Here is a 57,671-nt window from a genome sequence, read left to right as displayed (position 1 = left end):
CTTACGTCCAAGCAGTCGCTTGCCTTGTAGTACCGTATCAACGTCGATGCCCAGCTTGACGAAGCTCTTCCAATGGAAGAGAAGACTCGAGAAATAACTGAATAAGAATCGAAGAGACCGTCGAACCATGACTTTAAATGTTCTCCATCTAAGCGACATTCACTTTCACAACGACTCCAACCCGGTCTTTGCAAGAGCTGGGGATATCGCGTCAGCGGCATTTCCCCTTGCTCGAGCTGCCATGAATAATGTCATCATCATCTCTGGTGATATCGCATACAGCGGGAGCGCGAGCGAGTATGCCGTTGCCGAAAAATTCATCGGTGAACTGCGGTTGTTGCTCGAGCGAGAGACTGGTTCACCAGTGCACGTGCTGGTGTCGCCGGGGAACCACGACTGCGTACTCAAACCGGTATCACGGTTGCGTGAGCGAACCATTCAGACCATTATCGAAAATCCCGGCGACGCTCTGGACGAAGAGATGTTGAGTGTCTGTACAGGCGCGCAACGGGCTTTTTTCGAGTTCCGGGACCGGATAGGGACTCTTCAACCGGTGTTCGAGCATCCGCTATGGAATGAATACGAGGTTGTGGTTGGCTCGAGCGTTGTTCGTACGTCCATGCTTAACGTTGCATGGATGTCGCGGCTGCCAGAACAGCAGGGGGGCCTTGTCTTCCCGATTGACGCGTTCGAAGGCGTACTGAACGAGGCGGCTGACTTGCGGCTTGCAGTGATGCATCATCCTTTCAACTGGTATCAGCAGCGCGCCTATCAACATCTTCGCAGGACACTGCGTTCACGTTCATCCGTTGTACTCACCGGACATGAGCACATTCCTAACACAGGGGCGTACATTGACGACATGACGGGCGCGTCCTTATTCTTCGAGGCACCTGCACTGCAACCGCATGCTGGCGACGGGAAGCCGGGCTTCTATTGTCATTCCTTTGATTTCCAAGGAAAGACGGTCAAGTCGACGTTGTTTGGCCTCGATGGGACCGGTGCTCACGAGGATGGAGTGCCGTCGACGCATTCGTTTCAATTGCTGGTGGAGAAAGGTACCCGGTCGCTTGAACTGACCGACAGCTTTGTCGACAGCCTGCGCGATGCAGGCGCTAATTTGACACATGCCGACAAAGAGGACGTCACAATCGACGATATCTTTGTATATCCTGACCTTCACGAACAGGTCAACGACCCAACCGTACTCAGGCCAATCAGCTCAGAATCGCTCGTTGTAAAAATCGAAGAAGGCGAAAAGCTGCTGGTTACGGGCGAAGAGAAGTCTGGAAAAAGCGCTCTGTTGATGCAGTACTTTAAGGTCCTGCGTGCAGAAGGCTGCGTTCCGGTCTACTTCGACGCCGCGGGTGTATCATTCAAGACGAAAGCTGACGCCGAGAAACGAATCGGCCAGGCTATTGCATCGCAGTACATCCATCCTGATGCAGTTTTATGCTCGCCAAAAGAGAAGCTCGTTCTCCTCTTGGACAACGTCGACCGAATCAAAGCGAGCCAGTCGTTCCTCTCTCATCTTCTGGAATACGCGAACAATCAGTTCGCTGGCCTAGTTTGCACGTCAGACAAACAGTTTGAATATAGCGGGCTCCTTTCTAGAGAGGCCGCCGAGGCACTATCGAAACTGAAGAACTACGAGCTCCTTCGATTTGGCCAGAAGCTTCGTCATCGACTTATAAAGAAATGGTGCGCACTGTCAGATATTGCCACGAAGGCTGACCTTGACCAGCGAGTTTACGACTCCGAGTCGCTTATTAATTCAGTCATCGGGAAGAAACTTGTGCCCGAACTCCCCATTTATATTTTGATTTTGCTGCAAAGTTCCGAGCAGCACCGTCATGGGGATATCCAGAACGGGGGCTACGGTCACTACTATCAATACCTCGTCACCAAAAGTCTTGGCGAGGTCGGCGTCAAGCCACTGGAACTGAACGAGTACTACAACTATCTTGCGCAGTTGTCTTGGCAAATGCTCTCCTCAAAACAGAGAGAGCTCGACCATACAAGTCTTGTTGAATTCAATCGAGTATTTTCCGCGCGCTTCACCACCGTCGACCTGGACGGCCGCCTTGCATTGCTCCTGCGTGCGAGAGTTCTCTGCAAGCAGGGCGATTACTATGCATTCTCGTACCCGTACATCTTTTACTTCTTTGCCGGCAAGTATTTGTCGGCTAATCTTTCCAAACCGGATATCCGAGCTTGGGTAGAACAAGCGTGCGGAAAGCTGCACATCCGTGAGAATTCCGACACTATCCTTTTTCTGACTCACCACACCGGCGAGTCGTGGGTAATTGAACAAATTTCTGCCGTTCTAAACGGTTGTTTCTCCGATTTCAAGCCGATGGAGTTAAACGGAGATACGAACGCCATTGATGCTCTTGTTGACAGCGCGTCTCAGCTTGTTATTGAAATGGGAAGTGTTGAGGAAAACCAAGAAAGGTATCGTGAACTCGGCGACTCGGTGTCCCAGATGCAGAAGGACGAGCCAGACTTGGACCCGAAGGCCAGTGGCGAGCTTGCGTTCATGGCGCAGTGGAATCTGCTCATGAAGACGGCTGATATCCTTGGTCAGATTTTAAAGAACTATTACGGGTCTCTCGAAAAGGCAGAAAAATCGGTCTACCTGACGGAAGTGTTCAATGGTCCGCTGCGGGCTATCCGAGGAATTCTCGAAGATGTCGCTGGAGACGCCGACGGACTGATTACGCAGATGGAAAGCATCCTTGACGTCGGGGATAAGAAGCCGCCCCGGGATGAGTGGCGTCGCGAACTTAAAAAGGTCGCGTTCAATATCCTGGGCATGATGGGTTTTGCGACCATCGCGGCCACCGGAGGCTACGTGGCGTCAGAAAAGCTTCGAGAAGACATCCGCGCAGTCGCCGGCCAAAATCCTACAATCGCGTTTCAGTTGATTGAGATGGCGACGCGCCTGCTGCGGCCAGGTAATCCGCCGATTCAGGATGTAAAGAGACTTGCGGAAGAGCTGAAGGATAAGCCGTATGCCTTTGGGATACTTCAGTCATTGGGCTTTCAGCACATGTATTTGTATCACACATCAGAGGCCGACAGGCAGGCGCTATGTTCGCATCTAAAGCTAACGCTCTCAGCGACTAGAACCGTGCTGAACAAAAACAAGGACGTCCGATTGCTTCCGAAATGACTTTCAGAAAGTAGCCGACTTTAGGCGTATCTCGGGCGTGGCCGTGACAGTTGATGCCAGTAGCCGTGGCATCGGCGCAGACCTTGAGATGGCCAAGGACATGCATCCCACGGCCGTGACCCGGGGCCCGGTCGGCCGCGTATAACTTGGGCTTGTATTGGGAGGGACGCTGGGATACGAGTGCTCCCGGCGACGTCGTCCCCGACAGCGCAAAGGCGGCACAGGCCCACAAACTGTGGTTCGAACCCAAAATGCGCCGCCCGTCTCGGCGCATTGCGGGCCCATTCACGGTAAATCACGCCAATCGCGCGTGCCGACGCAAGGAAAACCGAGCTCTGGGTGCTCGCTTACGCGGTTGGTTGAGTAGTCACGGCTTCCGGCGCGGCAGCGACACTCGCCTTCGTAGCCGCCTTTTTGGCGCCAACCAATTTCTTCGCCGGTACCTTCTTCGCTACCACCGTCTTTGTCGCGGGGTTCTTCGCAACGGCTTTCCGCTTGCTCGCAGCGAGAGAATCTGCAACTCCGCTAACGCCATCAATCAAAAACTTCGTCCGGTCTTTGGCCCCAGCAAGCCACGCCGGCGCCGGCCCGCGACCGCTCCATGTCGCTCCGGATTTTGGGTCACGATAAAGCGCCGGCTGCGGGCCTTTCCTCTGGCCCGTGCCACCACTCGCACCGACCGACTTCGACGCCGTCTTCGTGCCGGCAGTCTTTGCCTTGGTCAAAACATCTGCGGCCACCGCGACAGCCGCTTCATCGCCGCTTGCAATCAAGAACTTTGCGCGGTCTTTGACGTTAGCAATCCAGGCCGGCGCGCGGCCATGCCCGGTCCACGTCGCACCACTCTTGGGGTCTCGATATTTCGCCACTGACTTCGCTGTTTTCGCTGCTGCCTTGGCACCAGCCTTCGGCCCACGCTTCTTGCTTCCAAGATGTGCGTCGATGTCCTTCGTCGTTAAGCCATGCTTTTCCATCAGGCCGCGAATAGTTTCGAGCACGGCTGACGATTGCTTTGCAACGATAGCCTCGGCTTGTGCTTGCAGCTTCTTGAGTCTTGCTTGGATTTGTTCGAGTGTTGCCACTGCGGTAGCTCCTTCTGTTGTCGATGTTCGCACTATGCCATGCGTCGATTCAAGGAGATAGTGCGGCTGCTCGATGTCCGAGTTGCCTTGCTTATTCAAGTAACTAGCCGTCATCAAAACTGTTTGGTCGCTCGGGCACCTAAAATGCGGGTAGGGGCTCATGCTTGAAAATTGCGGGAATTCCGATGCTTGCGCTGCCACAAAGCAAAAATACGAGGAGTCCCGTTGGTTTGGATAGCGTCTTGCTTTTCACTATGCTTTAGCTTTGCTGGAGCCTCCGACGGGAGTCGGGGTTGCAGACTTGCGGGGACGTTTCGGTTTCGATGCCCCCTCGGATTTGCCGGACTCTGCATCGCTTGAGTTCTCTGTCGGCCGGTCTCGCTTCCTACGCGCTGCGCTGTTCGCGGCCAACTTTGCGGCCTTTCGGGGTACATTCTGTTTCTGCACTGAAAGGTAATGTGCACGCCGCGAGCCGGATGTTGGTCGGCCTTCAGTACCCTTGGCCTGCCGCCCGCACAGTATCGTTGAACTGTCTGACGGCTGTGTCCGGTCGGCATCCCGGATGGTGACCGCAGCTGAACTCGGCTGTTATCGTGGTATCGCTCTCGTCCGGGCTGCGCCATTTCCTGACCTCGCCGTACATGCGTCCGTAGTCGGTCTCTGTGTATGTGACCATGCGCGTGTCCGTCACCATGCGAATTTTCATCCCGCTTTCACGCTCCAAGGTAGTTTCAGCGGACGCCCACATGGCAGCGCATTGTTTCGCGGTGTAGCAATGAAGCGGATGTGCGAACGATACTCTAGGTTCAGCCGGCGCTTGTTGTCCGGCACAACCTGTGAGCCACGTGCTAGTGAGAACCATGAGCATCCTTCCTGCGGCGAGTTGGTTCTTCTTCAGATTTGCGGTCATTTATTGGTTCCCCCGTTGAGCCCAGTGATTTTCGTTGAATATATTCATCTCACCAAGGCTGATGTGTACAGCATACGCCACAGCAGGACGGTTCGCAGTTACCGAATGACGACGCCTAGAATGAAATCATCTCGTAGAATCGTCCCAATCTTAAATTGCAATACAAGCAATGCGAGGCTGGAATGGAGCAGCGTGCCGAGGAGCTCTGTCGCGCAAAAACATGACTTCTACGGGCAACGACAATGCGATTCATACCAAATGGGCCGGACGTTCGCCGCGCAGATGCTGCGCGCGTCAGCTGTCGTCACAGCCACGCAAATGCGAGAGCACTTTCAGTTCAGCCATGGGCTGACATGCACACGTCTAAAGTCTTGGCGCCGACGTGCCGTCAAACAAAGACGAAGATTTCTAGTTTCGCTGAGCGTGAGCTGCGTATCTTCCTGTTACCAAATCAATGCACCGGGGGAAATGTTGACTGTAACTGGGCAAATGCTTCAATGGATTCCGAAATTCCTTGTCAGCGCGTACGCGGGATACACCCTCGTTATGCTTTTTTTCGCCAAGCATCGTCTTATCGAATGGCTGCACTCTGCGGTGTCGTCAGGCTGTGCCGTTCTATTGGCGCTTTGGCTTGCCGTCGGTCAATTCCACTTTCAGAACAATTCGAACGATAACGACAGCCGGACCAGATTCAAAGAGCTCGCTACACTCGAACTCGGACGAATGGAGGTTGAGCTTGCCGACCATGGACGCGTCGCCTACAACGGTCGTGACGGGCATCGATATGAGGCTCAGGCATTCACCCTGAATCCATCGCCTTTTGACCGCGCGGCCGAGTCGGGGCTGTTTGACGACAAAGCATCGTTCCAGTTGATGGACCTTGCTGACAGCATTCGAATGTGGAACTACAAGACGCAAATCGTAGTCGAGACGCTGAACTCGCCGATTAAAGACCCAGACTATGAGTCTAGGCTAGGGGTTCTCATCGACAATCAAGAACGGTCTCGCCCAAACTTGCTGAAGGGTATTCAGTTTGTGGCAAATACGCTAGGTGTTACCCCGACTCCGTCGACGCGAATGTCGGTCTACTGAGGCGTGGCTCGAACACACAAATTGACGACGCCAGGCTAGGCAAATGAATATTGACAAAAACGAGTTCTCCCGACGCTTCATGGACGGAAAGCAGGCCGTCATGGTTTACCTGACTCACGACCAATCGGCAGAAGCATTCAGGTTCAGTGAACATTCGGCGACACTTTCGACGGGTTTCTGGCCGACGCCTCGCAGCGAGTACGAACGGGTAATCGTCTACAAGCGTCCGGAGCACGGTCGCTCCGCGCTGGTCTGGATTGGCGACCGAGCCGGAATAATTCGAGATGAGGTTACTGGGCTATGGCACTATCGCGCCAAGAACGTTGAGTTGTTTGAGGCGAATGAAGATTTCAAGACGCTTTTCGGCCTGCACCCTCCGCAGCGCGTTCGCTATCTCCTAGACAGCCAAACTCCCTCCGGACCAGTCTCCTACTACCAGCGCGAGGGCGTGGTCGAGGATGACGATGTGCTGAAGATTCCATCATTCGCTGCCACAACCGCCACGCGTCTGCAAAAGGTACGTCTGTGCCAGCAGAAGTTTCGCGCGGCACTCTTTCTGCGCTGGGAAAGCGTGTGCGCAGTAACGGGGGTGGGAGAATCACTTCTACTGCGAGCGTCTCACATCAAGCCATTCTCCAAGTCCACCGACGCCGAGAGGGTCAGTGCTCACAATGGTCTGCTGCTAACTGCGGGCCTCGACGCGCTATTTGATAAGGGCTTTGTGTCTTTCGATGCGGATGGATGCATCCTCCAATCCAAACGGCTTGACACATACACGGCGGCGACGTTCGCCCTGAGTCCGAACATGCGGTTGGCAAATGAGCTAACAGATGAGGGAAACGTGTTTATGACATATCACCGGGACAACGTATTTTTAGAGTAGTAGACGATGTGGGCGCCCTTGTCATGTTGAAGCTCTCATCCGCTAGCACCTGGAATTTCTGACAATAGTGATACAGCCTCTCAAGGCGGCGCCTAGGACCGTTGCGTCTTCAAAGCCAACTAGATGATACTCGTGAACCATGCTTAGCATATTCTGGATTCAACTCGTTATAGTGAGCTCAGCAGTGTGGTCGTTCTTCAACGACAAAATGGGAAGGTCGCCCGGTCGAATGGCGCTGGTTGGATTCTTTTTGTGCGGAACTGGCATATGGTATGGACTCTCCATCGCCAACTTCGAAGCGTCACATTTGTTCAGTGCTGAGCAGGGAGGTCTGCAACTTGTCGGTCAGTTGGTTAACGTTGTTATCACGGCCGCAGGCGGAAACATCATTGCATCCGCGCTCGTATTGCGAGCCGAGCTTGCAAGTGCCCGAGCGCGTGCAAAAGCGCAGCGGAAGGTACAAGCGACACGGACCCGCATCTCAGAGTTGCAGAGAACACTTAAGTTTCTGGAACTTGATTCCGGTTTTCTGTCTCCGGAAAGCGTCGATGAACGACGAGTGTCGCTGATTCGCGTCGTCGAGGCGGAGCAAAAAGAATATTGGAAGGCAGACAAAGTTCTGCAAGACTTGGGTTGCGAAAGCGAGGGTGACCCGATGGCAAACCGGAAACGGAGTGTATCGGGACGCCGCTATTGACGAGGTTGGCGCCAGCACTGGCAACCGAGACCATAGAACAACAGCGGTTCAATTCGACCTAAAGTGCGCTTAGGGCTTCCTTGCGCTGCTTTTCGAGCAGGCCTCGCCAAACAATCACATTTACGTTGCCACTCTCGTCCTCAAGCGTTACGAAAATCACGCCTTTCGCCGTGCTGGGCCGCTGTCGCACCGTCACAATACCGCATCCGCGCGTGAGCCGCCCGTCGGGGTAGGTGCGTAAGGTCTCGGCAGGCACTAGCCGGGCCTTGTCTCTGCAGAACTTCACCAGAATCCTGTGTTCACAAATCGGCCCAACAACTGTTGCTGGCTATCCTCTAGGACAAACGGCTGCATATAGAAATCCAAGAGAGCTCTGTCTGAAAGCCATAACACACTTTCCTTATCCAGTTGATAAACGTCAGAAATAGTGTCCTGCCATTCTTCAATCCCAAACTTGGCACTGTCTTTTTCAGCTTCCATGCAGGTTTGAGCTATTTTTTCTAATATCAGAATGGGACTAGGCGTCTGCTTCCACAACGCGATATCTTCCTTTCCCCCGAAAACTCCTTTCAATTTGTCCGGCGCAATGTTCCGATTGCTGGCGCGATAAAGCCAGCGCACGTGTTCCGGCCACCGGACGCACAGCGCGGACCATCTCGCCAGCGCGACTGGAGCGGGAACCGGCAGTTTTCGCTTCTCTCGAGAAGAACGGAGAAAATAGTTGAAACGGAAGAGATTTATAAAGCGCTTGAGCTCGCGAGGATTGTTGTCAAGGAGCCGTGAGACTTCCAGAACCAGGCTTTTGAAAACGTCTGAGTCGGTCCCGCCTTCCCCCCGGTCGTCCGCCGTTCCGTAAATCAAGCTATCACCGGCGGTGTGCGGTTTGATGTCTTCTTTGACTCGAAGATTGGACCTAGGTACGTCGCTGTGACCTCCAAGCAAGCTCGACATCAATCTTTCGTAGTCCTCTTTGGCTAGCGGAGGTATCACGAAAGGTAATTGCACAAACTTGTCCATGAATCGCCATCCTACTGGCGTTCGCGCATCCCCTGGCAGGTTTGCCGTCAAGTCTTTGTGGGCGGCCTGAAGCGCCGCTGCGACCATCTCTGAGTCCATTCCGACGACGAAACTGCATCTCGGAAAGGAACCGGCCAAGAAAAGGTTGACTGCTTCGAGGACAGCCGCAACCTTCGAAGGCGAACATCGGTCGAGGTCATCGATAAAAATAACTAAGCTTTCTTTACCAGGCAGACTGTCAAAGACACGACGCAAATCTCGCTCGACTTGGTGAACAAAACCAAGCTCCTGTTCGTATTTTGGAACGTCCACAAGGTTTTTTACAACATCTCTTGCGGGTTCCGATTTGAAATCTAGCTTCGCAAATATCGCTTTAAAAATTGCAAACGTGCCACCCCCCGTTAAGGAGAATGTCCAACGGAATGCCGCCCCTCCTGTCGATAGTAAAAAGCCATGGTGATTTAGACCAAATATAGCGGCGCAAGTTAGAGCAGCAACAAGTAGCGCTCTAAGCGTTCCCGTTGCGCTTCGCAGCGTTAAATCTAGCAGGTGCTCATGAAGTCTCTGCCGTACTTGGTCAACACCAATTCTGCTAACGTTTAGCCGAAGCCAGAAGAGCTCTCGCTCTTTCGCAGACAATCGTTCAGGGACCTGTTGAAGGATAGCGTCGACAAGTCCAGCCCATACTTGGTTTGTGCTTTCATATTTCCATGCGTTAAACCAGACGGTCACCCGATACCTAGACGTCGCAAGTTTTTCGGAGCCGTTTGCTGCCGGAGGGATTTTTGGCAGAGGACCTTCATCACTAGCTCGGCGTCTTCCGCTGAGTTCATGTTCGACGTCACCGACCGAAAGCCAATCTGAAGCGGGGGCACGGAATTGTGCGAAAAATTCAGATAACTTAGACCACCAAGGGGCACCGGAACGAGACTCTTTGTTCTCGGACCGCCCTGATAGTGCTCCAGTGCCTGTTGTCTCAGTCGATTTGACAGCTTCCTTCAGCCGACGCTTATATGGGTCAAGCGCTTGCTCAATTAGCAACATAAGCGTGGTCTTTCCACCACCCCATGGAGCTTGAATACTAATGGTCAGAGGAGGTCGGGAATCCGAATGCGTCAGAAACCGGGCAATCGCAACAGCATAGTCTCTGAATCCCAGCTCGTCACTGACCGCCGGACTGTCCTCGGCGAGCCTAGCGGAAGTCCCCTCAACGGCTGTTTGTTCGCTCGAGCTGTGTTCTGAAGGAACACGGAATCCGTCAGAAACGGAGCCACTCAAAGGCGAACCACTTCCCACGACACCCGCTCCAGAGACGCGCGCGATGCCGGACGAACTCAGTCCGCCGACGACGGCGTCTATATTGGCGGCGTTTTCGAAGTCCGCACCAGTGTTTAAATCGGCTTTAGCGTAAGAGGAGGTTACGCTTTCAGCGGAAGTATCGTTCAACGGCCTGTATGACGCGGTTGTTGCCTTAAAAGAGTCTGTGGGAGCCTCCCTGCGAATCCTGCTGGCGTATCTGCAGAAACAGGTGGACCACAATGCGCCAGCCAGAAACGCAATGGCAAATGCGACGAGATATTCAAGCGGCGAGATGGGAAGCATCAACGGAACTCCTTGGATCGGGTACATCAGCGCAAGGAGTTGCGCTGATGAGGCAGTAGCCGTGGCTATTGCTCAAGGCGGTGACATAGGTCCGAAAAATTCTTGATGCTTGCTTTACCCGTTGGCGTATCACGACAAGAAGGTCCGGGCAGCTTTCTCCGTAGAGTCAGTCAGGTTTACTAAAGGATTCGCAGGCGCCGGATTCTTCCGATCTGCGGTGATCGACTCAAAATCAGCTCGCCGATGAACTCGGGAAGTAGTGCACGTGGAATGTTCGCGGGTACGTCCCCAACGAGCTGAGATGGGACCTGCACGATAAAGTCTTCAGGGGCGCTTACCAGGCTGTGCTCGTAGCTGACGCGATAGTCCATGAAACCTCGCTCCGGGAGATTCGATTACGGTGTAGCGGCGTCAACAGCTATATCCGGCGGGATCGGCGAAATCCGGTCACTGCTGATGAAGCGGTTAAGGCGCTCCTGCGCGGTGGCCAGCAGGTGTGCGGGAACAGAATCCAGTTGTCGGTCGTGCAATGTCAGGATCGTTTCGATGATTGCACAGTCGTTATCCGGTAGTGACCAGCCATCTTTAAGTTCTGCGCTCCTCACGCTCTGGGTGAGCACTCGCTCGGCATCGCGAAACGGTTCAAATGCTGAACGACCGTACTGCGCTTCGTGAAGAAAATAGGTCATGTAGACTGTCTTCAACAGGCAACTCATTACATCAGCATTCCCGTGACCACTGCGCATCTTCACCAGCGCAAGGTGACGTTCAAGGGAAGCCGCCCGGGCGTTAACAGCAGGAATCGGCAACAGCATTTCCCTGGTGAGTGGCTTTTTCCGCGAGTGGCGCTGTGTTTTTCGTGAATCAGGCGAACCGGCCATGAAGTGATTGATTTCTGATTGAGAGTCTGGCGCATGCGAAGCTTCAGCGAGGGCTGGCGATCGCCCGCACAGGTGCCCGACTCACCTTCCCTGGCGCGTCTGGCCGCCATTCTGCCACATTGTCCCCGCAGGACTGGGCGCAGGCAGCCTGCAAAAATCTGTTACTGATCTGAACCGGGCGCACGTCCGGCGCGTTGGCATGGGCACCGCGAGTTTGTGTCGATATGCGTTTTGGAGATTCGCGCGTTGCTCTAATAAGGATTCCGCATGAAACAACGCTCAATCCCCCACCGTATGTCGCAATTCAAGGCGAGATATGGCGTTTTGAGAACATGACTGTTTCATCGCATGTTTACAAAACAGGAAATTTTCAGAAACTTACTAAAGATTTCTTTTCATCTGCCGACATTCGTAATATGAAAGCGAGGCCTGATCCGACCGGATTCTGCTGGCTCGCATAAGACCAATGCTACGAGAGAGCCCGCGAGCGCGAAAGCCGCGGGGTTCGGTATGAAACGCCGGTACCAGCAACGGCGCGCAAGCCACGGGGGCCTGCGCGCTATTCACCTTTGCACCTGTCTGATTGCATTCTTGCCATGTGTTACGCACGCAGCAGGCATTGTTGCGGACGGAGGAACTGCGACTACAGTTGTGTCAGCTGCAAACGGTGGGCAAACCGTTAATATAGCGCCAGCCGTTTCAGGCGTTTCGCAGAATACCTACAGTTCTTTCAATGTTGGCGTCGCCGGCGCCACACTGAATAATGTCGGCATTAATGCCCGAACCATTGTCAACCAGGTAACCAGCTCTAATCCGAGTTTAATCGAAGGGCAAATCTCTGTAACGGGTTCACGGGCCAACGTCATACTCGCCAATCCAAATGGCATAACCGTGAACGGTGGGTCTTTCGTCAACACGGGTCACGTCGCCTTGACGACGGGACAGGTCAGTTTTGACGATCTGCAGATCGCTCCGGGCATTTTCCAGCGCAACGTCGTCCTGAATACGACCGGCGGCGCGATCGTCATTGGGCCGCAGGGGTTGTCCAGCGCGCTGGTAGACCTGGATCTGATCGCGAAGACCATCCAGATCAACGGTCCAGTGGCGAATACCTTCACTTCGGCGACGGCGATCACGCGTGCCGTCGCCGGCACCAGCGCCGTCACGCTGAACACAGGTCTGTCGCCCTCGGACAATGCCAACGACTGGCTAACCTTGCAAACAGGCCAACCGCTGGCCACCGCGAATTCCTTCGCACTCGACATCACCGCTGCGGGCAGCGTGACGAGCGGGCGGGTTGAAATCATCGTGACCGACAAGGGGCCGGGCGTACGCAGCGCCGGTCCGCTTGACGCATCGCTCGGCGATTTCACGTTGAGTTCCAACGGCAGCGTCCAGATATCGAACACCACGGTGACGGCCAACGGGAATATCAACTTTCAGGTGCAGGACGGCATCTCGCTCACCGATACCAGGGTCACCAGCGGAACAGCAACGCTTGATGCTTCCGGGGCCATCACGCTGACGGGCAGCAGCATACTCACCAACGGCGGCGCCACGCTGTCCGCAAACGGTATTACGCTGACCCCCGACAGCGCGCAGACCGGGTCCACGCTCGCCTCTGCAACCGCGGGCGTGGTGCTCGACAGCACGGCAGACATCACCAATCTCGGCTCGCTGATCCAGGGGCAGGCAGCGACCAGCGGCGATGCGCAATCGCTCGGCGCGGTCACGCTCGATGCAAGCGGCAACATCCTGAACCAGTCGTTGCCCGGCACCCCTCTGGGCATCCTGTTTGGCGTCAAGGGCGACGTTGTGGTGAGCGCCGGCGGCAACATCGTCAACCAGAATGCGCGAATCCTGTCGAACGAGAACGTGACGATCGCCGCCGGGGGGGACGTCGACAACATCATCGACCACACGAGCGGCGTCGACAACGGTGTTGCATCCAGCTATTCGAGCGATGGCTGGTCGTTTCTGTTTCTTGAGCACCACAGCAGCGGCATTTCGGTGAACTATGGCGAACTATCCGATCCCACTGCGCTGTCATATATCACGGCGGACGCCGGCAACGTGACTATCACCGGCAACAACATCAACAACGTTGGCGGCTCGATCCTCTCGAACGACGGCGCAATCAGCATCACCGCGCGTAACTCGCTGCTCGATCAGGGTGTGTTCACCGGTCAGGCGCAGTTTCACGAGTCCTGCTTCATCTTCTGTCATTCGTCGGCGTCAAGCGACGTGCAGCTATACGGCGGCGATATCGAGGCCGGTACGAGCATTTCCCTGAAGGCTGGCACGCAGATTCTCAACACGGGCGGCACCGTTCTGGCCGAGGGCGCACTGACACTGAACGCGCCACACGTCGTTGCGCAGGGCGTACTCGGCTACACAGCCATCGATGAGAACCACGATCTGAAGGCCTGGTTTGGCAGTGAATGGTCGGCTATCTATGCATCGGATATGGGCGGCCTGTTCGATGCTGGCTCAGGTCAGGTGCAGATTATCGGAGAAGGGGATATCGAAGGTGGTGCCTTTAGTGGACCTGGCGGAGTGAGCGCGACGGGTGGAATCGTGACGCGTAGCGCGCCGTATCGGGCGCCAGTGACCATTGGCACGCACAACAGTATCGGGCTCATCTCATGGTTCGGCCTGTGAGGCGCCGTCTGTCGCGCATGATGGCTTGCGGTGTCGGTGCGCTCGCTGGCCTCGCGACTACCCACGCGCGTGCCCAGTCGGCGCCGGGGTTGCCGCCGGCCCTCTCGGCACCGCGCCCACTCCAGGACCCGGGACAAAGACTGCTTCAGGATCAGCGTAACCAGCAACGCAGCGATGAAGTCCAGCAGACGCCTGCGCAGATTGCCGTGCCGCAGCAGTCCGCGATTCCCAACCTGCCGGCTGGCGCCGATGTCGAGTCGCTGCCCGACGTCGAACCCATGTTTCGCATCACAGACATTGAGTTCACCGGCGATAGCGTGTTGAGCAAGCGCCAGATGGACGCCATCAAGCAGCCGTTTCTCGGCAGGCAACTGGGCCGCAACCGTATCAACCTGCTGCTCAGGCGTGTCACGGAAGCATTTATTGCGCACGGCTATATCACCACGCGTGCCTATCTCGGGGCGCAGAACCTGTCGTCGGGCAAGCTCGAAATCAGGGTGGTGGCGGGGCACGTCGCTGCGCTTACACTGAACGGCAAGCCGTTGCGCCCGGGCGATCCAAAGGCAGGGCTGTTCGACACGCATGGTGGTGGGCTCGCGACGGACGCCGGTACAGCCTGGGCTTTTGGTGACAGCCGGGGCGATGTGCTGCGCCTGCCCGATCTGGAACAGGGCGTAGACCAGATCAACCGGTTGCGCCGCAATCAGGCGGAAATCCAGATCCTGCCCGGTGAGGCGCCCGGTGATTCGGTTGTGGCGATCACCAACCACTATGGCGACCGCTTCTACTACGATGCCGGCGTCGACAACTACGGCAGTCCGCAGACCGGCACCCTGCGCTATCGCGCTGGCGTGGAGGCCGACAACCTCATCGGTCTGCAGGAGTCGCTGTCGTTGAACTATGTCGGCAGCGAGAACAGCAACGCACTGGTGTTTTCCACTGCGGTTCCGATCGGGTATCAAACGGTCAGTTATACGACGTCGCTTTCGGAGTATCAGCAAGCCATTGGCGACACGGCCTTGCTGGATGGGCGCACCTTCAGCCAGATCCTCGGCTGGAACGACGTGCTCACGCGTTCGAACGCGGGACGCATGAGCCTCGACGTGACGTTGACGAAGATGAGCACCCAGCGCAGCGTCAACGGGATCGAACTGACGCCGCAGAACCTGACCGTGCTGCGTGCCGGTGTCAACGGCCTGCGCCGGTTCGTGGCCGGGGATCAGGCCGCAGCGGCGACCTGGGACGTCGGCGTCTCGGAAGGTTTGCCGTGGCTTGCCGCAAGCCACGATGCGCCGGATATCGACAGCACCAATGCGCATAGCCAGTTCACCATGCTCGATGCAACCGGGACACTGCAACGTGCGATCGGCCATATTGGCAGCACGGCCTGGCAATATTCTGGAACCTTGCGTGCCCAGTTCAGCCCGGTTTCCCTGTTCAACACGAACCAGATCTTCCTCGGTGGCATGGATACGGTCCGCGGCTTCAGGGAAGGCGGTGTCAGCGGCGACAGCGGTTTCTATCTGCGCAACGAAGCGGTCTGGCAGAACGTGCCCGCGTGGCATGACGCTCACCTCCAGCCGTACGTCTTCCTCGATGGCGGCAAGGCTCACCTCGTCGCGCAGGGCGGGTGGCCCACGCTCGTCGGCACGGGTGTCGGCGTGCGCGCGGCGTGGCGCTTCAGGACGCAGAACATCACAAGCGAGGTCCTCGTGGGCCACGCGCTCATTCAACCGGCAGCACTCGGAAGCCGGGCGACCGTGCTGCTCGCAACATTCAACTGGGCCGAATAACGGAGATGCCATGAAAACGGAATCCAACATGCAGACAATCGCGCCCGCCATCCGGCGCGCTGTACCGAATCGTATTTTTGCCGCAGGGGCGGTGGTGGTCGCCTTGTGTGCGGCATTTACGCCGCTCGCGCACGCGGACAATGCGCCGTCGAAGACGCCCGGCGGCAGCCTGGCGACCGCAGCGGCGGGATCGACACCGTTGCCCGCCGGCGTTGTTGCGCGTGTGAACAACATTTCGATCACGCAGGATCAGGTTGACCAGATCGTCCATACGACGAACGCGCCGGATACGCCGGCGTTACGAGCCAACATCAAGGAGCAGCTCATTGCGCGTGAGCTGTTCCGTCAGGCAGCCGAAAAAGACCACTACGCTACGAAACCCGAAGTTCAGGCTGCCATTGATCAGGCAAAGAATGCTGCGATCGTCCAGGCCTATCTGCGCGACCAGATCAAGCCCGCTCCCGTGACGGACGCCGATGTGAAAGCGCAATACGACAAGGTCATTGCGACTCTTGGCGACAGCGAATACAAGCCGAGCGTGATCGCGGTGAAAGATGCGGCGACGGCCCAGACGATTCTCGATCAGTTGAAAAAGGGTGTGGACTTCGCGCAACTCGCGAAGCAGTACAGCCAGGGGCCTGCTGCGGCGCAAGGTGGCGCGCAGAACTGGATCTCGTTCAAGACGCCGATCCAGGCAGGCAACACGCAGAACTGGCCGCAGCCGCTCGCCGAAGCGCTGGTGAAATTGCCACAGGGTGCGGTGTCGAGCGAACCGGTGCAGGTCGGCGACGCGTTCTGGATTCTGCGTGTCGATCAGAAGCGGCCAACGCAGATCCCGCCGTTCGACCAGACGAAGGACGTGTTGCGCAGGCAGCTCGAACAGGCTGCCATGCAAAAGGCGACTGCCCAGGTTGTCGTGGGTCTGATCCGCAACGCGCATATCCAGCAGTAGTTACGTTGCTACATGGGGCGAGCAGCGGGTCGGGGTGACCTTGCTGCGACCGTCGCGCCGGCTGACCTTCGGCGCGGTGGTGACGAACAAAAGAAAACGTAGAAGAAAACGAGAGCTTCATCATGAAAGCGTCCACGCGTACCGCCTTACGACAACTCGAACAAAGCCGCCTGGTGCGGGGCGACATGCCTGACCGGACCGCTCAGTCGTCACGACTGCGCTGGTTCGCCAGCATGCCGTCGCGCAGCTATTGCTGGTGGCAGCGTGCGGTGTCCGCGCTGGTCGCGGTGACGCTCTTCGCGGGACCGCTTTCGGTGACCTTCGAGCAGAGTCGCGATGCGGCTGACGTGCTCGCTGCGGGTAACCGGCGCCTCGACGACGAGGCGTGGCAGCGGATCATCGATCTGGCTGCGGTGCGCGTGCGCTTCGCCATGCAGGAAGCGCAGGCGACGCCGATGGTCGACCCCACCGCGCCGATCTCGTTTCAGCCCAAAATCACGCAATCCACCGGAGCCGGTGGCGGGGTTCCGGTTGTCAACATCACGGCACCGAACGCGGCCGGCATCTCGCTCAATCAATATCAGAGCTTTAACATTGACCCGGTTGGCCTGATCCTCAACAACAGTCTGATGTCGGGCACGTCGCTCACAGGCGGCAATGTGCAGGCCAACCCGAACCTGAGCGGCCGCACGGCGAGCGTGATCGTCAACCAGGTGACGTCGACCGGGACGGCCTACGCCAGCCTGCTGAATGGACCACTGGAAGTATTCGGCGCACCCGCGACCGTCATCATCGTCAATCCGAACGGGATTGCCACACAGGGCACCGGTTTTACCAATACGATCGGCGTCACGCTTTCCACGGGCACGCCGCAGTTTCTGACCGGGGTCGGCGGCACGCCCACCAGTTTTGACAGTGCGCAGGCGATTGGTTACAACGTCACGGGTGGACACATCCAGATCGAGGGTAATGCCGGAGTCAACGGACCTGGCTCGGGCATCGAAGGTACGGTCGGCACGATTGATCTGATTGCCGAAACTATTGGCGTCAATGCACCGCTGTATGCCGGGACGCGTATCAATGCGATAGCGGGCGACCAGTTTGTATCGCCGTCCGCCGTGGACGCGACGGGCACCACTTACACGACCGCGGCAAACGGATCGGCCAATACGGCTGCTGCAATTAACGCGGCGAATGGAAATGCCAACAACGGCCTCGCTATCGACGCCACCGCCTATGGGGCAATGACGGCTGGCCAGATCCAGGTGATCGGCACGGCCGCCGGCATGGGCGTGCGCACCGATGCGCAACTCGCGGCGAATGCGGGTGACCTGTCGTTATCGGTGAATGGCGACGTCACGATGGCGGGTAGCGCGGCGCAGCAGCAGGCGAGCGTGACATCGAGCGGCAATGTTTCGCTGACCGGCACGCACATCGGCGTCGGTGGCTACGCGATCAGTGCAAACGGCGACGTGACATCCACCGGTTCGATCCAGTCCGGCAACACGCTCTCGATCAATGCGGGGGGCAATATCAATGTTGCGAACACGCAATCGAACGGCGACACGACACTCGTCGCGGGTGCAAACGCTACCACGGGCGATACGCAGAGCGGGGGCGCACTGTCGGTGACGGCGCAGGGTAAGGACGGGACCGGCGACATCACCTTGAATGGCACGTCTGTCATCACGGGCGCCACGACCCTCGTGGCCGCGCAGGACACCAACATCAACGGCCAGACCAGCAGCGGGACGCTGCAGGCAACGGCCCAGCGCAACGTCAACGTCAACGCGGCGGTACAGACCTCCGGCGATCTGGCGCTGAGCGCGACGAACGGCAACCTCACGACCAGTGCCAACGTGAACAGCGCCGGGAATCTGGCGCTTAACTCGGGACAGACCACCACGATCGCCGGGCAGGCCACTGGGCAGAATGCGGTCACGCTTACGGCGGGGCAGGGCGCCTCGGTGACGGGCTCGCTCGCCAGCGGCATGACGTTGACCGCCAGCACGCCTGGTGCATTCAGCGTAACAGGTTCGTTGCTCGTGGGCACGAACGCGACCATCGGCAGCGGCAGCCTCGATGTTCCGGGGGTGCTGATCGTGCAGAACAACGGCACGGTCACCGCCCAGGGCGATATTACCGGTAGCGGTTCGATGGCGTTCGGACAGAATGGCACGTTGACGAGCGGTCAGGATGTCAACGTCACCGGCAAACTGCTCGCTAACGGCTTGCAGGTGAGCGCCGCCAACAGCGTCACGCTGAACGGCGTGCAGGCGGGTGGCGCGTTCACGGTCACCGCGAATGGCGCGTCGGGCAATGGCGACGTCACGTTCAACGGCAATGCGGCAGCCGTGGGCGTGACAACCGCGCAGGCCGCAGGCGATGTGGTGGTGAACGGGACGCTGGCGGGCGGTGCCCAGGTTGCATTGACTGGCCAGGGCAACGTGACGGTGGCGGCAGCCGGGACGGTACAGTCCGTGGGCAATGCCTTGCTCACGGCGAACACAGGCAGCGTGAATTCGACCGGCACGGTCAACAGCGCAGGTACGCTCGTCGCGCAGGCGGCGCAAAACGTCTCGCTGACAGGTGCGACGAGCGTAACCGGCGATACGACGCTCACAGCCGGCAGTGACGTAACGACCGGCGGCACGTTTGCCGGCCAGGGCAACGGAACGATCACGGCCGGGCAGGACGTGAACCTTGGTGGCACCAATGGTTTCACGAAGGATGTCACGGTCACGGCGGGGAATAACGTCAACGTGCCTGGGGCATTGCAGGGCAACAACGTCACGCTTAATGCCGGCAATTCCGCGACGTTAGGCAACGTGCAGGCGAATTCCGCACTGGCGGTCACGGCGAACGGTAGCGGCGGCACCAATGGCAACGGTGGCGCTATCACGGTGAATGGCTCCGTGACGTCGCAGACCGGTAGCACTCTGAATGCGGGCGGTTCAGTCAGCGTTGCGGCGACCGGCACGCTTGGCACCTCGGCGACGATGAGCGTCACCGCCGCAGGCAATACGACGAACGCCGGCACGATCGTGTCGAACGGCAACATGAACCTCGCGAATACCGCGGGGTCGCTGACCAGTAGCGGCACCATCGAGTCCGGTACGGATCTCAACATCAACGCTGCCCAGTCGATCGACCTGGGTAGCAACAGCACGACCGCCCTCGGTAATCTTACGCTGACTGCCGGGCAGAACATCACGATGAACGGCTCGATAGTGAGTCAGGGCAACGGCACGCTCAACGCCGGCGGCACCATCGGTGGCGTCGGTGCGCTCGCCTTCGGCAACGCCGCGACCCTGACCTCGGGCCGCGATACGGATCTGACCGGATCGTTGCGCGGCGCCACGATCCAGACGGGCGCAGGTGGCTCCGGCACGTTTGCCGACGTACAGGCCGGCTCCACGATCGCGCTGACCGCCAGCAACGATGTCAACCTGACGGGCACGCTGGCTGGTGGTTCTACCGTGGCGCTCACGGCGGGGCAAGACGTCAATGTCAGCGGTACGCTGCAGTCGTCCAGCGATACCAACCTGACGGCGTTGTACGGCAGCGTTGGCGTGACCGGTTCCGTGAACAGCAATGGCGCGCTGAACGTTCTGGCAGGTACGGACATCAATCTCGGCGGCACGACCACGGTAGCGCTGGATACGACGTTGCAGAGCGCGCGCGACGTAAACGTCACCGGTTCGCTGAGTGGTCAGGGTAACGGATTCGTCACGGCTGGCCGGAACATTGGCGGAGCCGGGTCGCTTGCGTTTGCTCAATCGGCCGTGTTGAATGCGGCTGGTGCGATTTCGCAAGGCGGCCTGATTCAAGGCCAGAACGTGCAGGTCTCGGCTGTCGGGAACGTGGCCGTCAATAACATCGAGTCGACGTCGACGCTCGCTCTGTCTGCCGGGACAGGTGGCAGCGGCAGTCTGACGGTCAACGGCGCGGCGGCCGCGGCTAGTGCGATCACGGCAACGGCAAACGGCGACGTGACCGTAGCGAGTGCCGGCAAGCTGGCGGCCGGTACCACGGTCGGCGTGACGGCACTGAACGACATCAACGTTGCGGGCGCGATCGAGTCGAATGGCGATGCTGTGCTGAATGCGCAGCAAGGCAGTCTGAATGCGACAGGAGGCATCAATAGCGGCGCTGAGCTGACCATTACGACCGGACTGGATCTGTCGCTCGGCGCCAGCACCAGCGCGGTGGGTGACGTGACGCTCAATGCCGGACGCAACGCAATCCTGAACGGTACGCTGGTGGGTCAGGGGAACGGCTACATTAGCGCCGGGCAAGACGTCACCGGACCGGGTACCCAGGCGTTCACCAATGCAGCAGTCCTTGGCGCCCAAGGGGATATCGCGCTGACCGGATCGCTGCAGGCCAATTCCGTGCAGGCGACCGGCGGCGACAACGCAGCGCTGAACAACGTTACGTCGTCCACGACGCTGACACTCACGGCGAACGGCAACGCGGGCAATGGCGATGCGGCCATCACTGGCACGGCGACGGCACCGGGCCTGGTCACGCTCAATGCGGCGCGCGATGTTCTGATCAGCGGGGCGTTGGGTGGCGGCACGACAGTGACGCTCGCCGCACAGCGCAACGCGACGGTGAGCGGCACGGTGCAGGCAGTCGGCGACCTGGACGTGACGGCGACCAATGGCAGCGCTGCACTCACGGGAACCGCGACGACGACCGGCGCGTTGAACGTGACGTCAGGGCTCGATACGCAGCTTGGCGGCCAGATCGCGGTGACGAACAGCCTGACGGTTCAAGCTGGCACTGACGTTGAATTGACTGGTACGGTCGCGGGTCAAGCCGCGGGCTCGCTGACAGCGGGACAGGACATCACGGGCGGCGGTTCTGCCGCGTTTGCGCAAGCCGCGACCTTGAGCGCAGCGAACAACGTTGCGCTGACCGGAGCGCTGCAAGGCTCGGGCATCTCGGTGACTGGCGGTAACAACGCTGGCCTTGGCAGTGCGCAGGCTACGACCGGCAATCTGGACGTGACCGCTAACGGCAACGCAGGCCAGGGCGACGTGACATTCGGCGGCGCGGTCACTGCAATCGGCACGACGACGCTGCAGGCGGCACGCGATGTCAGCGTCGCGGGAGCAATCAACAGCGGTGGCACGGCGAGTATTACCGCGGCACGCAATGCCGCGACTGCCGATGTGAACTCGGCGGGCGATCTGACGATCACCGCGACGAGCGGCAATCTCAGCGCCGGCAACGTGACGACGCAGGGCAATCTGAACGAAAGCGCGGGGCAGGCCCTGAGCGCCTCCGGGCAAACCGAAGCGGGAGGCAATGCGACGCTCGCGTCGGGCGGCGACATGACACTGACGGGTGGAATCGCCGCGCAGAACACGGGAACGCTAACCTCCGGCGGCACATTGACCGCTGGTTCGGTCGCCTTCGGTCAGCAGGCGACCATCAATGCAGACGGCAGCATTAACGTTAGCGGCAGTGTCGCGACCAATGGCAATCTTGCCGCGACGGCGACCGACAGCCTCTCGATGGGTTCGGTGCAGGCGGGGGTGCCCCTATGTGGTTCGTCAAGCGTTAGGGGCGGATTTCGGTTGATAGAAGGCGCCGTCGCGGAGCATCGCGAACAGCACGTCGCAGCGTCGTCTGGCAAGAGCAATGAGCGCCTGATTGTGGCGCTTGCCCTGCTGGACCTTGCGAGCGTAGTAGTCCCTTGAGACCGGGTCCCGCAACGCGGCAAAGGCAGAGAGGAAGAGCGCTCTCTTGAGCACCTTGTTGCCCCGCCTGGATGGATGTTCGCCCCGGATGGACGAACCCGAGCGTCGTGTGACCGGGGCGAGGCCGGCATAGGCGGCAAGATGGGCGGCTGAAGCAAAGGCTTTGTGAGCGACTTCAGTGAGGAGTCTGGCGGCGGTCCTGACGCCGACTCCCGGCATGCTGGTCAGGACCGGCCAAAGAGGGTGTGCGTGCACTAGGCGTTCAACTTCGCTGGCAACCTCGTCGCGTTGTTTGCGCAAAGACGCGAGTTGTTGGGCCAGACGCGGCATGACGATGGTTGCTGCCTGCGTACCGGGTACGATCACAGCCTGTTCGCTGAGCGCCTGAACGATTTCGGTAGCAAGGCTTTTGCCCATGCGAGGTGCAAGTTTGGTGAGGCGGTTGGCGAGTGTTTTCTCGCTGGTCGCGGCAAGCTCGGCGGGCGACGGGTACCGCTCAAGCAGATCGAGCACGGCCGGGTGGTCGAGGCGCGGCCCCAGAACCCGTTCCAGCGCGGGATGAATCTGGGTAAGCAGGCCGCGAATGCGGTTGCTGGTCTGCGTGATCTGTGCGGCGAGATCGTCGTCGAAGCCGCACAGCATGGTGAGTTCGGCGAGTGGTTCGTCAGCCAGTCGAAGTGACCGCAGCGTATGCGGCATTGAGCGAGCGGCTTCAGCAATGATGGCGGCATCGCGGGCATCGGTCTTGGCTTCACCAGCGTGCAGGTCAGCGATGCGGCGCATAGCCAGACCCGGTAGATATGCGACCAGAACACCTTCATCACGGGCGACTGCCACGGGCAACGCGCCGATGGTGGCGGGCTGATCGACGACGAACAGGAGTTGGCCGTGCGTCTTGAGTTCGGTGATGAGGGCGCGCAGCTTGGCCTCATCGTTGGGCAGCGCCTTGTTGTAAAGGCGCTTTCCGGTCCGATCGAGGGCGACGGCGTGATGATGGCCTTTGCCGACATCGACGCCGACGAATACATCGACAGAGCTATGTTGTTGGTTTTCTTGCATCGAAGGCTTTGCAGGTTGAACGGTTTGGCCTGCAACATCGGTGGCAAGTCTCGGCATCCACGTTACGGACGGCCTCAAGATATCCTGGCCGAGCCCCTATTAGCGATCACCAGCCACCCACCAGGCCCGGTGACAACACCCCCCGGATCATGACTGCGACTGGGGGCGGGAATCATGCCGGGCCTGGCTGGCCAAATCCTCCATTATCGAGGAGTGAAGATAGTAACGGGGCGGTTGGGCTGCAGGCGAAAGGACTGGATGGCACAGGCGATGTGAGCGTACAGGGTGCGCTGACGTCGGGTGCTGCGACAAGCCTGTTGGCAGCGCGTGACGCAACGGTGAGCGGGAGTGTCACCAGCGGCGATGCAGTGACGCTAACGGCAGGCCGGAACCTGACGTTGGGCAGCAGCCTGAACGCCAATTCCGACACAGCGTTGACCGCGACGACCGGGAACCTGGGCGTTGCCGGTGCGATTACGACCGTGGGCAATCTGACCGCGAGCGCGGGCGGCACGCTTGGATTGTTGGGCGGCGCACTGGTCAACGGCGACACAACATTGACGTCGACCGGAACGAGCACGCTCACCGGCGATTTCTACGGCCTCGGCTTGGCCACGATCAATGCAGGCGGATCGATTCTCGGTGGCGGCTCGCTGACGTTCGGCAAGGATATCGCCATCACTGCGGGGGCGGGGGTGACGCTCGGCGGCATCCAGGGTGCAGGTCAACTGACTGCAACCTCGGGTGGCGACATGTCGCTTGGAGCGACCACGGTCGTCGGCAATGTGACAGCGACCTCGACGGGCGGCAGCGTTGCGTTCAACGGTGCGTTGGAGTCGGGTGGCAACGTGCAGATCCAGGCGGCGAAGAATGCGACCGTTTCGGGTGGCATTTCGTCGATGGGGACCGTGAACGTCAAGGGGACCAACGGCAATGTGAATGTCGCCGGGGTGTCGTCCAACGGCGACACGACGATGAGCGCCGGGCAGACGCTGACGTTGTCCGGTACGAGCACGGTGGCGGGTGAGTTTGCGTTGTCGGGCGGTAACGTCACCTTGAGTGGGACGCAGGAAGGATCTAAAAATGTGACGGTGTCTGCGCAGGGGACGCTGGATGCGAGTCAGGCGTCGCTTGTGTCCTCGCAGAACATGCAGTTGACCGGGACAAATGTGACGGTGGGCACCGCCATCGTTGGCGGGAATCTGACTGCGCAGGCGTCGAACCAGTTGTCGCTGGTGGCGGGCAATGTCGATGTCGTCGGCGCCGCCTCGCTGATTTCGCAGAACGGACTGACGAATGCCAGTAACGTGCTCTCGGGGGGTGACTTGCTCGTGTCGGCACCGGCTCTGACGAATACAGCGACCGGGTCGCTGGCTTCGACCGCCACGACCACCATTGACGCAACGAACTTCAGCAACGCGGGGATCGTGAACGGCACCACCACGAATATCACCGTCGCGGGTGCGCTGACGAACGTCGGCGGCGCATTGATGGGTCTGAACGCGCTGAACATCAATACCGGTTCGCTGAACAATCAGAACGGCCTGATCTTTGCGGGTGATCCGAACGTCAACAATGGCCCGACGACCGGCAATCTGTCGCTGACGATCAATGGGGGTAACGGATCGCTCAATAACGCCGGCGGGCAACTGCTGGCGCAGGACAATCTTGGCCTCTCCGCAGTCAACATGGCGCTCGATCCTTCGCAGGGGACCATCAGCCAGGGTGGACAGTTATCCATTACGGCGGGTTCGATCAGTGTGGGCGGGACGTGGAATTACGGTGGAGCTGGCGTCACGCTCGACGGGCTCAACGGCATCACGAACTCCGGGACTATCACCGGCACGACACCGCTGACGATGTCGACGGGCGGCACCTTCACGAACTACGGACAGGTATCCGGCAGCGACGTGACGTTCAACGGGACGCTTTATAACGTCGCGAACGCGGTACTGGGCGCGAGTGACGCGCTTACGATCAACGGCAACGTGACCAATCGCGGGACCGTGCAGGCGGGCAATGCGTTGACGGTGACGGGCGGGACTTACGACAACCAGGGCGCGGCGACGCAATCGCAGGGCAATATTGCGTTCAACCTGAGTGGAACGTTGCTGAACACGGGCGGGTCGATCGTTGCCGGGAACAACATCAGTATCAACGCGGCGTCGGTGGTGAATGATCAGGCGGCGCCGAGCGGCGCGACGACTACGACGACCTCGATCGTCGACTCAGCTTTTCTGTGGACCATCAATATCGGGACCGAAACCAATACTGAGGAGGGAAGAGGGGGCGTCGGCGGTGACGGCGTCGCGATTGTCTCGACTTTTGATTTAACGTTGGGGGACCTTTTGGCGCCGACGGGTTTGGCAACGAACCAGAAGCCCACGGGTGGGAATTGCACAAACAGTGGTTTTTGTGCTTTTACGACGTCTCAACCGGTTGCCGGTTCGGGGAGCGTCACCTTTAACGAATACAGCGTACAGGTGGGAACGGACGACGATGGCGGTGCGGTGATGCAGGATCTCTGGTTTGTCGGTACTGCGCCCGATCCGCATGCTTTGGCTTCGCGTACTTTTACGCTACCGGAAGTCGAGCAGACGACAGTGAGTGAGACGCCGGGTACTTCGGGTGTCATCTCTGCTGGCGGATCGATTTCGCTGACAGCGGGCTCGCTCTCAAATCAGGGCGGCCAGATTGCTGCGCAAGGCAATGTGTCGCTGAATGTGCAGTCGTTGAGCAATGGATCAGTCGCCTCGAACATTACCAACCCAGCCACGCTGAGCGTGAACGAGGCAGAGCTCTCCGCTTTCCTTTCGCAACTGCAATCCATCGGGGTTGTCTCGGTTCAGGGTTCGTACGATGGAGGCCAATACGCCAACTACGTTCCATGGACAACGTTCAGCCTCAACGCAGGACTTGCGCAGACGCTTTCGGGCACGACAACGACCTCCATGCCCACCGGTATGGTGGCGGCCGGCACTAACCTCACGATAGATGGTGGAAATCTCGTTAACGCCGGCCTGCTCTATGCCGGCAACAACGTGGTCATTGGGGCGCAGTCGCTTCAGAACCAGGGCGGGAATTCACAAAACTTTTCGACGCAGGTTGGCTGCGCCTCCGGCGTACCTGATGCCGACTGCGGCACATACAACGGCCATACGGGTGGCGGCCCGACCACCACGACATTCAGCTATAGCCAGAGCGACGCGACCATCTACGCCGGCAACGACCTGGTCATTGCTGCAGGACAGATCAACAACACCTACGGCAACCTGCTGGCCGGACACGACATCGTGATTGGCGGTGTGGGTACGACAGCCACGTCGACGACGCCGGCCCAGAGTCTGAACAATACGTCGGGCAATATTGTCGCCGGCAACGACATCAACCTCAACGTCTCGGGCGCGATTACGAACAACCTGCCGCCGTCGGTGCCGGTTTACCAGAACTTTGGCAGCGTTCAGCAATATAGCGGCTGCATGACCGCCGGCGGCTACAAGGAAAGCTACTGCGGAGCGTACGTCGACCAGCAGTCCGGTAGTTCGTCAGTCATCAGTGCGGGTAATAACCTGCAGATCAACGCAGGTAGCCTTACCAATATCGGAAGCCTGATTTCGGCGGGCACAAGCGCGACGATCAATGTTGCGGGTCCGGTGGTGAACGAGGCGCAGACGCTTAATGCCTACTGGCATTCCGAGTGGGTGCAGGAAACGGGGGACTTCAGCTCCGACATCCGGCACAACACATGGGCCTGCGGTTCGGTTGCAGAATGTACGGCGCTCTATGGCACCGCCTATACGAGCGTCGGCGGCACGATCGACCCGCCTACACCGGTCGGCAACGTCGCGGCGACCATCGAAGCACCGAATCTGTCGATCAGCTCGGGCGGCGAGATCCAGAATGTGGGGAACGTGCTCGGCACGTCGGTGTCGCTGACCGGACAGCATCTCATCAATGGCATCACGACGGCCAACACCTATACGCCGCTGGTCAGTGCGCCGTCGCAGGTCATCTCGCTCAGTCCGCTGAACATGCCGGGGCTGAACATCTCGGTTCCGGGTTCGATCGGCACCGGACAGTTGCCGACGCCCGTGGCCGGGCAGGCGTCGTATCTGGAGCAGACACTGGATTCGCAGAACTCGCTGATCGGCCCGCAGCAGTTGCTCGATGCGTTGCCAGCGAGCCTGCAGCCGAGTTCAACGTTGTTCTACTACAACCCGCAAGAGCAGGCACTCGTGCTGCAGCAGGCGGCGTTGCAGCAAACGGGTGAGTCGAGCTTCGTGAATACGGTTCCTGCCGCGAGCGCGAACGGGATGTCGGCGACAAACCAGCAAACCGCGGCGTTGTACGGGAACGCGGTGGCCTATGCGGAGCAGAACAACATTCAGCTGGGTACGGCGCTGACCCAGACCCAGATCAATGCACTTACGGCTCCGATGCTCTGGTATGTCGAGCAGACGGTACCCGATCCGGATTGCCAGGCGGCCAACATGTCGCTCTGTCCGACCGTCACGGCACTGATGCCGCAGGTGTATCTGCCCGCGAATTCCACGGCGTTGTCGGCTGGTGGAAATATACAGGGGCAGAACGTCACGCTCGATTTCAATCAGGGTGGCGACGGCAGCATTCTGAACACGGGCAGCATCACCGCGTCCGGAACGCTCACGGTCAATACGGATACGCTCACCAATCAGGCGAATCAGGTTAACGTCGGCCAGATCTGGCAATACATCGATAACACCGGGTACGAGGACACCACCGGTACGGCAGTGCAGCCTGGCGGGTTCATGAGCGCGGCGAACATGAGCCTGAACGTGCAGACGCTCAATCAGATCGGTGGGGCGTTGCAGGAGATCAATAGCGACGGCACGGTGAGCGCGGCGGGTACACAACAGTTGCTCGCGCAGTTGCAGCAGCAACTTGGTGGCAATTTCACGCAGACAGCGGAAAGCAACTCACTCAATACGAGCTTCACGGCCGAGGGTGGGTTCGGGGCAATGCAAGTGTTTGCGCTGGTTGCGGCAGTTGTTGCGAGCATTGTGACCTTCGGGGCGGCCAGCGCGGCTATCGGGACTGTGGGCGGGGCCACAGAGGCTGCGTCCGATGCGGCAATTGGCGCTGCCGCAGAAGGTTCGGGAGCGATGGCAACCGCTGCGGCGGAAGCCGGCGGCACGTTGATGGCGGCCACAGCCGGTGCAAGCGCGGGTCTGGCGAATGTTGTGTTGTCCACGGCTATTGCGGGGATGGTGGGTAGCATGACGAGCCAGGTGATCGGCACAGGTTCGGTCAACTGGGAACAGGTGGGCGAGTCGGGGCTGGTTTCCGCGCTGACGGCTGGTTTGACCGACGGCATTACGTTCAATGGGACCAATGGCGTTGGCTTCACGACGGGCGCAACGACCGCAGCAGATCCTTCATTGGCTAGTTTCGCGGGTGTGCAGAATCTCGGCAGTAGCATAGTTCCTCAGGCTGGGCAGTCGATCGCATCCAATTTGCCGGGTGAAGCACTCGCACTTGGTGCTGACGCAACGATCCAAGCTGGGGTACAGAGTGCAATCGAAGGCGGCAGCTTCCTTAATGCCCTGAAAAACGATGCGGTCTCCGATGTCGCGGCGGTCGGCGCATATGCGATCGGCAATGCGCAGCCGGATCTCAACGAGGCGGAATACCTTGCTGCACACGCGGCATTGGGGTGTGCAGCAAGTGCAGCGGAAGGGACTGGATGTGCGGGTGGTGCCATTGGTGGGGCAGCGAGCGCGGCGTTCTCGTCTGATTTGATCCAGACGATGGACCCAAGCGGTGCGCCGTTAACAACAGGTCAGCAAGCAGCACTGGCCGGGTTTGCGACGTTACTCGGTGGTGGCCTCGCCGGTCTTGCAGGGCAGAATGTATCGGGCGGTGCGACGGCAGCACAGAACGAGGCGTTGAATAATGACGCTGGAAGTGCCTCGCATACCGCCTACGCTGCGCAGAATGGGGGACTGGGCAACGCAACGCTCGCCATCGCCTATTCGTTGATGCCGTGGTTGCCAGGTAATCCAGCAACGCAAGTTATTGGCTCGACTGCTTCTTCAACGTTGCAGGGACTGCTGTCGAAGATTCAGGCGAACTTCGGTGGCCAGACGCCACCGTCCGATCCAAGTAACCAGCTATCGGGTGGCAGCAACGGCAATCCCCCGAATACAGGTGCCTCCCCTGTCACGACGGCAGGTACGGAGATCTGTACGCCCGAGGGTTGCGTCATGACGCCGCCGACGGTGGCCCCGGGATCACCTGCCACACCGAGTAATGCGACTCTGTCGAGCGGAAATAGTGGAGGTGGCTCAGGTAGCGCCTCGACGGGTCAAGGGCCAGCCGCAAACACGGCGGCTGTGACATCGGAAGGTGCAGCGAACTCAGCAACCCTCCAGGGTTTGAAAGGGCAACTCCAGAATGAGAATTTGGCCAATATAGCGGCACTGGACCCAAGATTGGCCGCTGCGGTTAGCGGTAGCGGCACGACAAATCTCAACTTCTCTATCGGAACGGGAACAGTTGCTGAGGCGAATGCTTTGGGGCAGAGTTGGGTGGGCGAAGGCGCCACGCTCGTCTCGAATCAAGCTGCCTGCCCTGGTTGTTTGATTAGTGCAGACGGAACTATGATCTATAGACCACCGCAACCGAAATCTTCCCAATATGCAACAACGGGTATTCAAGCAAATTTTGTAAGGCAAACGCCGAGCGGAACGATAATTAGTAACGGTCACTTAAATGTAACGCCATGAAAGCAATTGTGAAATCAATGTGGGTGGATAGTCCGACTATAGAACTGGATAGCTATGTTCCAGACAACGCAGAGAATTTCAGCTTATGGATTGAAGTGAGGGTAGGTCCAGACGATTCGGTTGGCGTGGATGATTATCGCGTCCTAGTATGCACACCCGAATGGCTCCGTCAAAACGTATGGGAGCCACAGTGGGGGCGTCATATGCTGATTGTTCGAGGGTACGATCGAGCAGCCATCGAGACGTGTGTCCGTGACTACATTGCGGGATGTACGGGCGATGAATGGGGCGTCGTGGCGAAGAAAATCGCTCGCAATCTCTCTTGGGAATTCGAGGATTATCAGAATTAAGGTCACGTAGCTGTTGCCACAAACACGGCAGCCGGGGCGGACAGTGCGGCAAATGCTGTCAACGGTTTGAATCTCAACAAGTCGTTGGCAAGCGAGCAACAGCTTTCGCAACTAGAGTCTGGTAACGGCATCGACATCGCTGGTAACGGAACAAATGTCCCGTTGAATGATGTATCTCGTTTGGTGGCGGAATATGGCGGGCAGGCGAGTGATTGGAGTAAGGTGAGCATTTCGAGTTACACGGCATCCGATGGAACTCAGTTCGAAACTCACGCTTATCGAAACGCAGTGACTGGCCAGGTTGTGGAGCCGAAATCGATCCCACTGAAATGAGACCCAACGCATGATGAACGAAAGCGAAAGCTTGATGCGAAGCCAATTGGTGTCACTGGCGCAAGCAATGTTGAATGGAAAGCTACCGTTCCTTGAAGGGGCGGTACAGGTACTCGCTATCAAAAGCCGATTGAGTGGAGTCGCTGATCGAGATTCTGATTTCGATGCCTTTGTTGCCATCCAATCAGAGACAGATCACTTGCCTCTTGAAGCTCAGCGGCCGCTATGGTCTCCGACTGCTCTAGCCGAATTGGAGCCGGAGCTTCGGCGGGCAGAGGAATGGGCAAAATCGTTTGCGCCATCGGCATGTTGGAACCTGATTGCGCGATTCAACACCAGCGGGTAGCACGATGGGCATGCGTCGGGTTCATGGCCCACAGCGGTAAAGATGAGTAATGAACCGGACCCGGCCGAGCGCCGGGTTTGTGCTTTATGGCCTCCACGAGCATCGCGCCACCGTCGTGCGATTTGTGCGATTTGCGGTGGTTGTGTGCGGCACCGGTTGACTAAAAAAGTCTCTTCGAGACTTCGCGACGGAAGTCCTCGTTGCGGTGCATTTCCTTCGAAGTCTGCATTGCGCTCTGTATCCATTCGGTGGCTGTATCCAGCTTTGTGTCCTGCAGCGTGTCGGGTGACGATGGCGTGGAAATCCTCAAGGGGGTACCCTGAGGCGCGTCCGTCAGCGTCAGGTTATTCGACGCCCTTCGCGTCGCCGTCTTTGCAAACGAGGTAGGACCCATACGGTTGGCATCGCGTGATACCGTCAGATTCCATGCCCCAGCGCAAGCGCCCCGGTTGCCGTCAACAACATCACATTACGGTGCGCTCAGCACCATCAGATATGCAAACGCGCATGTCGAATCGTGCTCTGGCACGGGGCGCAATCTCCCGCCTCACCGGTCAAGCGTAACCGTCTGACCGCGACCGTTCTTGACAGCGTGGCGAGTCAGGCGACGTCGTGGTGGAGTTGATCGGCGACGACCCATGGCAACAGTTCGTCGACGCGATTGACAGGGTGCTCGGCGATGCGAGCGATGACGTGGCGCAGGTAGGCCTCGGGATCAAGGCCATTCAGTTTGGCGGTACCGACCAGGGTATAGATTGCGGCGCCACGTTCGCCGCCGCTGTCGGAACCGAAGTGCAGGAAGTTTTTTCGGCCGAGAGCGACGGCACGTAAAGCGCGTTCGGCTGCGTTGTTGTCGATTTCCACGGCACCGTCATCGACGTGCAGCGTGAGCGCTGCTCACTGATTCAGCGCGTAGTTGATGGCTTTGGCGGTATCGCCTTTCTGCGACACCGTACCCAATGTCGAGCGCAGCCAGATCTCGAAGGCGTCGAGTAGCGGACGCGCCTGCTCCTGCCTGACACGTCTTCGTTCGTCTGGTGGTTTGCCGCGAATCGCGGCCTCAATTGCGTACAGTTCGCCGATCCGGCGCAACGCCTCAGTGTTAACCTCGTTCCTCCGTGCGACGAACAGATCGTGGAATTTGCGACGTGCGTGCGCCATGCATGCAGCCTCACGCACATCACCACCTTCGTAGATCGCGTTGTACCCCGCGAACGCATCGGCCTGCAACGTTCCCCTGAAGTCCTTCAGATGGGCCTGTGGATATTCACCAGCTCTTGTGGGACTGTATGCGAACCAGACCGCTGGCGCGTCCTTAGAGCCAGCCGGCCGGTCATCCCGAACGTACGTCCAGAGCCGCGCGGTACGGGTCTTGCCATTGCCGGGTTCGAGCACAGGTACCGGCGTGTCATCCGCGTGAATCTTCGACGCGGCCATCACATACCGGCGAACGACCTCTACGAGTGGCTGGAGCAACGCACTGCACTGGCCGACCCAGTCCGCGAGTGTCGAACGGCTGAGTTCCACGCCGTCGCGCGCATAGATCACTGACTGTCGGTACAGGGGAAGGTGGTCACAGAATTTGGCGACCAGAACATGGGCGAGCAACCCGGGACCGGGCATGCCGCGATCGATTGGCCGATTGGGTGCAGCCGCCTGCACGATGCAGTCGCAACACGTACGGGCCTTCTTGGGTCGGCGGTGACGAATCACTCGCCAATGCCCCGGTACATAGTCGAGTTGCTCGGAAACGTCCTCGCCGAGGTCGCCAAGCGCGCCGCCGCATTGTGGACAGCACGCGTCCTCGGGCTGATGTACAACGTCTTCGCGCGGCAGATGTTCGGGAAGTGGCTTGCGTCCTGTCGGCTTGCCGGTTTCTGGGCGGGGCCTTGTCGGTGCGTCGACCGTCGCCGCGCCATCGTCGGCCTGCAGATCTTCGAGACGCAATTCCAGTTGCTCGATCTGGCGATCAATCTTCTCCGACTTGCGCCCGAACTGCATGCGCTGGAGCTTCGCGATCCACAGCTTCAGGTGATCGATCTCGAGCGCCCGGTCGGAGAGTGTCTTCTGGAGCATCGTTACAGTGTCGCGTAGATCCGTGAGCTCGCCTTCGTGCTCACGTAACGCCGCCTCACGCGCGAGCAGGAGAGCCTTCAAGGCCTCGATATCGTCTGGAAACGTAGCGTCGCTGGATGCCATGCAGGGAGTTTAGGTATCCCATCTCGTCAATGATCAGAAGCTTGTAGGGCTTCGTGATCCGCTTGATAGTTTCCTCTAGCTGGTTACGGCGCAACGCTGTCGTCAATTGCATCAGCAGATCGGTAGCGGTAATGAAGCGCGTGCGAAACCCGGCCTGCGTTGCACGATATCCAGGCGCGACAGCAAGATGGGTTTTACCAACGCCAGTCGAACCCACTACACACTGCCCATCATCGTTGCGATGATGTGATCATCCGCTATCCGTTCCACCCTCGCTGCGGTGAACGGATAACCGTCATCGGGATGAACAATTGCCGGGGCGAGTCGTATCTGACTATCAGGCAGCACGATGGCACTCTGACGCATCTTCCGCCGTGGATGGCGGGCGAGGATGCTGCCCGCATGTCTGTCGTCGTCAAGCCGGAATTGCCTCATGCAGTGCTGATCGAGCTTCTGCGCCTGGTCGACACGGCGTTATCGTGCTTTGCGGCGGTAACACCTGAGGGAGGCAAAGATGCGCAACCAGATGACGAGGCAGAAGGATCTGTTCGAGGAAACTGTGCCGGAGGCGTTAGTATCAGAGGAGATGCAAGCCGAACTGGTGACGCAACTGGCGCTGCTGATGTTCGCGTTGATCGACGTCATCGAAGCGGAGGCGCGTGATGAGCAAGATCGGCGCTGAACACCTTTCCCGTCGTGCATACGTGTACGTCCGTCAGTCAACGCTGGATCAGGTCCACCACAATCGCGAGAGCCAGTTGCGCCAATACGGGCTTGCCGATCGCGCACGCGGACTTGGCTGGCCAGATGCGACGGTTATCGATGACGACCTGGGTCGCTCAGGCTCTGGCAATCATCGTCCCGGATTCGAGCGCCTATTGGTGGCACTGTGCAGCGGCGAAGTGGGTGCCGTATTCTGCATCGAAGCGTCGCGTCTTGCGCGCAATGGTCGTGACTGGCACACGCTTCTGGAATTCTGCCGTCTTGTAGGATGCCTGCTGATTGACGAAGATGGAATTTACGATCCGAGACAGCCTAACGATCGCCTCCTGTTAGGCATGAAGGGCACGCTTTCCGAGATGGAGCTTTCGACGTTTCGCCAACGCTCACAGGCGGCTCTTGATCAGAAAGCCAAACGCGGTGAACTGTTCACGTCGGTGCCAATCGGTTATGTGCGTGCACAAGGAAATCGTATCGAGAAGGATCCTGATACCCGCGTCCGGGAAGCGCTCGATCTGGCGTTCCGGAAGTTTCGCGAGTTTGGTAGCGTCAGGCAGGTCCTCCTATGGATTCGACAGGAATGCATTGAGCTACCCGCGGTGAACTACGGCCTGGACGGTCGCCACATTGTATGGAAGCTTCCCGTCTATAACACCCTTCTGCACATCCTGACGAATCCGATTTATGGCGGCGCATACGCGTTTGGCAAGACCCGGACTATTGCTCGCATTGTGAACGGACGCAAGCGAGTGTTTGCGGGCACCCCCCTTCAGCGCGAGGAATGGCAGGCCTTGATCATCGAGCACCACGCGGGCTACATTAGCTGGGACGAGTACGAGGCGAACCGCAAATTGATTACCAATAACGCGAACATGAAGGGCAGCATGGTCCGCGGCGCTGTCAAGCGCGGGAGCTCGCTCCTGGCGGGACTGCTTCGTTGCGGTCACTGCGGGCGCAAGCTGCACGTTGCGTATTCTGGCACCAAAGGCACCGTCGCGCGGTACAACTGTCAGGGCAGCATGATCAATCATGGTGGCCCTCGCTGCATTTCGTTTGGTGCGGTTCGTGTTGATCAACGCGTTACTGAAGAAGTTTTGCGCCAACTTCAACCGTTAGGTATTCGTGCATCACTCGAGGCCATTGAGCGTGCACGAACAGAGCAGGACGAACGCGTGCGGCACAAGGAGCTGGCGCTTGAACAGGCGCGGTATGAAGCTGCGCGAGCACGTCGGCAATATGATGCGATTGATCCTGAGAACCGGCTGGTTGCGGCGGAACTTGAGCGACGGTGGAATGAAACGCTGAAGACGCAGGTGCAAATACAGACCGAGCTCGACCTCCTGCGCGAACAGTCATCGAGGGCGCTGAGTGCGGGCGCGCGTGATGAACTTCTGCGACTCGGTGAAGACCTGCCCCGGCTATGGCACCACCCGGCCAGTTCGGTCGAGATCAAGAAACGCATTCTTAGGACGGTCGTCAAGGAGATCGTTGCCACAAAGCAGGACGACACGATTCGTGCACTCGTGCATTGGCAAGGAGGCGATCACACCGAGATCGTGTTCGAGAAGAACCACACAGGTGAGCATCGCTGGGCCACCGATGTCGCAACGATAGACATCGTTCGCGCGTTGGCGAGAACGTTGGCAGATCAAGGCGTAGCGGCGGTCATCAATCGACTGGGCAAACGGACGGCGAAGGGCCACACCTGGACCGCTGCGCGAATCTGCACGCTGCGGAAGGACCATCGAATCCCTGCATATCGCGAAGGCGAACGGCAGGAGCGCCACGAACTGACGGTTACAGAAGTAGCCACCCTGCTGGGTATCAGTGCGCCAACCGTCATCCGCCTGATTCGAGTCGGGAGGTTGCCGGCGTCACAGGCTTGTCTGGGTGCGCCATGGATCATCCAGCAGGTGGACGTCGACAATTATCTGGCGCGACGGGCTGCGGACCGTCCGCAATCAGATAACTCAAATCAATTATCCATTGATCTTCAATGACATAGGGAGGTGAGCATTATGTCTCGTGCCCGCTGGGTCCGAGGAGCACGACATTCTCGGCACGCTCCACGAATGCAGCGTGACGTGATTTTCAGAATGACGCGAGGGCTGGTGCCGCTGACAAGCGAAACAGAAATAAGGCATCCTCTCCATTTTTTTTGAAGGGATGGAGATTTGCCTGCAGGCTTCGGCCTGCGGGCGCTTTTCAGCGAGATTTCAGCGCATAGTCGTGGAATCTCATGGGATCTTCGTAGAGTGTGCGATCGCACAACGGGCGGCCGCGATCGGCCATTCATGTGACGGCAGGCCGCTTCCATAAGTATCCCAAAACAGGGATCGCTACACTGACCGCCATCTAATCAGATGGCCTATCATTGCGTGGCTAGGTCGGGAACTGGAAAGTACAACATCTGCGAGCTCGCACCGAGCCAACGGACCGCACCACACTGTATCCAACGGCGGAAACGCAGTTAGGCAGGAGACAATTACGATGTCAGAGCCGCTGAGGATCATTCACGGTGCTTTCGGTCGTGTAGCCCTCTTGCTGCTTGACAGGACTATGGCCGTGCACGCGCACCGTGTCTGCCACGTCGTATTCAAGATTGGAGGCGTCGATATCCTGTTCGGCGTCCGCGAACTCGAGCATTACCTGTCCGATGACAATGTGCTGCTGGTCAACGCATGGGAACCACATTTTTACAACCATAACCGCGACGCCCCATCGACCGTTCTTCTAGCGCTGTATCTAGAACCACAATGGCTTCGAAAGGTAGACACGCGGTTTTCCTGTAGCGCGCATCCGAAATTTTTTTCTCAACCCATTCTAGCTTTGGGAAGCAAGCTGGCGGGATTGAGGGCGGACCTTCTCGATTTGCTCACGGGCCGAGAGTCGACAGGTTCGCGCGTGGTCGAGGATCTGATAGTCCGGACAATTATCGAACTGGCCTGCGTCGGCACTCGTTGGAAGGAGTTGCTCGAGTGCCAGCTAATGGGCAGTTTAGCTTATGACGCGAGAATCCGTCAGTCGCTCGATGAGATGAAGTCCCGCGGCGGAGTAGCGCTGGATTTCGACGAAATTGCCAGCTCGGTCGGCTTGTCTCGTCCGCACTTTTTCCATCTGTTTCGCAAACAGATTGGCATGACGCCTGCGACATTCGGCAGCATGTTGCGAATGGAAGCATCAATCGACAGTCTTGCCGCGACAGACACTGCCATCCATGACATAGCCCGCCACCTCGGATTCGACTCGCCGGGCAATTTCACGCGTTTTTTTCTGTGCCAGCAGGGCGTCACGCCAAGTCAGTACCGGCGAAAAGTGGAATTCACGACGCTCACTTGTAGTTAAACGGAGCCGTCGGAGCCGTCGTCCGTTATGCAACGGTACAACTAGCCGCGACCTCATCAGTTCGACGGGGTATCTCGCCGGCTATCGTGGAAGAAGAACTCAAGCCGATGTCCGGCGCGAGGTGGCCAGCAACTAAGATTGAGTATAGTAGTTGGAGTATAGGTACTCTACCGATCAGCCTGTAGTTATTGACTGAGTATGATTTACGCCGGGTATTGGAGGTGACCGCGATCGAATCCGCTGCGCTTGTAGTCCGCCAGCGTGGCACCTTCGCCGTCCGGCAAGCGGGCGTCTTCAAAGAACTTGTTGGTGCGCACCATATCTTTGGCCGCTTCGATATGGTCGCGCGTGAGATGCTCCGCGGACCACAGCGGACCGTGCGTAATACCCGAATGCAGAACCGCGAAATCGCTATAGCAAAGCATGCGCGTTTTCGGCGCCATCTTCTGATTGCTCAGAACCGGCCATTGCGCATTCGGCGTGAATTGGGTGCAGGAAGGCGCGGCGCTCGCGTGAGCGGCAACGGCTAACAACAGACAGGCAAACCACTTCTTCATGTGTCATTCAGTCGAGGGATGGGGGCGCGCAAGTATAGCGTTGCGAGCCCGTATCGCGCGACGTGAAAAACGCGGAGGAAAAGCACTGGAGGGATGAGCGGATTCGCACAAAAAAAATGGGCCGCTTTGCAGCGACCCTAATGCGTGGAGTTACAACTCTACGTGCGCAAACTTAAGGCGGCCTTAAATTCGCGCGCGAGAACTTCTTGATGCAGAGCGAACGCACGTGCCAAATTGCCGCGCATGAGTGGCCTCTCACGCGCGGCAATTTCGACCGGTAAGAAAATGAGCGCTGAAACCTAATTGCCGAACACGCTGTTTTCGGCGCGGACCGTTTGGCGGTCCACTGCCTGGAGACGCCAGAAGCCGCTGGTGGGCGCGCGCGTCGGCAGGGCTGTCCATGCCGCGGCGCCTTGCGCGGCGCTCACGCGCTGTTTGCGGTCCACGTGCAAGCCACGCAGCGTGCACAGCGGTGCGTCCGTACTCGGCGCACAAAGCATCGTCACGCCGTTGTCGTCGCGCAGTTCGCCCCACGGTGGCAGATCGATCCCTTGATGCGCCTCTCTCGACCACCGATGTTCGTCGGTATCGAGCCATAAGACAGCGTAGTCGTGGCTGACGGTGGGATCCGAACCGTTGATAAGGATGGTCAGTCGCATGGCAGTTCCGTACAAATTGCGAAGTGGTGCTTTATCAGTCTATGCCGCAGCGCGTGTTATGCAAGGCAAAAGCTATGACGATCGGGCACGAAGTCACAACCCTCAGGCCAGATCCAGGGACGCCGTCAAATCCCCCAACGGCGCGAGCCCATTGCTCGCGAATGCGCGATCGCGCGCCACCACGCCGTCGAGCGGCGCGAGGCCATGCACCCGGCTGATCAGTCGAAGAATCGAATTGGTGTCGTACACGGTGTGGTCGACATAACCTTTCTTCGCCAGCGGCGATATGACCAATGCAGGAATCCGCGAACCCGGACCCCAGCGGTCGCCCTTCGGCGGCGAGACCGGATCCCACCAGCCGCCGTTCTCGTCGACGGTCACGATCACGACCGTGTTCGCCCACTGCGGGCCGCGTTGAATATGTTCGATGACCGTCGCGATATGACGGTCGCCTGATTCGACGTTCGCGTAGCCCGCATGCATGTTCAGATCGCCTTGCGGCTTGTAGAACGTGACCGAAGGCAAACGTCCCGCATCGATATCCGCGATCAGACGGTTGGTCGACGCGTCGTTGCCGAGGCCGCCGTCGCGCAGATACCGGCGCCGCGCCGCCGTGCCTGGCGCGTAATTGGCGAAGTAGTTGAACGGCTGGTGGTGATACTGGAAGTCGGGCACCGCGCCGGTATCCTGATGCTCCAATGCGTACTGCCACGCGCCGCTGTACCACGCCCAATCGACACCTTTGTCCGTCAGCCGGTCGCCGATCGTCGCGTAATTCTGCGGCGGCAGCACGCGCGGATTCGACAGGTCCGCAAAGGCCGGATTGCCGCCTTCGGCCGGCCGCACGTTGCTCGGCTGATACGGCGGCGCCATCGTGTTGACGGCATAGCCGTCGGCGGTGAACGCGCCGTCGTTGACGAACTTCGGCGGACCGTCGAGTGCGGAGGCGGGCGAGTCTTCGGCCTGCTTGAGCCGCGTGCCGGCCGGATCGTCGCCTTCAACCACCGACACCATCTTCTTTGCCGGACTGTTCTGAATGTCGGGATAGAACGGCGCCCGCGCCGAGATCAGAAAGATATGATTCAGCCACGAGCCGCCAAAGGCCGCCATGAAAAAGTTGTCGCACAGCGTGTACTGCTGCGCAAGATTCCACAGACGCAGCGTGTCGGCGGAATTACGGTAATGGCCCATCACCAGGCCGCCGGAATCGCCCCACGCGGCGAACTGGTTGTTGCGGCCGGCGTTGATCTGCATCTGGTTCTGATAGAAGCGGTGCACGAGATCGCGCGTGATCACGCCGGTCGGCAGCGGCGCACCCTGCGCGTCGGCGATATGAAACGGGCCGTTGCGTAGATTGACGATGTCTTTCTGGCCGATCATGTAGCGCTTGCCGTCCACTTCCTGCGCTTGCGGCACGAGGCCGCCCCAAATGGCTGGCAAGCGCGGCAGCGGCGTCTTGCCGTCGCGGTCGAGTTGCAGATAGCGCTCGGCGCTCACGGCATCGAGCGGATGTTGAACGCCGGGGAAGTTGCCGTACAGGTTGGCGAAGCTGCGGTTCTCCGCATAGATCACCACGATGTGCCTGACCTGATCGCGCAGCGCGGCGTCGAGGCGCAGGTCGGCGGCGCTGCGCGGCGCGCCGTCGCTTGACAGGCTCTGGTCGGTTTTACAGCCGCTCAGCGCCAGGCCGAGACCGACCGCCGCCAGGCCGGTGAGAATCCGGCGGCGGTCGGGATCGTCGGGCGCGTCAGGGGTGTGGTCGGCGTTGGTGGCGTTGATGGCGTTCGGCGGCAGGTTGGAGTCGTGATCGGTCATCGCTAGGTTTCGACGTGGCTGTGACGGGCGCTCAAGCTCCGCACGGAGCCGCCTATGCGCGGCACCGGTGGCGAATTTGAAGCGGGCGGAAAATGCAGGCTAAGGCAGCCGGCGCTTTACGCGCCAACTGTGATGCGTTGCGTCGACGGCCAGCAGAAGCCAATGCCGGGTGTCGACGGGGTGACGCTTTTGCGTGGCATAGCGGTCCACCATCAATTCGAGTTCGTCGAGCGTTCGCCGATGGCAGGTGGCATTGGCGCCGGAACCGTCGGCGAATTCGACGACGGCCGCCGCCGCCCGTGCCTGCTCGGGCAGGTGTGCGATGCGCACCGCGCAGCCCGGATAAAGGTGCGAGTCGGCAACCTGAATCTGAATGGAATCGGACATGGGTGTGGCCTCCGAACGCTTGAGCGGAGCGAATGCGCGGCAGAGAGGCCAGGCGCAGTGGACCGCTTCAAAGCATAGCACCGCGTTAAATGGCAGCGGTGCGGCAAAAGGCATGGTTAACCACGATCAGGACGCACACGATCAGGAGCCGCACGATCCGCCGTGCCGCGCGGGCTCCACGAGCGTAGAGGATCGGACGGCTCACGGCGGCGTGGCGGAAGAAATAACGACGGGAGTGAAGGCGCCCGGCGGCACACGCTATCATGCTGATCTGACCTTGATGAACAGCAGAAACGGCAGCCAAGATGGCAAAAGAAGAGCAGACAGGAGCGGGACGCAAGCAAGCAAAGCCGCGCGGTGCGGCGGCCGCGATTTCGCAGGACGACGTGGCGTCGTCGAGCCGGCTGGACGGTGCCGAGTCCGTGGATTCCACCGACGAAGAAAGCGCCGGTGGATCCACCTATCTCGTGCCGGGCCTCGAACGGGGCCTGCGTATTCTTGCGGAATTCAGCGCGCGTGAGCCGGTGCTCGGCGCGCCCGAATTGTCCAGGCGTATCGGCATTCCGCGCACCACTACGTTCCGTTTATTGCAGACGCTCGAAGCGCTCGGCTTTCTGGAGCGCGTCAACGGCGACCGTTATTTTCGCCTGAGCGTCGCGGTGTTGAGGCTCGGCTTCGAATATCTGAGTTCGCTCGAACTGACCGATGTCGGTACGCCGATTCTCGAACGCCTGCGCGATGCCACGGGCTTGAGCACGCATCTGCTGATCCGCGATCAGCGCGACGTGGTGTTCGTCGCCAAGGCGCAAACCCATGCGCCGATGTTCAGTTCGGTGAAGGTCCATGTCGGCACGCGTTTGCCGGCGCATGCGACGGTGCACGGTCAGGTGTTGATGGGCGATCTGAGTTTCGAGGAATTGCGCCAGTTGTATCCCGAGCCGCAGCTCGAACGTTTCACCGAACGCACGCCGGCCACCGTGGAAGAACTGTATGGGAGAGTGCGCGAAAGCGCGGCGCTCGGCTATGCGCTGAGCGAAGCGTCGTTCGAGCGGGGTATTTCAGTCGTGAGCGCGCCGGTGCGAGACCAGAGTGGCAAGATCGCGGCCGCCCTGACGGTCACGATCCCACGTTCGGATATCGGCGAGGCCGAAGAGCGTGAGCCGCTCATCATTGCGGTTTGCCAGGCGGCGCTCGAACTGTCCGAGCGACTCAGCTATCGGCCGCGTCCGGATGATCCGACCGCGGTTCAGGCCCGCCGCAAGCCGGTAGCGGCGAGCTGATTCCGCTTCCGCTTCCGCCGTTTTCTGCTTCCGCATTCGCTGTGGCGCCAGTCCGGCTCCGTTCGCAGCAGGACTGGCTGCTTCACATCACAGGTTCGTCAGCACATCAGAACGAGTGGTGGATGCCGGTCAGGATGACCGTCTGGTTCCGGCCGCTCGACACGCCCGCCGTAAAGAACGCTGCATCCGTGTTCGAACCCGCGCGCTCGTACAGCGCGTTCACGTAGAGCTGCGTGGACTTCGACAGCGCGTAGATGTCGCCGATCTCGAACTGCGTCCAGCGATGCCCCGCCAACGTCGTCGTCGCAGCGCCGCCGGCGACGCTATTGAACGGCGTGAACTGATAATTCGCGCCGACGTCGTAGCTCTGATACGTGTCCGAGTGCCCAGCCGACTCCAGCTTCACGCGCGTGTACAGACCGTGCACCAGCAGCTTGCCGAACTGGTATGACGCGCCCGCGCCCATGTTTTCGACCTTGTCCGCGGTGTAGTTGGCCGCCGCCACGCCCTGGAAGTTGTTGATGCCCGTGGTGACGATCGACGGCGTGCGGTCGTGCTCATTCGCGTACGTCGCGCCGGCCTTGAACGGACCGTTCGCGTAGCTAAGCGCAAAGCTCAACGTCTTGCCCGTGGAGAAGTTGGTCGTGTTGCCGAGACCCATCATCGCGCCGACCTGAAAGCCGTTGAAACTCGCCGAGCGGAATTTCACCGAATTGTCGAACGGCACCACGCCGGTGTCGGCGAGTTCGTCGATATTGCCCGGGTGGAACGCGTACCAGCTGGCCGCCAGATAAGCCGTGCTCAGCGGACCCAGCACGTCGAAGCTGAACGGCGTCTGATGACCGAGCGTCAGCGTGCCGATCGTGTCCGAGCTCAAACCGACAAACGCCTGACGGTTGAACAGCACACCGGATTTCGCGAACGCGCCGGTGTTCGTATAGAAGCCGTTTTCCAGCTGGAAGACCGTCTTCAGGCCGCCGCCCAGATCTTCCACGCCTTTCAGGCCCCAGCGGTCAGGCTGCATGTTGCCTTGTTCTTCCATCCACTTCGAATGGCCACCTACATTGCTGACATACGCGACACCGGCATCCAGGCTGCCGTATAGCGTCACACTGCTCTGCGCCCATGCGCCTGTCGTTGCGCAGATTGCCGTCAAGCCGGCTGCAATGATGTGCTTCACCGTTGGTTCTCCTGATCACACGACGGTTAGCTTTCGCCAGATTCGTCGTCCCTGATCCTTGCTTTGGGTTGAATGCAGTTCTGGGTTTATGCGCCAAAACTGCTACGCTTTGTGTTCCACCTATGGGCGTTTGTATCGCCTATGGAAAATTATAGTGAGTCTAGAAGTGGTCAAAATAAATTTTCGGACCCCGTACAAACCCGCATGAGGCTTGTCGGTTTCGTCTGGAAATACGGCGCGACCCAAGCGCTGTAAGGCTTGGCGAGTGTGGGCGCCGCTCTCGCCGGTTCGCGCGGCAGTGTATTTTGGGTACCACACTCAGTGTTTTCCCCTACCCGCCCAGATTTTTATTTTTTCTCGCCGAAGCCGCTCCTATAATTATCCATACACGAACTGATGTTCCTTATATGGAACATAAGGCTTCAGGAGAAGGCGAGAAATGACTGAACAATGGCGCTGCGCCGGCCATGCCGGCGACCTGTCCGATGACGCGCCGCTCGAGTTCAAACTCGACGGCACGGAGATCGGCATCTACAAGGTGGGCGATGCGCTGTACGCGCTGGAAAACGTCTGCCCCCATGCGTACGCGTTGCTGACGCAAGGCTTTATCGACGGCGACACGGTCGAATGCCCGCTGCACGAAGCCGTGTTCCATATCCCGACCGGAAAATGCCTGAAAGAGCCCGGTGGCCGCGACCTGAAGACGTATTCGGTACGTCTCGCCGGTGAAGAAATCCAGATCAAGGTGGAATGACATGCGAGAGCAAACCGTGAACTTCAATCCCTTCCTGAAGCCGTGGCTCGCGCCGCAGCCGAACAACGTCGCCGGCAAGGGCGTGATCGAAAAGCCGGGCGAGAGCGAGAACTTCATCTGGCAAACGCGCAAGGCCGAGCCGACCCAGTACGAAAACGATTTCGGCGACGCGCTCGAAAAAGTGTTCGAAGCGGGCGCAACGGAGTTGCAGGAAGTCGCTGACGGTTTGAACCGCGCCGGCTTCCGCACTCCGGAAGGCAATACGTGGGACGCCGAGCGCCTCGCCGCCGAATTCCGCCTGCTCGCCGAATAAGCGCGCTTTCCCGAACACGTTCATCGCATCCGCATCCGGAGTCTTTTCATGACGTCCCCCAATACAACGCAAGGCGCGGCCGACCCGATTCAGTCCTATCTGAACCAAGGCCTGCGCAATTACTGGTATCCCGTTGCGCCGAGCTGGCAAGTCGGCGACGCGCCGGTCGGCATCACGCGGCTGGGCGACCAGATCGTGCTGTGGCGCGACAAGGAAGGCAAAGTTCGCGCGCTCGAAGACCGCTGCCCGCATCGCGGCGCGCGTCTGTCACTCGGCTGGAATCTCGGCGGCAGCGTCGCATGCTGGTATCACGGCATTGAAGTCGACGGCGGCGGCACGGTCACCAAGGTGCCTGCTGTATCGAACTGCCCGCTGGAAGGCCAGAAGTGCGTGAAGTCGTATCCGGTCGAAGAGCATGCCGGCGCGATTTTCCTGTGGTTCGGCGACGACGCGCATAAAGAACCCGCGCCGCTCGTGCTGCCGGAAGAACTGGTCGGCGAGGAATACGCGAGCTTCCTGTGCATGTCGCACTGGAAGTGCAATTACCAGTACGCGATCGACAACGTGATGGACCCGATGCACGGCGCGTATCTGCACGCGACCTCGCATTCAATGGCTGAAGGCGACAAGCAGGCCGACATGCGCGTGCGCAAGACCGAAACCGGGCTGATGTTCGAAAAGATCGGCCAGCGCGATGTGAATTTCGACTGGGTGGAACTCGGCGAAACCGGTTGCCTGTGGATGCGTCTCGCGATTCCGTACAAGAAGAAGTTCGGGCCGGGCGGCAACTTCGGGATCATCGGCTTCGCCGTTCCCGTCGACGAAGACAACTGCCAGGTCTATTTCTGGCGTACCCGCAAGGTGCAAGGCTGGCAGCGCGACGCATGGCGTTTCATGTATCGCAACCGTCTGGAAGGTCTGCATTGGGCCGTGCTGGAGCAAGACCGCTACGTGCTGGAAAGCATGGCGCCGAATGCGCGCGATCACGAGTTTCTGTATCAGCACGACGTCGGCATGACGCGCGTGCGCCGCATGTTGCGCCAGCGCGCGCAGCAGCACTTCGCCGATCTGGACGCGCATCGCGCTCAAGCGGTCAGCGCCACGCCGGCAGCGGCAGAAGCAGGTCACAGCCATGCATGACGACGCGCCCGCAGCGCTCAACGGACGTCGCGTCCTCGTGACGGGCGGCGCGCGCGGTCTCGGCGCGGCGTTTGTCCGCTCGCTGGTGCAAGCCGGCGCGCGCGTGGTGTTCGGCGACGTGCTGCATGAAGAAGGTGAAGCGCTAGCAGCGGCGCTCGCCGAACCAGGTCATGCGGTCACCTACGTGCCGCTCGATCTCGCCGACCCCGCAAGCATCAGGCAATTCGCGGAGCAGGGCGCGGCGCAACTCGGCGGCATCGATGCACTGATCAACAACGCGGCCATCACCAACTCCGGCGGCAAGTTCGCCGACGAGCTGTCGGTAGAGACGTGGGACGCCGTGATGAACGTCAACGTGCGCGGCACCTGGCTGATGAGCACCGCCGCGCTGCCGTATCTGCGCGACTCGGGCCGCGGCAGCATCGTCAACATTGCGTCGGACACGGCGATGTGGGGTGCGCCGAAGCTGCTCGCTTATGTCGCGAGCAAAGGCGCGGTGATTTCGATGACCCGCTCGCTCGCGCGTGAATTCGGCGCGCACCAGGTGACGGTCAATGCGATCGCGCCGGGACTGACCGAAGTCGAGGCAACCGCGTATGTGCCCGCCGAGCGTCATCAGTATTACCTGCAAGGCCGCGCGCTCACGCGCGCACAAGTGCCCGACGACGTCACCGGGCCGGTGCTGTTCCTGTTGTCCGATGCCGCTCGCTTCGTGACCGGCCAACTGCTGCCGGTCAACGGCGGCTTCGTGATGAATTGATCTTGTCGAATCGAAAGGAGAAAGAGATGGCGGACGCCGATATCGAACGCAAATCGTGGGACCAGCCCGCGGACGCGAGCTTTGCCCAATGGCTGGACAGCCGCGTGGCGCGCCTGGAAACGCGGCGCTATGACTGGGACGCGCTGAAGTTCCAGGCCGACTACGACCCGAAGTATCGCCGCGCGCAAATGCGCTATGTCGGCACGGGCGGCACGGGCGTCGCGAAAGACGTGAACACGGTGCCCGCAGGCGGCTTCACGTTCTCGACGATGGTGATCCCGGCCGGCAACATCGGCCCGAGCCATATTCATATGGATGTCGAAGAAATTTTCTTCGTGCTGCGCGGCAAGATGAAAGTGATCTGCGAGAAAGACGGCGAAACGTGGGAAGCCGTGCTCGGCGAGCGCGACCTGATCTCGGTGCCGCCGGGCGTGTATCGCACGGAAATCAACATTGGTGAAGAAGACGCGTTGATGTGCGTGATGCTCGGTTCGCCGAAGCCGATTACGCCGACCTATCCGCCGGATTCGCCGCTGGCAAGCCTCAAGCGCTAAACCTTCAAACGCTATCGCAGTTTCAGAACACCCACGAAGGAAATCATGTCCGCTGTTCCATCCGTTACCGCAGATGCACACGCCACGCTCGAAGCGCGCGTTGCGCGTTTCCCGACGCAGCAGATCTGGTTGGCGTCGCAACGTGCGGTGAGCTATCGCGAAGTGGATGGCGCCGGTAGCGGTGCGCTGCCGCTCGTGCTGCTGCACGGTATCGGTTCGGGCGCGGCGTCGTGGGTGCAGCAGTTCGAAATGCTCGGCGCGACGCGCCGCGTGCTGGCGTGGGATGCGCCGGGTTATGGCGCCTCCACGCCGGTCGCGGCCGACTCGCCAGCCGCGGCTGACTACGCGAGCGTGCTGAAAGAGTGGCTCGACGCGCTCGGCATTGAACGCTGCGTGCTGCTCGGTCATTCGCTCGGCGCGATTATCGCCGGCGCGTTTGCCGTGACGCATGCGCAGCGCGTGGCCGGCTTGCTGCTGTTGTCGCCGGCTGGCGGTTACGGCGCGGCATCGGCAGAGGTACGCAACACGAAGCGCGATCAGCGGCTCGCGATGCTGAACGAACTCGGCCCGCAAGGTCTCGCCGAACAACGCAGCACGAATATGTTGTCCGCTCACGCAAGCGACGAAGCTCGCGCATGGGTGCGCTGGAACATGGCGCGCGTGATCCCGCACGGTTACGCGCAGGCCACGCATCTGCTCGCCAACGCCGATCTCGCGAGCGACCTCGCGCGCCACCAGGGCCGCATCAACGTGGCCGTGGGCGCCGACGACACCATTACCACGCCCGAAGCCTGCGAACGCATCGCGCTGGCCGCGCGCACCAAGTTGCAGGTCGTGCCTCGGGCGGGGCACGCCGGCTATATCGAAGCACCCGCCGCGTACACCGCGATCATCGACACGTTCTGTCGCGCGAGCGACGGACAACGGAGCCAATGAATGACGCCCGACACCATTAACGCCGAGCGCGACGCGGACGAAGACCGCAACGACACCACGGGCGACACCGCCTATCGGGTGCCGGGTCTCGAACGCGGTCTGAAGATTCTCACCGAGTTCTCGCCACGCGAGCCGGTTCTCGGCGCGCCGGAATTATCGAAGCGCCTGAAGATTCCTCGCACGACGGTGTTCCGTCTGCTGCAAACCCTCGAATCGCTCGGCTTTCTCGAACGTGCCGACAAGGACCGCAACTATCGCCTCGGCGTTGCCGTGCTGCGGCTCGGTTTCGAATATCTGAGCTCGCTCGAACTGACCGACCTCGGCTTGCCGGTCATCGAAGCGCTGCGTACGGAAACCGGCCTCACCAGCCACATCGTGATCCGCGATGGACGCGACGTCGTGTTCGTCGCCAAGGCGCAAAGCCATACGCCGATTTTCAGCTCGGTGAAGGTGAACGTGGGCACGCGTCTGCCGGCTCATGCCACGACGCACGGGCAGGTGCTGATGGGCGACCTGACACTTGATGACTTGAAGAAGCTCTATCCCGAGCCGGAACTCGAACGCTTCACGAAGCAGACGCCCATCACCGTGGACGACCTGTACGAACGGATTCGCGACGACGCGCGGCGCGGTTTCGCGATCAGCGAGTCGTCGTTCGAACGCGGCATTTCCGTGGTGAGCGCGCCGGTGCGCAACGAAACGGGACGCATCGTCGCCGTCATCACGACGACGATTCCGCGCCACGAGATCGACGCGTCGCTGCTCGACAGCGGCCTGATCGACAAGGTCCGCCGCGCCGCCGACGATCTTTCGCAGCGGCTCAACTATCGGCCGAAGAGTGGGCCGAATGCGGGCAGCAAATACATGAAGGCATTGGGGCTCTGATGATCCAAATCGACTTGACCGGGCAGGTAGCGGTGGTGACGGGCGGCTCGTCCGGCATCGGCCTCGCCACTGCCGAACTGTTTCTGCGAGCCGGCGCCTCGGTCGCGATCTGCGGCCGCGATACCGAACGTCTCGCGCAAGCGGAAGCCGCGCTGAAGGCGCAGTTCCCGCAGGCGCAATTGCTTGCGCGCCGCTGCAACGTGCTCGACGCCGACGACGTAAAAGCTTTCGCGGAAGCCGTGCAGAGCCGCTTCGGCCGCACTGGCATGCTGATCAACAACGCGGGCCAGGGCCGTGTGTCGACTTTCGCCGACACCACCGACGAAGCCTGGCGCGAAGAACTCGACCTGAAGTACTTCAGCGTGATTCGCCCGACCCGCGCGTTCCTGCCGATGCTGCGCGATGCCTCCGCATCGAACAGCAACGCCGCGATTGTCTGCGTGAACTCGCTGCTCGCACTGCAACCCGAGCCGCACATGGTGGCGACTTCGTCGGCGCGTGCCGGCGTGCAGAACCTGCTCAAGTCGCTCGCGGTGGAACTCGCGCCGCAGCGCATCCGCGTCAATTCGATTCTGATCGGCATCGTCGAATCGGGTCAATGGCGTCGCCGTTATGCGAAAGAAGCGCAGCCGGGCCAAAGCTGGGAAGACTGGACGGCAGAACTGGCGCGCAAGAAAAACATTCCGCTAGGCCGCTTCGGTCGCCCCGAAGAAGCCGCTCAAGCGCTCTTTTATCTGGCTACGACGCTGTCGTCCTATACGACGGGCAGTCATATCGATGTTTCTGGAGGCGTTGCACGACATGTCTAATAAAACCACCGTTGGCGAACTGATCGCCGCCTTTCTCGAACAATGCGGCGTTCAAACCGCATTCGGCGTGATCTCGATCCACAACATGCCGATCCTCGACGCGATCCACAACCGCGGCAAGATCCGCTATGTCGGCGCGCGCGGCGAAGCCGGCGCGGTGAACATGGCCGATGGCCTCGCACGTGTTTCCGGCGGCCTCGGCGTCGCGTTCACCAGCACGGGCACTGCGGCGGGCAATGCGGCGGGCGCGATGGTCGAAGCATTGACCGCGGGCACGGCGCTGCTGCATATCACCGGCCAGATCGAAACCGAATTCCTCGATCAGGACCTCGCATATATCCACGAAGCACCGGACCAACTGTCGATGCTGTCGTCGATCTCGAAGGCCGCGTTCCGCGTGCGTTCGGTCGAAACCGCGCTGCCGACGATCCGCGAAGCCGTGCGCGTCGCGCAGACCGCACCGAGCGGCCCGGTGAGCGTCGAGATTCCCATCGACATTCAGGCCGCTGAAGTGGAATGGCCCGCCGATCTGGCCGCGCCGCACATCACCACGCTCACGCATTGCGCGCAACGTGTCGCGCAACTCGCCGATTCGCTGGCCACGGCCAGGCGCCCGCTGTTGTGGCTGGGCGGCGGCACGCGCCATGCGACCAGGGCGGTTGAGCGTCTGGTGGCGCTGGGTTTTGGCGTCGTGACCAGCGTGCAAGGCCGTGGCGTGCTGCCGGAAGATCATCCGGCGACGCTCGGCGCGTTCAACGTGCATGCGGCGGTCGAGAGTTTCTACAAGACGTGTGATGCATTGGTGGTGGTCGGTTCGCGTCTGCGTGGCAATGAAACGCTGAAGTACAAGCTCGCGCTGCCGCAGCCGCTCTATCGCATCGACGCCGACGCGCTCGCCGATAACCGCGGCTATCGCAACGAGATGTTCATTCACGGCGATGCATCGGCTGTGCTGGAAGAACTCGCGACGCTGCTCGAAGGACGCCTCAAGGTCGATCCAGCATTCGCGCAAGACCTCGCCGCCGCGCGCGAAAGCGCTGTCGCCGATGTGGGCAAAGGCCTCGGCCCGTACAAGCGTCTTGTCGACGCGCTGCAAGATGCAGTGGGCCGCGACTACAACTGGGTGCGCGACGTCACGATCTCGAACAGCACGTGGGGCAACCGCATGCTGAAGATTTTCTCGCCGCGCGCGGGCGTTCATGCGCTCGGCGGCGGCATTGGCCAGGGTATGCAAATGGGCATCGGTGCGGCGCTTGCAGGCAGCGCGGCGAAGACCGTGTGCCTCGTCGGCGACGGCGGTTTGATGGTCAACGTCGGCGAACTCGCAACGGCCGTGCAGGAAAACGCCAACGTGATGATCGTGCTGATGAACGACCAGTGCTACGGCGTGATCCGCAACATTCAGGACGCGCAATACGGCGGGCGCCGCTGCTACGTCGATCTGCACCAGCCGGATTTCGCACAGTTCTGCGAGAGCCTGAAACTCACGCACTACCGCATCAAATCGCTCGACCAGGCCGACGCGATCATTCGCGAAGGCATGGCGAAGACCGGGCCCGTGCTGGTCGAAGTGGACATGCTGTCGGTCGGCTCGTTCGCCACCGCGTTTGCGGGCCCGCCGGTCAAGGAACAGGAGCCGGAACATGCGTGATGCGGGTTACGCGGGGCATCACGCACCCGTCGACGTCGCGATGATCGGCTTCGGCGCGATCGGCCAGGCGGTGTACCGCTCGGTCGCCGCCGATCCGACGGTGCGCGTGTCGCACGTGATCGTGCCGGAGCGTCATATGGCGTCGGTGCGTGAAGTAGTGGGCGACTCCGTGGATGTCGTAGCCTCCGTGTCCGCCTTGAGCAGCCAGCCGCACTTCGCGCTGGAATGCGCGGGCCATAGCGCGCTGGTCGATCACGTGGTGCCGTTGCTGAAGGCCGGCACGGACTGCGCGGTTGCTTCGATCGGCGCGCTTTCCGACATGATGCTGCTCGACGCACTGTCCGCCGCCGCCGATGAAGGCGACGCCACGCTCACGCTGCTCTCCGGCGCGATTGGCGGCGTGGATGCGCTGGCAGCGGCCAAGCTCGGCGGTCTCGACGAAGTGCTGTACACCGGCCGCAAGCCGCCCACGGGTTGGCTCGGCACGCCGGCGGAACAGGTCTGCGACCTGAATACGCTGAACGAAGAGAAGGTGATCTTCGAAGGCAGCGCGCGCGAAGCGGCCCGCCTCTACCCGAAGAACGCCAACGTGGCCGCGACGATCGCGCTGGCCGGCCTCGGTCTGGACCACACCACGGTCCGGCTGATCGCCGATCCGAACGTGACGCGCAACGTGCACCGCGTCGTGGCGCGCGGCGCGTTCGGCGAGATGTCTCTGGAAATGTGCGGCAAACCGCTGCCGGACAACCCCAAGACGTCCGCGCTGACCGCCTACAGCGCGATGCGTGCGCTGCGCAATCGCGCGGCGCGCTGTGTGATCTAAGCCATCAGTTGAATAGCTGAAGCAAACCGGAATGACCGACATGACTCACTTCGATACCAGCCTCGTGCCCACCGGCGATATTTTCATCGGCGGCGAATGGCGGCAAGGGCGTGGCAACCCGTACACAAGCCTGTATCCGGCGGATCAGTCGGTCAACATGGAAATCTCGACGGCCAATGCCGACGACGCCCGCGACGCCGTGGAAGCCGCCGATATCGCGTGGCGGCGCGCGGACTGGTCGGGACTGAAGCCGCATCAACGCGCGCTGATTCTGTACCGCATCGCCGATCTGATCATGGCGCGCCATGAAGCGCTCGCGCAATTGCAGCGCCGCGACAACGGCAAGCCGATCGGCGAAACACGCGTGCTCGTGGCGAGCGCCGCGAATACCTTCCGTTATTTCGCGGCCTGCCTCGAAACGCTCGACGAAGAAGTCACGCCCTCGCGCGGCGACTATCTGACCATGAGCATCTATGAGCCGATCGGCGTGATCGCCGCGATTACGCCGTGGAACTCGCCGATTGCTTCGGACGCGCAGAAGCTCGCGCCGGCACTCGCGGGCGGTAACGCCGTGGTGCTGAAGCCGGCTGAAGTGACGCCGTTGGTCTCGCTGGCATTGGCGCGCATCTGCGAAGAGGCGGGTGTGCCGAAGGGCGTTCTAAGCGTGTTGCCGGGGAAAGGCTCGGTGATCGGTGACGTGCTGGTGCGTCATCCTCTCGTGAAGAAGGTGTCGTTCACGGGTGGCACCGAAGTGGGCCGCGGCATTGCGCGCATCGCGGCGGACAAGCTGATGCCGGTGTCTCTGGAACTCGGCGGCAAGTCGCCGACCATCGTCTTCGACGATGCCGATCTCGATCACGCGGTCAACGGCGTGCTGTACGGCATTTTCAGTTCGTCGGGCGAAGCGTGCATTGCGGGTTCACGCCTGTTCGTGCAGCGCTCCATTTACGACACGTTCATGAAGCGTCTCGCGGACGGCGCGCGCAAGCTGCGCGTGGGCGACCCGTCGCGTTCCGAAACACAGATGGGTCCGCTGATCACGGCGGCGCATCGCGAAACTGTCGAGCGCTATGTCGCGCTCGGCCTGGAAGAAGGCGGCCGTCTGCTGTGCGGCGGCGAGCGCCCGGTCGGCGACGGCCGCGAAGCGGGCACGTATTTTCAGCCGACCATTCTCGAAGGCCTGACCAACAACGCCCGCATCTGCCAGGAAGAAATCTTCGGCCCGGTGCTGGTGGCCATGCCCTTCGACGATGAAGCCTCGTTGCTGAAAGAAGCGAACAACAGCGTGTTCGGCCTCGCCGCCGGCATCTGGACGCGCGACTACAAGCGCGCCTACCGGATTGCCCGAGCGCTCGAAGCCGGCACCATCTGGATCAACACCTACAAGCTGTTCTCGATCTCGACGCCGTTCAGCGGCTGGAAAGAGAGCGGCATGGGACGCGAGAAGGGCCGGCTCGGCATCCGCGAATACATGCAACAGAAGAGCCTCTACTGGGGCTTGAACGACGCGCCGCTGGCGTGGGCGAACTAATACGCTGGATACGCAAGAGGCACGTTATGACGATTCTCGGCATTGAACAGATTATTTACGGCGTGACGGACCTCGCCGCCTGCCGCCGCTTTTTTGCGGACTGGGGCCTGAAGGAAGTCGCGCACGACGAAACCCGGGCGCGCTTTGAAACGCTGAACGGCTGCACGGTTCTCGTCGTGAATGCGGACGATCCGTCGCTGCCGCCCGCGTTCGAAGAAGGCCCGACGCTGCGCGAAGTGACCTGGGGCGTGGCAACGAAAGCCGAACTCGACGCACTGCGCGGCCGCTTTGCCGGCCAGCCCGGCCATTTCGAAACCGAAGACGCCGTCGGCTGCATCGACCCGAACGGCATGGCGGTTCGCGTTGAAGTGACCCGCAAGCGCGCGCTCGACATTCACGGTTCGCCGTCGAATGTGTGGGGCCAGACGTTGCGCGTCGATCAGCCGTCGCCGATTTACGAGCACGCCGAACCGGTCGAAGTGGGTCACGTAGTGTTCTTCACGAACCGTCTCGCCGAACAGGAAAAGTTCTATCACGAACTGCTGGGCTTCGAAATGTCGGACCGTTATCCGGGCCGTGGCGCGTTCATGCGCTGCGCGCCGCACGGAGGCCATCACGACATTTTCCTGCTGGCTTTGCCCAACGGTAAACGCGGCCTGAACCACGTGGCGTTCACCGTGCGCGATATCCACGAAGTGTTCGGCGGCGGCATGCATATCAGCCGCTGCGGCTGGGACACGCAACTCGGGCCGGGGCGTCATCCGGTGTCGTCGGCTTACTTCTGGTACTTCCAGAATCCGGCGGGTGGCCTGATCGAGTACTACGCGGACGAAGACCAGCTCACGCCCGAATGGCAGCCGCGCGATTTCGAACCGGGTCCGACCGTGTTCGCCGAATGGGCGATCGACGGCGGCATCGACGGCAACACGCGGCGCCAGAAAAACGCGAAGGCGCCCGAGGGCAAGTTCATGACGGAGCGGAAAAATGACTGACGCTGCTGCTGCAAAGGCGCAAGCCGCCCACGCCGGACTCGAGGCGCCGCGCACCATCGTCGTGATCGGCGGCGGTCAGGCAGCGGGCTGGGTCGTGAAGACTTTGCGCAAGGAAGGCTTCGACGGCCGCCTCGTGATGATCGCCGACGAAGTCCATCTTCCTTACGAACGGCCGCCGCTATCGAAAGCGGTGCTGGCGGGAGAAGCGGATATCGAGACCGTGCGGCTCGTAAAGCCGGATGACTTCGAAGCGCTGAACGTCGAAGCATGGCAACCGGATTGCGCGACTTCGATCGATCGCGAACAGCGCATCGTGCGTACACAGTCGGGACGTGAAGTGCAGTACGACCGGTTGGTGATCGCGACGGGCGGTGCTGCACGCAAGTTGCCGGCGTCGCTCGTGAAGACCTCGCACGTCGCCTACCTGCGCACGCTCGACGAAGCCGTTGCTTTGGGTGAGCGACTGCGCGCCAGCAAGCGCGTACTGGTGGTAGGTGGCGGCTGGATCGGCCTCGAAGTCGCGGCGACCGCGCGCAAGCTCGGCGTCGAAGCGACGGTAGTGGAAGGCGCGCCGCGTCTGTGCGCACGCTCGTTGCCGCCGATGGTGTCCGGCTTCCTGCTCGACCTGCACCGCGCGAATGGCGTGGACGTGCGGCTGAACGCCACGCTCGTGTCGCTCGAAGATCATCCGAACGACGCCAACCGCATTCGCGCCACATTCGCGGACGGCTCGACGCTCGACGCCGATTTCGCGGTGGCCGGTATCGGTCTCACGCCGCATACGGCGTTGGCGCAAGCCGCCGGCGTGAAGGTGGAAGACGGCATCGTGGTCGATCACTTCGGCGCCACCGACGACCCGCGTATTTTCGCGTGCGGCGACGTCGCCAATCATCCGAGCGCGTGGCTCAAGCGCCGCGTGCGGCTCGAATCGTGGGCCAACGCGCAGAACCAGGCGATTGCCGCCGCCAAGGCATTGCTCGGCATCTTCGAACCGTACGCGGATATCCCGTGGTTCTGGTCCGATCAGTACGACGTGAATCTGCAGATTCTCGGCGACATTCCGGGCGACGCGCAATTGGCTGTGCGCGGCGATTTGCCGGGCAAACGCGCCACGCTGTTTTATCTGGAAGACAGTGCGATTCGCGGCGTGATCGCGATCAATACACCGCGCGAACTGAAACTGTCGCGCAAATGGATGAACCAGGGCCGGACGATCGACCTTGCGACCCTGACCGACGCCTCAACGGCGCTTGCCTAACCACACCTACGACGGACGGCACAACGGCATGAGAACCATCGACAACACTATGGGGGACCGCAGCAGCGCCGGTGTCTCAGGCCCTGTGACCCGGGGCTCGATCATTGCGCGTCTCGAGCGCTTGCCCAGAAACGCGATGCAGGTGCGCGCGCGCATACTGATCGGTCTCGCAACGTTCTTCGACGGCTTCGACGTGATCGCGATTGCGGCCACGTTGCCGATCCTGATCGCGAAGTGGCATCTGACGCCGTGGGAAATCGGCTTTCTGATCGGCTCCGGTTCGGTCGGACAACTGATCGGCGCGTTCGTCTTTCCGTGGTACGCGGAGCGCGGCGGGCGCGTGAAGGCGATCGCGTTGAGTTCGGGGATTATCGGCATCACCAGCATTGCGTGCGGTTTTGCGCCGACGTTCGCAGCATTCGTTGTATTACGCGTGATTCAGGGGCTCGGGCTCGGCGGTGAATTGCCGGTGGCCGCGACTTACATCAACGAGATCAGCCGGGCGCATGGCCGTGGACGTTTCGTGCTGCTGTATGAAATCGTCTTTCCGGTCGGCCTGCTCGCTTCGAACGCATTGGGTGCGTGGATCGTGCCGCGTTTCGGTTGGCAAGCCATGTACTTTATCGGCGGCATGCCGTTGATCCTGTTCTTCGTGCTGCGCAAACTGGTGCCCGAATCGCCGCGCTGGCTCGCCGAACGTGAACGGATGGCCGATGCGGACACGGCGGTGCATGCGTTCGAACGTGCGGTCAAAGGTCCGCTTCCGCCGGTGACGCATTCGGCCGAATTCGAGGCGATGGCCAATCGTCACCCGAAGCGCCGCATGAGCGACCTGTTCGGTCCCGCGTACCTGAAGCGCACGCTTGCCGTGGCGATGCTGTGGATCACCTGCGGCTTCATTCAATACGGCCTCTCGACGTGGCTGCCGACCATCTATCGCACGATCTATCACGCGCCGCTGCAACTCGCGCTGAATCTGGCGGTGGCGGCTTCGGTGCTCGGCGTGGTGGGTTCGCTGACCTGTGCGTTGCTGGTCGACAAGGTGGGGCGTAAGCCGATCATCAACCTGTCGTTCGTGGCATGTGCGCTGTCGTTGCTGCTGGCGGGCGTTTTCCACGATTCGTCGGTGTATGTGGTGGCGACGTTCTGTGCGTTCTCGCTGGGCTTTCTCGCGTGCGGTTTTATTACGGCCTATGTGTATACGCCGGAGCTGTATCCGACCAGCATCCGTGCGATGGGTTGCGGTGTCGGCGGCGCGTGGTTGAAGGTCGCGGCGATCTTTGCTCCCGCTATCGTGTCCAAGACGATGATCGGCGGGAATTTGCAGGTAGCGTTTTATATTCTTGCGGCTGTGCCGTTCCTCGCGGCGGTGACAGTGCATTTTCTTGGGATTGAAACCAAGGGCAAGGTGCTGGAGCAACTCGAGGCTTGAGGTTTGCCGATTTCGGTTTGAGGCGGTAATGAGTTTGGTGGGCGGTTGATTTTGTGATGCCGCGATAGCAGGGAGACGAGGGGCGCACCGGGTGGTGCGCCCTTTCGTTTTTCGGGGTGGGCAGGTGCGGGAAGTTTCCTAATTCAATTGAAGATCGATCCGCTATAAATCGGATTCAGCTTTCGATATCGTCCAGGTAGTTAGCAAAACTACAGGTTGGTGTAATGGTGATTTCGATGAAAAATTCGTTTCGATGCCGGTGCCTTTTCCACCGCGCGCGGCGGGTTGCGAATGGCGGCGCGGTGGCTGCGATGGCCTGTCTGTTGGCTTCGGCCGTGCCCGCGTACGCTGACGAGATCACTTACGGATACGACGCACTGGGC

38 protein-coding genes and 6 pseudogenes (1 of these 44 running past the window's edge) are annotated in these 57,671 nt (G+C 60.2%); 31 read left to right on the top strand and 13 right to left on the bottom strand.

Going from position 1 to position 57,671, the window contains the following annotated elements; all coding sequences use genetic code 11:
* Positions 1-127: 127 nt before the first annotated feature.
* Positions 128-3,175: a metallophosphoesterase gene (locus BXE_RS36100; RefSeq protein WP_081435603.1), complete on the top strand. Its 3,048-nt coding sequence runs from the start codon at positions 128-130 to the stop codon at positions 3,173-3,175.
* Positions 3,176-3,522: 347 nt separating this feature from the next.
* Here the strand turns inward: BXE_RS36100 and BXE_RS36095 are convergent, their stop codons facing one another.
* Positions 3,523-4,257 carry an H-NS histone family protein gene (locus tag BXE_RS36095; RefSeq protein WP_041744238.1) on the bottom strand — a complete coding sequence of 245 codons (735 nt, stop codon included), beginning with the start codon at positions 4,255-4,257 and terminating at the stop codon, positions 3,523-3,525.
* A gap of 1,378 nt (positions 4,258-5,635) precedes the next feature.
* Here BXE_RS36095 and BXE_RS36085 point away from each other — a divergent pair.
* The 3 genes from BXE_RS36085 to BXE_RS36075 all read left to right on the top strand — a co-directional run bounded on the left by BXE_RS36085 (position 5,636) and on the right by BXE_RS36075 (position 7,839).
* Positions 5,636-6,259 (top strand): hypothetical protein, encoded by a 624-nt coding sequence (locus BXE_RS36085; RefSeq protein WP_040124267.1) that lies wholly within the window; start codon positions 5,636-5,638, stop codon positions 6,257-6,259.
* Between the two features lie 43 nt (positions 6,260-6,302).
* Entirely contained in the window at positions 6,303-7,142 is an 840-nt protein-coding gene (locus BXE_RS36080) for an HNH endonuclease (protein ID WP_011493060.1), read from the top strand.
* 184 nt (positions 7,143-7,326) lie between these two features.
* A complete protein-coding gene (locus BXE_RS36075; protein ID WP_148223043.1) occupies positions 7,327-7,839 on the top strand; it encodes a hypothetical protein in 513 nt (170 codons plus the stop codon).
* A 64-nt stretch (positions 7,840-7,903) separates the two neighbouring features.
* Here BXE_RS36075 and BXE_RS47485 read toward each other — a convergent pair.
* From BXE_RS47485 to BXE_RS36055, 4 genes and pseudogenes are all read right to left on the bottom strand, one after another.
* Positions 7,904-8,101, bottom strand: a pseudogene (locus BXE_RS47485) (OB-fold nucleic acid binding domain-containing protein); the annotation flags it as partial.
* A gap of 20 nt (positions 8,102-8,121) precedes the next feature.
* Complete coding sequence (locus BXE_RS44840; protein WP_158340986.1) at positions 8,122-10,458, bottom strand: KAP family P-loop NTPase fold protein; 2,337 nt, start codon at positions 10,456-10,458, stop codon at positions 8,122-8,124.
* 179 nt (positions 10,459-10,637) lie between these two features.
* The gene (locus BXE_RS47480) at positions 10,638-10,829 is read right to left on the bottom strand and encodes a hypothetical protein (protein ID WP_040124273.1); all 192 of its coding nucleotides are present in this window, start codon (positions 10,827-10,829) and stop codon (positions 10,638-10,640) included.
* A gap of 24 nt (positions 10,830-10,853) precedes the next feature.
* Positions 10,854-11,339, bottom strand: coding sequence for a hypothetical protein (locus BXE_RS36055; RefSeq protein WP_011493057.1), 486 nt, complete (start codon positions 11,337-11,339; stop codon positions 10,854-10,856).
* Between the two features lie 510 nt (positions 11,340-11,849).
* Here BXE_RS36055 and BXE_RS36050 point away from each other — a divergent pair.
* The 4 genes and pseudogenes from BXE_RS36050 to BXE_RS48315 all read left to right on the top strand — a co-directional run.
* Positions 11,850-14,000, top strand: coding sequence for a filamentous hemagglutinin N-terminal domain-containing protein (locus BXE_RS36050; RefSeq protein WP_011493055.1), 2,151 nt, complete (start codon positions 11,850-11,852; stop codon positions 13,998-14,000).
* Positions 14,001-14,017: 17 nt separating this feature from the next.
* Positions 14,018-15,793, top strand: a complete 1,776-nt coding sequence (locus BXE_RS36045) for a ShlB/FhaC/HecB family hemolysin secretion/activation protein (protein ID WP_040124276.1) — start codon at positions 14,018-14,020, stop codon at positions 15,791-15,793.
* A gap of 10 nt (positions 15,794-15,803) precedes the next feature.
* Positions 15,804-16,745, top strand: coding sequence for a peptidyl-prolyl cis-trans isomerase (locus BXE_RS36040; protein ID WP_011493053.1), 942 nt, complete (start codon positions 15,804-15,806; stop codon positions 16,743-16,745).
* 122 nt (positions 16,746-16,867) lie between these two features.
* A pseudogene (locus BXE_RS48315) lies at positions 16,868-22,291 on the top strand (beta strand repeat-containing protein); the annotation flags it as partial.
* Positions 22,292-22,309: 18 nt separating this feature from the next.
* On the opposite strand, the gene BXE_RS44835 reads toward BXE_RS48315, so the two are convergent.
* A complete protein-coding gene (locus BXE_RS44835) occupies positions 22,310-23,515 on the bottom strand; it encodes an IS110 family transposase (RefSeq protein ID WP_038456767.1) in 1,206 nt (401 codons plus the stop codon).
* A 155-nt stretch (positions 23,516-23,670) separates the two neighbouring features.
* Between BXE_RS44835 and BXE_RS36020 the strand changes: the two are divergent.
* From BXE_RS36020 to BXE_RS44820, 4 genes and pseudogenes are all read left to right on the top strand, one after another.
* Positions 23,671-30,279: pseudogene (locus BXE_RS36020) on the top strand (beta strand repeat-containing protein); the annotation flags it as partial.
* Positions 30,276-30,629 carry an immunity 8 family protein gene (locus tag BXE_RS44830; protein ID WP_011493050.1) on the top strand — a complete coding sequence of 118 codons (354 nt, stop codon included), beginning with the start codon at positions 30,276-30,278 and terminating at the stop codon, positions 30,627-30,629. The pseudogene BXE_RS36020 and the gene BXE_RS44830, both read left to right, overlap by 4 nt.
* Before the next feature lie 66 nt (positions 30,630-30,695).
* The gene (locus BXE_RS44825; protein WP_011493049.1) at positions 30,696-30,962 is read left to right on the top strand and encodes a hypothetical protein; all 267 of its coding nucleotides are present in this window, start codon (positions 30,696-30,698) and stop codon (positions 30,960-30,962) included.
* 10 nt (positions 30,963-30,972) lie between these two features.
* Positions 30,973-31,308 (top strand): DUF2489 domain-containing protein, encoded by a 336-nt coding sequence (locus BXE_RS44820; protein ID WP_011493048.1) that lies wholly within the window; start codon positions 30,973-30,975, stop codon positions 31,306-31,308.
* A 600-nt stretch (positions 31,309-31,908) separates the two neighbouring features.
* Here the strand turns inward: BXE_RS44820 and tnpC are convergent.
* Both tnpC and BXE_RS44815 read right to left on the bottom strand, forming a co-directional pair.
* A pseudogene (tnpC, locus tag BXE_RS36010) lies at positions 31,909-33,507 on the bottom strand (IS66 family transposase).
* A gap of 10 nt (positions 33,508-33,517) precedes the next feature.
* Positions 33,518-33,727: pseudogene (locus tag BXE_RS44815) on the bottom strand (ATP-binding protein); the annotation flags it as partial.
* A 294-nt stretch (positions 33,728-34,021) separates the two neighbouring features.
* Here BXE_RS44815 and BXE_RS46750 point away from each other — a divergent pair.
* From BXE_RS46750 to BXE_RS35995, 3 genes are all read left to right on the top strand, one after another.
* Complete coding sequence (locus BXE_RS46750) at positions 34,022-34,189, top strand: hypothetical protein (protein WP_011493047.1); 168 nt, start codon at positions 34,022-34,024, stop codon at positions 34,187-34,189.
* Positions 34,170-36,227, top strand: a complete 2,058-nt coding sequence (locus BXE_RS36000) for a recombinase family protein (RefSeq protein ID WP_011493046.1) — start codon at positions 34,170-34,172, stop codon at positions 36,225-36,227. Before BXE_RS46750 ends, BXE_RS36000 begins: the two co-directional genes overlap by 20 nt.
* A 490-nt stretch (positions 36,228-36,717) precedes the next feature.
* Positions 36,718-37,572 carry a helix-turn-helix transcriptional regulator gene (locus BXE_RS35995; protein WP_011493045.1) on the top strand — a complete coding sequence of 285 codons (855 nt, stop codon included), beginning with the start codon at positions 36,718-36,720 and terminating at the stop codon, positions 37,570-37,572.
* A gap of 218 nt (positions 37,573-37,790) precedes the next feature.
* Here the strand turns inward: BXE_RS35995 and BXE_RS35990 are convergent.
* The 4 genes and pseudogenes from BXE_RS35990 to BXE_RS35975 all read right to left on the bottom strand — a co-directional run.
* Positions 37,791-38,129, bottom strand: a pseudogene (locus BXE_RS35990) (DNA/RNA non-specific endonuclease); the annotation flags it as partial.
* Positions 38,130-38,428: 299 nt separating this feature from the next.
* The gene (locus BXE_RS35985) at positions 38,429-38,788 is read right to left on the bottom strand and encodes a DUF3564 domain-containing protein (protein WP_011493044.1); all 360 of its coding nucleotides are present in this window, start codon (positions 38,786-38,788) and stop codon (positions 38,429-38,431) included.
* A 102-nt stretch (positions 38,789-38,890) separates the two neighbouring features.
* Entirely contained in the window at positions 38,891-40,603 is a 1,713-nt protein-coding gene (locus BXE_RS35980) for an acid phosphatase (RefSeq protein ID WP_011493043.1), read from the bottom strand.
* Positions 40,604-40,702: 99 nt separating this feature from the next.
* The gene (locus BXE_RS35975) at positions 40,703-40,990 is read right to left on the bottom strand and encodes a hypothetical protein (RefSeq protein ID WP_011493042.1); all 288 of its coding nucleotides are present in this window, start codon (positions 40,988-40,990) and stop codon (positions 40,703-40,705) included.
* A 305-nt stretch (positions 40,991-41,295) separates the two neighbouring features.
* Here BXE_RS35975 and BXE_RS35970 point away from each other — a divergent pair, with 305 nt between their 5' ends.
* Positions 41,296-42,270 carry an IclR family transcriptional regulator gene (locus tag BXE_RS35970; protein ID WP_011493041.1) on the top strand — a complete coding sequence of 325 codons (975 nt, stop codon included), beginning with the start codon at positions 41,296-41,298 and terminating at the stop codon, positions 42,268-42,270.
* 106 nt (positions 42,271-42,376) lie between these two features.
* Here BXE_RS35970 and BXE_RS35965 read toward each other — a convergent pair whose 3' ends face one another.
* Entirely contained in the window at positions 42,377-43,450 is a 1,074-nt protein-coding gene (locus tag BXE_RS35965) for a porin (protein WP_011493040.1), read from the bottom strand.
* 439 nt (positions 43,451-43,889) lie between these two features.
* Here BXE_RS35965 and BXE_RS35960 point away from each other — a divergent pair, with 439 nt between their 5' ends.
* The 15 genes from BXE_RS35960 to BXE_RS35890 all read left to right on the top strand — a co-directional run.
* Positions 43,890-44,204 carry a non-heme iron oxygenase ferredoxin subunit gene (locus BXE_RS35960; RefSeq protein WP_006047381.1) on the top strand — a complete coding sequence of 105 codons (315 nt, stop codon included), beginning with the start codon at positions 43,890-43,892 and terminating at the stop codon, positions 44,202-44,204.
* A 1-nt stretch (position 44,205) separates the two neighbouring features.
* On the top strand, positions 44,206-44,517 hold the full coding sequence (locus tag BXE_RS35955) for a recombinase-like helix-turn-helix domain-containing protein (protein WP_011493039.1): 312 nt from the start codon (positions 44,206-44,208) through the stop codon (positions 44,515-44,517).
* Positions 44,518-44,565: 48 nt separating this feature from the next.
* Complete coding sequence (locus BXE_RS35950; protein ID WP_011493038.1) at positions 44,566-45,657, top strand: aromatic ring-hydroxylating oxygenase subunit alpha; 1,092 nt, start codon at positions 44,566-44,568, stop codon at positions 45,655-45,657.
* Positions 45,650-46,417, top strand: coding sequence for an SDR family oxidoreductase (locus BXE_RS35945; protein WP_011493037.1), 768 nt, complete (start codon positions 45,650-45,652; stop codon positions 46,415-46,417). Before BXE_RS35950 ends, BXE_RS35945 begins: the two co-directional genes overlap by 8 nt.
* A gap of 26 nt (positions 46,418-46,443) precedes the next feature.
* A complete protein-coding gene (locus BXE_RS35940; RefSeq protein WP_011493036.1) occupies positions 46,444-46,971 on the top strand; it encodes a cupin domain-containing protein in 528 nt (175 codons plus the stop codon).
* Positions 46,972-47,016: 45 nt separating this feature from the next.
* The gene (locus tag BXE_RS35935) at positions 47,017-47,907 is read left to right on the top strand and encodes an alpha/beta fold hydrolase (protein WP_011493035.1); all 891 of its coding nucleotides are present in this window, start codon (positions 47,017-47,019) and stop codon (positions 47,905-47,907) included.
* Positions 47,908-48,792, top strand: coding sequence for an IclR family transcriptional regulator (locus BXE_RS35930; protein WP_011493034.1), 885 nt, complete (start codon positions 47,908-47,910; stop codon positions 48,790-48,792). It abuts the gene before it with no gap.
* Entirely contained in the window at positions 48,792-49,601 is an 810-nt protein-coding gene (locus tag BXE_RS35925; RefSeq protein ID WP_011493033.1) for an SDR family oxidoreductase, read from the top strand. Before BXE_RS35930 ends, BXE_RS35925 begins: the two co-directional genes overlap by 1 nt.
* Positions 49,594-51,252 carry a thiamine pyrophosphate-binding protein gene (locus BXE_RS35920; protein ID WP_011493032.1) on the top strand — a complete coding sequence of 553 codons (1,659 nt, stop codon included), beginning with the start codon at positions 49,594-49,596 and terminating at the stop codon, positions 51,250-51,252. Before BXE_RS35925 ends, BXE_RS35920 begins: the two co-directional genes overlap by 8 nt.
* Entirely contained in the window at positions 51,245-52,075 is an 831-nt protein-coding gene (locus tag BXE_RS35915) for an aspartate dehydrogenase (RefSeq protein ID WP_011493031.1), read from the top strand. Before BXE_RS35920 ends, BXE_RS35915 begins: the two co-directional genes overlap by 8 nt.
* A 40-nt stretch (positions 52,076-52,115) precedes the next feature.
* Positions 52,116-53,606, top strand: a complete 1,491-nt coding sequence (locus BXE_RS35910; RefSeq protein ID WP_040125124.1) for an aldehyde dehydrogenase — start codon at positions 52,116-52,118, stop codon at positions 53,604-53,606.
* Positions 53,607-53,632: 26 nt separating this feature from the next.
* Positions 53,633-54,598 (top strand): VOC family protein, encoded by a 966-nt coding sequence (locus tag BXE_RS35905; protein WP_011493029.1) that lies wholly within the window; start codon positions 53,633-53,635, stop codon positions 54,596-54,598.
* On the top strand, positions 54,591-55,856 hold the full coding sequence (locus BXE_RS35900) for an NAD(P)/FAD-dependent oxidoreductase (RefSeq protein ID WP_011493028.1): 1,266 nt from the start codon (positions 54,591-54,593) through the stop codon (positions 55,854-55,856). Before BXE_RS35905 ends, BXE_RS35900 begins: the two co-directional genes overlap by 8 nt.
* Before the next feature lie 28 nt (positions 55,857-55,884).
* Positions 55,885-57,288: an MFS transporter gene (locus BXE_RS35895; RefSeq protein WP_040124288.1), complete on the top strand. Its 1,404-nt coding sequence runs from the start codon at positions 55,885-55,887 to the stop codon at positions 57,286-57,288.
* Between the two features lie 224 nt (positions 57,289-57,512).
* Positions 57,513-57,671: the 5' end (the start) of an RHS repeat domain-containing protein gene (locus BXE_RS35890; RefSeq protein ID WP_011493026.1), read on the top strand. 192 nt of this gene lie beyond the right edge of the window; the window shows 159 of its 351 coding nt (coding positions 1-159); it begins with the start codon at positions 57,513-57,515; the stop codon falls past the right edge of the window.

This window comes from Paraburkholderia xenovorans LB400, from assembly GCF_000013645.1.
GTDB lineage: Bacteria > Pseudomonadota > Gammaproteobacteria > Burkholderiales > Burkholderiaceae > Paraburkholderia > Paraburkholderia xenovorans.
The sequence above is the reverse complement of the archived record's forward strand: the minus strand, read 5'-3'. Positions and strand labels throughout refer to the sequence as shown.

Coding starts and splice junctions, on each gene's coding strand:
- BXE_RS36100 (WP_081435603.1), top strand. CDS start 128: ATGACTTTAAATGTTCTCCATCTAAGCGACATTCACTTTCACAACGAC.
- BXE_RS36085 (WP_040124267.1), top strand. CDS start 5,636: ATGTTGACTGTAACTGGGCAAATGCTTCAATGGATTCCGAAATTCCTT.
- BXE_RS36080 (WP_011493060.1), top strand. CDS start 6,303: ATGAATATTGACAAAAACGAGTTCTCCCGACGCTTCATGGACGGAAAG.
- BXE_RS44840 (WP_158340986.1), bottom strand. CDS start 10,458: ATGCTTCCCATCTCGCCGCTTGAATATCTCGTCGCATTTGCCATTGCG.
- BXE_RS47480 (WP_040124273.1), bottom strand. CDS start 10,829: ATGGACTATCGCGTCAGCTACGAGCACAGCCTGGTAAGCGCCCCTGAA.
- BXE_RS36055 (WP_011493057.1), bottom strand. CDS start 11,339: ATGGCCGGTTCGCCTGATTCACGAAAAACACAGCGCCACTCGCGGAAA.
- BXE_RS36050 (WP_011493055.1), top strand. CDS start 11,850: ATGAAACGCCGGTACCAGCAACGGCGCGCAAGCCACGGGGGCCTGCGC.
- BXE_RS36045 (WP_040124276.1), top strand. CDS start 14,018: ATGATGGCTTGCGGTGTCGGTGCGCTCGCTGGCCTCGCGACTACCCAC.
- BXE_RS36040 (WP_011493053.1), top strand. CDS start 15,804: ATGAAAACGGAATCCAACATGCAGACAATCGCGCCCGCCATCCGGCGC.
- BXE_RS44835 (WP_038456767.1), bottom strand. CDS start 23,515: ATGCAAGAAAACCAACAACATAGCTCTGTCGATGTATTCGTCGGCGTC.
- BXE_RS44830 (WP_011493050.1), top strand. CDS start 30,276: ATGAAAGCAATTGTGAAATCAATGTGGGTGGATAGTCCGACTATAGAA.
- BXE_RS44820 (WP_011493048.1), top strand. CDS start 30,973: ATGATGAACGAAAGCGAAAGCTTGATGCGAAGCCAATTGGTGTCACTG.
- BXE_RS46750 (WP_011493047.1), top strand. CDS start 34,022: ATGCGCAACCAGATGACGAGGCAGAAGGATCTGTTCGAGGAAACTGTG.
- BXE_RS36000 (WP_011493046.1), top strand. CDS start 34,170: ATGAGCAAGATCGGCGCTGAACACCTTTCCCGTCGTGCATACGTGTAC.
- BXE_RS35995 (WP_011493045.1), top strand. CDS start 36,718: ATGTCAGAGCCGCTGAGGATCATTCACGGTGCTTTCGGTCGTGTAGCC.
- BXE_RS35985 (WP_011493044.1), bottom strand. CDS start 38,788: ATGCGACTGACCATCCTTATCAACGGTTCGGATCCCACCGTCAGCCAC.
- BXE_RS35980 (WP_011493043.1), bottom strand. CDS start 40,603: ATGACCGATCACGACTCCAACCTGCCGCCGAACGCCATCAACGCCACC.
- BXE_RS35975 (WP_011493042.1), bottom strand. CDS start 40,990: ATGTCCGATTCCATTCAGATTCAGGTTGCCGACTCGCACCTTTATCCG.
- BXE_RS35970 (WP_011493041.1), top strand. CDS start 41,296: ATGGCAAAAGAAGAGCAGACAGGAGCGGGACGCAAGCAAGCAAAGCCG.
- BXE_RS35960 (WP_006047381.1), top strand. CDS start 43,890: ATGACTGAACAATGGCGCTGCGCCGGCCATGCCGGCGACCTGTCCGAT.
- BXE_RS35955 (WP_011493039.1), top strand. CDS start 44,206: ATGCGAGAGCAAACCGTGAACTTCAATCCCTTCCTGAAGCCGTGGCTC.
- BXE_RS35950 (WP_011493038.1), top strand. CDS start 44,566: ATGACGTCCCCCAATACAACGCAAGGCGCGGCCGACCCGATTCAGTCC.
- BXE_RS35945 (WP_011493037.1), top strand. CDS start 45,650: ATGCATGACGACGCGCCCGCAGCGCTCAACGGACGTCGCGTCCTCGTG.
- BXE_RS35940 (WP_011493036.1), top strand. CDS start 46,444: ATGGCGGACGCCGATATCGAACGCAAATCGTGGGACCAGCCCGCGGAC.
- BXE_RS35935 (WP_011493035.1), top strand. CDS start 47,017: ATGTCCGCTGTTCCATCCGTTACCGCAGATGCACACGCCACGCTCGAA.
- BXE_RS35930 (WP_011493034.1), top strand. CDS start 47,908: ATGACGCCCGACACCATTAACGCCGAGCGCGACGCGGACGAAGACCGC.
- BXE_RS35925 (WP_011493033.1), top strand. CDS start 48,792: ATGATCCAAATCGACTTGACCGGGCAGGTAGCGGTGGTGACGGGCGGC.
- BXE_RS35920 (WP_011493032.1), top strand. CDS start 49,594: ATGTCTAATAAAACCACCGTTGGCGAACTGATCGCCGCCTTTCTCGAA.
- BXE_RS35915 (WP_011493031.1), top strand. CDS start 51,245: ATGCGTGATGCGGGTTACGCGGGGCATCACGCACCCGTCGACGTCGCG.
- BXE_RS35910 (WP_040125124.1), top strand. CDS start 52,116: ATGACTCACTTCGATACCAGCCTCGTGCCCACCGGCGATATTTTCATC.
- BXE_RS35905 (WP_011493029.1), top strand. CDS start 53,633: ATGACGATTCTCGGCATTGAACAGATTATTTACGGCGTGACGGACCTC.
- BXE_RS35900 (WP_011493028.1), top strand. CDS start 54,591: ATGACTGACGCTGCTGCTGCAAAGGCGCAAGCCGCCCACGCCGGACTC.
- BXE_RS35895 (WP_040124288.1), top strand. CDS start 55,885: ATGAGAACCATCGACAACACTATGGGGGACCGCAGCAGCGCCGGTGTC.